The following is a 44995-nucleotide window of genomic DNA, read 5'->3' as shown; positions in this document are numbered from 1 at the left end:
TTTTAACAGCGACGTTCGCCCTTCGGATGCTGTGGTTACGCCCTCTTGCGATGATTCAGACAACCGTCCTTCTCCTTAATGGTTCTAAGTCTCCGACAACTTACTTATTAATAGGCGTCGAACCAGTTTCTGTCCGAAACAACTTTCCATCTTTCAGTATGCCAACATACATCACTGCATCGGTTGTCCCATTCGGAAAAGTAGCAATTGAATGACTAACCATAATGTCATCGTTCTCGTAGATACATCTAACGTTTTCTCGCTTAAAATTGTCACCGGCAATAATCTTACTAAACATTTCTTTCCAGTCATTCAGATCGAGGACTTTCCCAGTTGAGTGCATCACCATTGTCCAGTCTGAATGCATGAGTTCCATCATGGCATCTAGGTCTTTATTGTTAATAGCGGCTTCGAATTTTTCAAAAAAACTCATTTCCTTTGCTCCTCACTTGGATGTGCACTCATTATTACAGTAGTTAATTTGGCGTCAGAAGGCCACAAGAATACACAAGGGGATCGACACCCACCTTGGCCTACACCAGTCATAAACTGCGTCCAATACTGCAACTACCGCAAAGCATCATCTTGAATAAGCATCTCACAGCCAGTTCCGTCCAGGAACTTGAGCAGTCGAGAGCGCTCTGGCTGATCGAGCCGAGTGAACTCCTGTCTAATCCATTGTAAACATTTCGCCTGATAAGGAAACGGTTTCTGCACCCAGAGGCGGCCGTCTATCTCAGTTTCCACCTGCTTATCTCCGTCACTTATCGACCGGGCATTGGCGAGCAAGGCTGGAACATGAACGCGGCCAACTTCTGAAAAGATTTCTTTTAGAGAACTTGGTAAGGCATCAGCGCCGACCCAATCGGTATCACAGGGTTCGAGCCCAGAAAGATCATCCACAATGCCAACCCAGGCCACAACCCGGGTAGCCAGTTTCTCTGCTACTGCCATGGGTGTCGGATCAAACATGGCAAGCTGGCTGAGTTGTCCGTAGAGAGCAAAATCACTGGCGCTTGGGCGTTGGCCAAAAATGAAAGGTGACTGATTCATATGTGCTGACATCAGTCTCAAGAAGCGTTTATAACTCTCTTCGATAACGACAGCTGTTACGTCATTGCTGCCCACAACATGCAGTCTGGAGATTTGCCGCTTTTTCACCGATTCAGTAATTGGTATCAACTCTTCGTCAGTGGCAGTCAGTGATTTCCAACGCGGCAGTATCGCACCGGCTTTGTCTATATCCGCTTTATAACGCCAGCGGTAATGAAACATCGCCTTGGTCAACCACTCATCTGCATAGTCCTCTAACAGGTAGTCAAGGAACCGTACCAACGGACTTGCAGGAAGCACCGACCGGTCAGGATATAGGGATTCCAGTTGTCGGATGATCGGAGTCGAATCGACCACCGCTTCCAACTGTCCATGTTCGTCAGGAAAGTAGAAAGTCGGCAGAAGTTCCACTTTAGGTTTTGGCAACACATCCACAGAACCCGTAAACAGCCCTTCCAAAATAAGTCGATAGGGAATTTTCCGATAACGCAATAGTGCCAACATTTTACGGGTATAAGGTGATCCGGGAAGCCCTTTCAATACTAAGGTCTCTGTCATAATTTAATCCACGTGTTTAGCAATCGACCTCGCCCTTCCATCGTTAGAAACACTCTGCTGTGCTTTCTAACCGAAAATTCAGTCGTGCCAAGTAAGAAATACCTTAAACTTGAACAGAATTGTGACGATAAGGAACTCTAGGATAGAGTTGTTAACATAATGACGTCAAAGTCAGCACCATGACAGGAGCGGCAGTTTACCGGGGTGTGTTCCCTATTGTCCCGACCCCCTTCGACGATGCCGGGGTACTCGACCTCAACAGCCAGCGCCGGGTTCTCGACTGCATGATCGATCAGGGCGTCGATGGGCTTTGCATTATCGCCAACTATTCCGAGCAGTTCCTGTTGAGCGATGCTGAGCGAGACCAGCTGATGCGTGTCTGCCTCGAGTATGTTGGCCGCCGCGTGCCAGTCATCGTCACTTGTTCGCATTTTTCGACACAGGTGGTCGAGGACCGGTGCCGCACTGCGGCAGATCTAGGTGCCGACATGATCATGCTGATGCCACCTTACCACGGTGTCGGACTGCAAGCAGACGAAGCGGCGGTTATTGAACACTTCGACCGAGCTGCCAATGCAGGCGGAATCCCGATCATGGTGCAAGATGCACCGCTTTCCGGCGTCCAGTTGCCGGTACGGTTGCTGGCTCGGATGGCCCAGTCGATCCCGCTGCTTCAGTACTTCAAGATCGAGACACCACAGGCCGCTGGAAAACTGCGTGCACTGATTGCCCAGGGTGGTGATGACATCGTCGGTCCATTTGATGGTGAAGAAGGCATCACCCTGATGGCCGACCTGGACGCAGGTGCTACCGGAACGATGTGTTCAGCGCTGATTCCGGACTTAATTCGCCCGGTACTGGAAGCACACCAGGTGGGTGATCGCGAGGCTGCGGCGCAGCACTATCAGAGGATCCTTCCTCTGATCAATTATGAGAACCGGCAGTGTGGCTTGCGTGCAACCAAGGCCGTCATGAAAGAAGGGGGGGTAATCCATTCAGATCACGTGCGCCATCCCCTGGCACCGCTCGATCCTACGACACGCACCGGTTTGCTGGAACTTGCTCGTCAATTCGAGCCACTGGCACTGCGCTGGGGTCTTTGATAAGCAGTTAGTAATGCTGGTTGTCATAGTCAAAATTCAGATGTTTCTTGAGATTCTCCTGTGATTCGTCCGTTTCAAATAGACGTACCCGCCGAAACGCTCAAGCTTATCCATAGCCAGGTCGCAAGTTACGCTTGGCATGAGATGCCAGATGATGGTGGTTGGGCTTACGGTACGAATCTTGAGTATATGAAAGAACTGTGCGCTTACTGGCTGGATGAATTCGACTGGCGTGCACAAGAGGCTGCCATCAATCGCTTTCCCCACTTTATTGCGCCGATCGACGATATCGACCTGCACTTTATTCACGAGAGAGGTAGCGGACCTGCGCCCCTGCCATTGATTATCAGTCATGGTTGGCCCGGTGGCGTCGTCGAATTTCTGGAGATTATCGAGCCGCTCGCCCACCCAGAACGCTTTGGTGGTAGTTCAGAGGATGCCTTCGATGTCATCGCTCCTTCGCTACCCGGATTTGGATTTTCGGGCCGGCCACCGCGCCCGATCGGCCCACGCAAAATTGCCCAACTGTTCGCTACATTGATGACCGACGTTCTTGGATATCACAGTTACCTAGCCCAAGGCGGTGACTGGGGTGGCGCAATTTCAAGCTGGCTTGGCTTCGAACACGCACCAGCCTGCCGCGCCATCCACATCAACATCTTTACGATGCGTCTCCCCGATGGCCCTCATGGACGAGAAGAAGAAGCTTGGGCGACCCAATCCAAGCGTGAACAATTAATGGAGAATGGCTACCGAACCCAGCAGGCGACCAAGCCACAGACGTTAAGCTACGCGATGATGGACAGCCCAGTTGGCGTTGCTGCCTGGATCATCGAGAAATTTAACTCATGGTCAGACACGGTCGGCGACAACATCGAGAGCGTTTATACCAAAGATGTATTGTTAACCAATATCATGGTCTATCTTGTTACTAGAACTTTTAACACGGCATCGTGGATCTACTATGGGCGTCGCGAAGAGGGTGGCCGCGTGCTCTCACCTGACGGCCAACGCGTCGAGGTACCAACGGCAGCGGCTTTGTTCCCGGCTGAATTGCTCTCCTGGCCACCGCGGTCTTACGCAGAGCGCGTCTATAACATTGCTCGCTGGACCGAGATGCCACGCGGCGGTCACTTCGCTGCATTAGAACAACCCACTTTGCTGATTGATGACATTAGAGCATTCGCTCGCACCTTACGCTAGTTTACGAATACCGAAACCCGGATTACCTTGTAAGTGAACGTAATGCTTCCCACCCTAGGGTCGTGGAAGTGTCTCCTCATAATGAATCTCAAATTCATAAAACTGGTTCGGTTAATAATGTGTGCGTGACTGAGATGGAATCTAGAACTTTCGAAAACCCAGTTCGGATTGGAATGCTTACGCCATCATCCAACAGTGTGCTTGAGCCTGTTACCCACGAGATGATCAGGGACCTCAACAATATCTCGGTCCACTTTAGTCGACTGCGTGTGACGGAAATAGCATTGGATGAGACGGCCTTGGCTCAATTCGATCTCAAGCCATTTCTACAGGCAACATCACTACTGACTGACGCAAGATGCAAGGTGATTGCGTGGAGTGGCACCTCGGGGGGCTGGCGCGGCTTTGATCACGACCGCGCGATCTGCGAGACAATAGAGTCAGCCAGTGGAGCTCGCGCAACCACCAGCGTGTTGGCACTCCAAGATCTCTTTGAAGAACATGGCATCGGCGAATTTGGCTTATTAACACCCTATACTGCAGACATCCAAGAGAAGATCATTCAAAACTTTGGTGATCATGGTTTTCAGTGTATTGCCGAACGACACTTGAATATCCGGGATAATTTTAGCTTTGCCGGGGTCGATACCAAGACGCTAGATCGCTTGTGCCGTGAACTCTCCGCGGAAGGTGCCCGCTCGATTGCTATCATCTGTACCAATATCAAGGGAGCAGGACTTGCTCAGGCCTTGGAAGCAGAACTCGGCATTACGCTTTACGACTCCGTAGCCGCGGTGGTCCTTCGCGCACTTCAACTCGCTGATATAGAGCCTGGTCAGATACAAGGCTGGGGACGAATATTTGAAAATTCAAGGTGACTGCGCCACCATCGCGATTCGGCCACTTGCCCAGCCTTTCTCACGAACAACACCAGCGACCAATCCAGAAAAGTCATCCGTAAACACCTGGTAATTGCGGACATCAGAAATCCAGGCGGTCTCGGCCGTGAGCCGTTCTTTGTGTTCCGCTTGGGTAAATGTGGCATAGGTAGAAAACATGAGGTGTGCTCCTGCATGACCAAAGGTGCTGAATCTCTACTGGGTCAGTGCACGCCGTATTCTTGCCCAGTCTTCCACAGCGGATTCTTCTCCCGGAGTCAATTGCACCGTGAACTGGGTATAACCACCATCGCGTAATGCAGCAATACGCTCAATCAGTACATCCTCGGTTGCCGTAAAGCTGGTGTCACGAATCAATTCAGCAGTGACGAAGGGCCGTTCTTCAGGTTTCACAAACATCAAGTGACCTTCGTGATTAGTAAGATAGCGCGCATCGGCGGGTTCAAAGTGCCGGGCAAGCTCCAAATAGCCCGATACGGCATCCGCGAACGATGGCAACGTAACACTGCTGTTCTGCCACCCAGCCAGCGCCTCGTCAGCTGCACGATGTAGCGTGACTGCGGCACGCGGGCCTGCCTGAGCCATTGCGCGAGGCGAATCAAAAGGTTCATCGACCTCAAGCACACAGCCCAAGGCAAAAGCAGTGGCCGAGAGGTCGTCTACCTGATGCCCTGCATCACGCCATGCCGTTTGCATGCTCTCCAAGGCTGAGGTCGCACTCGACACATCGCCAATGAAATTCAACCAGCCGGCAGCCAGTTTGGCTGTCAAGGCCCGACTGCGTGGCCCGTAGGCCGACACATGCAGCGCGATCGGATCTTCGGTGTTGATCAGACCATAATCCGGATTGAGAAATCGAATTTTGCGTGGTAAACCCTCCAGGGTGACCTCTATCGTTTCTTTGCGAAGCAACGCGTAGACCGTCTGGATATAGTCTTCCATATCAGCCAGGCGCATTGCGCTCAAACCCATCGCCCGTCGAGCCGTGAACCCGGTACCCACGCCGAAGTCGATCCGTCCTGGTGCAAGGCGGTTGAGTGAAGCAAACGCGTTGGCGGTCACCGGTGCAATTCGATTGGTCGGCACCAGAACACCGGTGCCAAGGCGGATGTGTTTTGTCTTAACGGCTGCAGCACCCATAGCGACGAAACAATCCGCACTGAGCATTTGTGTGTCGTAGAACCAGGCATGGCTGAAGCCCAACTCCTCGGCACGTTGGACCAGTTTCCAGGAGTCGGCAGATGTCGCCATCGCAATACCAAAATCCATTATGACTTCCTATTTACGATTGATTCGGTTGCGGAGTCCTTGACCAAGGCAAGGACTTCGAAGGCCTCGATGGTGTGGTTTCTCTCCCTGGGTGTAGCATCCAGTAATCCACAAAAGCCTGACTGTTGGCGCTCACCAGCCCGGCTCAACAGAAGAAAGGCTTAATGATCTTGTCCATCCACAAATCCAACTGCTCCATCTCCGGTCCAGCTGGCTGGATCGTAACATGCTCAAGACCATGACTTTCCAGGAACTTTAGTTTTGCAACGATATCATCGATGCTGCCGACGAGATAGCACCCCTGCAGATGATCCCAATCACGGTTGGGGCCCATGATCGTTTCCATCGGTTTGCGCTGGATTGACAGCGCTTTGTTCGAATCCGCGGTATCGACCACGTAACCGGCCTGCACATGTGCGAGTTCCAGTGTCGCTGGATCACGGCCTACGGACTGAAGGTGTGTCCGCACGGTCTGGAAATCGCGCACCACCCACTCTGTGTTGCCAGATGCCCGGCAGGTGAATACGTCAGCGTGTTTCGCGATGCGATTGAGCACTGACTTGACCATGTACGGCTGATCCGGTGACAGCGGATCTGGTATGCGCGAGCCGCCGGCAATCCACACCGTAAAATAGTTCTCCGGGCGAGGCTCTATTGTTACGTTTTCGAACTGGTAATACTTTCCATTGAATGAAACCTTCTCTTCGGTCAGCAGAAGTTTAACTGCATCGAGAATCTCGTCAGTCCGACGACCGCGTTCTCGCATAGAGATCCCCATGGAAGTGAACTCCGGTTCGTTCCACCCGGGACCAACACCGAAGAAAAAACGTCCACCCGACATGTAATCCAGTGTCGCCAGTTCCTTAGCTAGCAATACCGGGTGACGAATCGGCACAACAAGGATGTTGGTCCCCAATGGAATCTTTTCGGTCGCACCCGCTGCACAAGCTAGCACCATCAACGGATCCAGCCAGGAACCACCGTACAGACCGGGTGCCGCCAGCAGATGATCCCATACGGTAAGCGAGTCGTAGCCCAACGCTTCAGCGCGGCGTGCCATTTCCTTGGTGACTCGGTAAGTCATCTCATAGTCAAGGCCTGGCCAGGTGTAAGATGGCAGCGTGAACCCGAACTTCATATCAGCGTTCCCTGGTTATTCTCGTAATGGTGAGAGTCCAAGTATCCCATGCCTGGGCAATGCTTGAATCTGCCTGCCGTGACCTTGTTTCAGCCACAGCATCCAGTGTCACACGGGAAGACGCATGGACACCCCAGTTGTGGAACCCATTCATCCGAAAGCCTCTCCAGTAAAGCTAAATATCAACCAATAGAGCTGTTGAATTCTGTATCCGCACCCCGTATAGGCGGCACCTGGATTTCGGGTTTTGCCATATCGAGAATCTCCTGCCGGTTACCGCTCCTCGGGGGATAGATCCGGACACGATTGATCGTATTCTTGGTTTCTTTCGCTTCAGAACCTTCCTGGACAACATGCCGATCCCAACCCTCGGTATAGATCGCGCCCCAGGTGCCCAAATCCAGGCAGGTAACGTAATAGTCAATATGAAGCGGAATTTGTGGCAACCCCAGCAAGGCGCACACGACATTGTGTCCCGCAAAACGGCCCATCGGGCGGCTGTGCTGGCATGACATCACCGATGTGTGCTCACCGTCCAATAGAACTGAAGCGACGTCGCCAGCGGCAAATACGTCCTCCACCCCTATAACTCGCATAAAATTATCGACTGGCAGGCGGCCCAGAGAATCGAGTGTGACCGGCAATTGCTCTGCGAGTGGACTTGCCCTCATCCCTGTTGTCCAAATTACAGTCTGAGCGTCGAGCCGCTCGCCGGAAGAAAGGTTGACTCCATTGGGGTCGAGCGAATTGACGGTGGCACCTAGACGCATTTCAATACCCAGTGCAGAACAAGCTTTGCCGATTGTTGCCGGCGCATGAAGTCCCATCTGTGAGCAAACAGGGCTCGACCTATCGACAATGATGATACGGGCTCTATCGAAACCCACTGCAGCTAACTTTCCCGGCATTTCGCAGGCGACTTCAACGCCAGTAAATCCCCCGCCAATAACCACCACAGTATTTCCACCTGGCCGGTCGCTCAGTCGCGAAAGTGTCGCAATATGCCGGTTGAGACGTTCAGCCTCATTTGTGGTATCAACATTGAAGACTGGCCCGTGCAACCCGGAAATCGGAGGGAGTCGTACCTGGCTGCCCGAGGCGAGGACCAGCTTGTCATAGCTGACGGTCTTCGTTTCGGTTGCCATCCGAATTGTGAGTCGCCGCTCAAGCGGTTTGATATCGACAATCGTGCCTTCAATTCGTTTGATTCCAACCGGATCAAGTACATCGTCGAGCGGCACTCGCGCATCATCCAGGTCGGCCTCATAATTTCGCACGCGAATTGCATGGTATGGATCAGCATTGATCAGCGTGATCGAAATCTCTTCGTTGCTGATGCTGCACCCGTCCAATTTCCGGGCTGCACCAATCGCAGCCCATAAGCCGGCAAATCCGCCACCTATTACGATGATACTTTGCACAAGCCGTTATCTTCTCAACAAATCCGGTTTAAACAACAGGGCTATTTAATTATCCGGGATCCGATATCCCGAAGACACCCTGGCCACACAAAATCTTACCGAGTAAGTTTATCCGCGCCATGTAAGCACGCGCCGCTCGGTTCTAATTCAATTTCGGCTTAGGGCTACCTGACCGCCTCCTTCCGAGTTAAATGTTTCTTCGACCCAGGCGGGTCTGATCTGCCCCGCAACCGCGGACACGAGTCCGAGGGAGAAACAATCACTGTTCTGTGGCGGTTGGAATCCGAGAAGTTATCCAGCGGGATTATGTCCCCTCAATCAAATTTCAGTTGTCAATATGAAATTTTCATCTGTGCAGAATTACCCTTATGCTGCTTGGACCGCGGCCCCCTCGGGTTGAATACCGGCGATCTTCATCGCCTGGCGGATACGCTCGACCTCGCTCGCGTCTACTTTGACAAGCGGTGGTCGCACCGCCGCACAAGGGATGCGCCCGAGAACCACAAGTGCGGCTTTCATCCGGTTGTGCATATCGACGAAAGGATCGGCATAGAACACATCGGAGACAGCACGGATACGATGGTTCAATGCCTGTGCTGAATCCAGCTCACCATTGCCAATCGCCTGGAACATTGCCAGCTGTAGATCCGCAATGACACTACCGGAACCCGACAGCAGCCCTTTACAGCCCAACACCAGTGAACTCATGAGCCAGGCACTGTGGGTCGTCAGTACATTCACTGGTCGCGGCAGGGATTGCAGCACCTGGATATGGCGTTCATGCTGCTGAACGTTGTTGCACCAATCCTTGATCGCACATACGGTCGGCACCGAGTCACATATTTTGAGCAGCGTATCGAGTGGGTATCCCTGGCCGCTGGAGAGCGGGTACTGAAAGAGGATGATCGGCAGGTCGGTTGCATCGGCGATAAACCTGAAATGCTCCAGCGCTATTTCGGGACGCGACTGAGCGCCGAGACTGAGTGGGTTTGGGGGAAACACCAGCAACGCCGATGCGCCACCCCCCTCAGCCATTTTCGCGAGACGGGCCGCCTCGAGGCTACCGTCGGCATAAATGCCATTGACGACCGGTAGGCGATCGCCGATTTCATCCAGCGTGACATTCAGTACCCGGACCTGTTCGTCGTAGGTGCAGGACGCGACCTCGGACGCATGTGCATTGGTCGTTATAGCCGACAGTCCGTCGGTGGCTGCCACATAACGGAGATGACTGCGATAAGCCACCTCATCGATCGAGAGATCTTCAAAAAACGGCAGTAACACTGCCGGAATCACTCCCTCTGCAGAAAATGCTCTGGTTATGGACATGGCGAATACTCGTCTGAATCAGACTTCAGTATACGCTTCACAGAAGTCGTGTGCCGCCCCGGACACCATTCCAACAGAAGATGCTTTTAAGGTTATCGGCTAAGAACAATTCCGTTTCAGCTGAATCAGCATCAACGTTTCTCAACAATGCTTCCGCGTTCGATGACAAATGTCTGGTCGAGTAGGTGGCTGATGTGCACGTCGTTCGATTCTGCTACCAGTACGGCCTGACCTTCGCGCTTGAGGTCTTGTAGGATCTCGATCATGCGGCGGGCAAATACTGGCGCGATACCTTCACCTGGCTCATCCAGAAGCAGTAGCCGGGCGCCTGCCATCAGCGCCCGCGCAAAGGCGACAAATTTCTGCTGTCCCCCAGAGAGTTCCGATGCCCGGCGATTGCGGAACTCTCCGACCTCAGGCATCAGGTCAAAGATCCAGGCGAGACGTTCCTCGGCTTTCTCTGCACGCGTTGCCCATATCGGCAACATGATGTTTTCTTCGGTCGTCAACTGCGGCACCAGGCGCCGGTCTTCAGGCATATAACCGATTCCCAGGTGAGCCCGACGGTGACCGGCGACCGGTACCAGATCCTGGCCTTCAAACAGGATGCGGCCACTGTGTGCAGTAAGGATACCCATGATCGTTCGCATCACCGTCGTCTTGCCGGCGCCATTACGCCCAATCAGGCCGCACATGCTCCCTCCCGGAACGTCGAGTGCGACGCTGCGTAGTATCTGGGTTGGACCGATGCTGGCAGCCAGGTTTTCGATCTCAAGCATCAGCGTGTGTTCCCGCACGGTACTCCTTGCCGAGCACAAATTCGATCACTTTCTCGTCTACCATCGCTTCCGCAGTCGGCGCATCACAAATGATCTCACCCTGGGAGAACGCGAGCACCCGTTCAACGTGGCGCTGCACGATCTCCATGTCGTGTTCGATGAACATCACGGTGGTCTGTTCTTCTTTCAGAGCCGTCATGATGATTTCCATCAAGTCGAACTTCTCTTCTACGCTGATCCCGCTGGTTGGTTCGTCAAGCATCAGGAGCTGCGGCTTACGCACCGTCGCCATCGCGATATCGAGCAGCTTGCGCACACCCTGTGGCAACGCACTGGCCGGGGTGTTCCGGTGCTCGAGAATCTGATAGCGCTCGAGGTGGTTACAGACGCGGCCCGCTCTTTCACTGTTATGTAACGGATTAAGCATCCCCAACCCCGATTCCTCGGCAATGCCGTAGGCCATGAGCACGTTGTCAAACACCGGCTCAGACAAAAACACCTGCGGCACCTGGAACGACCGGCACAGACCCAGCGCCGTGATCTCCCTGGCTGGTAGCCCCAGGATACTCTTGCCCAGAAATTCAATCGTGCCCGCACTGGGCGACAGGTGGCCGGTAACCATGTTCACGAAGGTAGTCTTGCCCGCGCCGTTGGCACCGATAATTCCGACCGTTTCACCGGCTTCGACGGTCACGGTGATGTTCTTCGCCGCAACCACACCGCCGAAGCTTTTTTCGAGGTCTCGCACTGCGAAGATGCTCGTCATGGCGCACTGTCCTTTTTCTTACCCACTCGTTGAACCAGCGACCAGATCCCTTCAGGCATGAACATGATGATCCCCAGTAGCGTGCCACCCATGATCAATTGCCACAGGCTTGCGCCGTGTTCCCAGGCGTAATGGCGAATAACCTCGAACACGACTGCACCGACAAACGGTGCCGCCACGTTGGCGGTGCCACTGAGAATAGCAACGAACACGAATTCACCAGACGAGGTCCAGTAAACCATAGATTCCGGGTCTACCTGCCCTATCGCAAGGGCCATGATCGCCCCGCCAAACCCAGCAAGCAATCCCGAGATCACGTACTTGACGTGCACCACCCGTTCAACCGAGTAACCGAGGTACTCGACCCGGATTTCGTTTTCACGCACCGCCATCGACATCTGACCGAGGACCGAACGCAGGTAAAACTGAACACCAAGCATCAAGAAGTAAATGATGGCCAGCCCGAGCAGGAATAAACAGATCTGCGCGGCCTCGTCTTGTGGTGCATAGCCGAAAAAAGTAGGCGGTCGAATATTGAGCCCGTCCGTGCTGCCAAACCGCTCGGTCTTGGCCAGGACACCGTAAAGAATCATCGAGAATGCCATCGTCAGCAGGGCAAAGAAAATTGCCCGATAACGGCGCACAAGGAAGCCCAGTCCCCAGGCCAGTAACCCCGACATCGTGGCAGATATGATGACGAGGAGGAAGGCGTCGCGCAGGCCGAGGTAGTTCAGTAGCGCCACACCGTACGCGCTGAAACCATAGTAGAGCGCGTGGCCAAATGAAATGAGGCCCGTTCGCCACAGCACCAGCAAACCGAGCGCCGCCGCACCCATGGCCATACTCAACAACCCGATCTGCCGGATCCATTCGGGCACGAAGAAATTGATGATCGCGACAAGGATGACCCCGACCGTCACGCCAACCACCGTCCGGTCAGACCACACCATCAGATCTTCCTCACCCTTGGCGGGGCAAACAGACCCTCCGGCCGGAACACGAGCACGATGGCCATGATCGCGTAGATCACGAACATTTCCGCATGTGGAAATTCATGGACCGCCGCCGCACGGACAACCCCGACCAGGATCGAACCAATGAGTGCCCCAGGTACACTGCCCATGCCACCGATCACAACCACGGCGAAGGCGAGCACAATCACCTCCACACCGATGCCGGGGAGCACCGAGATCGTTGGTGCGATAGCGGCGCCACCGAGGGCACCCAGCGTCGTGCCAAGAATGAACGTACCCAGGAATACCGCGGTCACGTTGATACCCATCGCCTGGCTGATCTCGCGGTCGAAGATTACCGCCTGCAACATCCGTCCCCAAATTGTGCGGGCGAGAAAATACCAAAGAGCCATTGCAATAATGAGCGCCAGCGCGATAAGCGACAGGTTGTAATAATCGTAGGTCATACCTACGATCTCGACGAACCCGAGCATTGCCTGGGGTTGATAAAAAAAATAAGGGTCGGTTCCCCAGATGAAGAGGCTGACACCCTCCAGAGCAAGAAATGCGGCAAAGGTCGCAAGTACTACGATGTGTTCGTCTTTGCCGTAAAGGTGTTTCAAAAGACCCCGCTCTATCAGCACACCGAAGACAACGCCGACCACAATCGGGACCAGAAAAATAATCACGAAACCACCAAAATCGGGTAGTTCGCTTTCGTACCACATTGCGCCGAGGTACGCCGCGAGGTATGCCCCGAACGCGTAAAACGAGCCGTGGGTCACGTTGAGGACCCGTTGAACGCCAAAAATGACCGTCAGCCCAACTGCAACGATAAACAGATACGACCCGTAGATCAGGCCATCAGTCAAGATTGTGAACAGCGACTGCAGCATATCTAAAAGAAACCCATCAGGCAAAGAACTCCTGGGTGTGTTTTAGGAGGCAGAGCTATCAGCCCGGGACGGATGGTTCCGCCCCGGACTGTCAAGTGATTAACTCAGTCGCATTGTGCGCCTTTCATACCACCCTTGATCCACTCGACGCTACCAACCCCGTCCGGAGGCATGACACATTCGGCCTTGTAGAGAACTACGTCGGTCACCACTGGCAGGCCTGTGTCCGGGTCGTATTTGGAAATTCCCCACATATGATCGGTCAAGCCCTGATGGCCATTGTTCAGTGCTAAACGAACTTCCGTGGCGATGCCCTGGAAGGTTGCCCCTTCCAACGCCGCGATTACCTGATCGGTCGACGGAAATTTGCCACCATTCGCAGCAGCCGCCTTCTCGTAAGCGTACTTGGCACCCAGAATACCCTGGGCGTACTGGTATGACCCCTGAGTGGGTAGGGTGCCGAATCGATCGACATAAGCATCTCGGAACCACGTCGCCAACTCGGTATCGATCAGATTGTTGGCGTAAATACCATAGGGGCCACGCGACCCCAATACGAGCCCGTCGGGCAGTTTCTTACCAAGGCGGTAGGCCGCCGTCCCAGCAACCGTGAACAAGAACTGTTTTTTCTTGAACAGGCCCCGCGCCAGACCCTGGAAAATAAACGCTTCGAGATCGCCACCCCAAAAACTGCTGTGAACCAGCTCTTCCGGTGATCTCAGTAATGCCGAGATCTCGGTGCCGTAGCGGCCGGCGAAAAGCTTCGGCCACTGTCCGTCATCAGAACCCTTGATCTGCGGTGCGAGCACCTTCATCGCAAGATCGAAGTCGCGCCAGGAATCCTGTCCCCAGGCATAGTTCTGATTGATTCCGGTATAACCCGTGGCATTGGGGAACTTTTTGGTCACGTAATGTGCCAGTCCAACGTTGTCCGCCGTGCCATGATTCATCGTGCGAAAGACGTACTTCGGGTTCTTATCCAGTTCTTCGAAAATCCTCGGTGTCCCACAGGTGGTGAAAATCGTCAGTGTTTTAAGTTCTTCGGCAACCGGTGCAATTGCCGCACATGATCCTGACGAAACATAGCCGACGACCAAGTCAACACCGAGCTTTTGCACCTTGTTCCGGTACTCGGTTACCTGTTTTGCACCGCCGCCGGACTCATCATAGATGATCAATTCAACCTGGGCCCCTGCGATGCCTTTGGTGTTGTAAGGCGCAGGTACTTTACCGGCATTGATGGCATTGACGATGACCTCCACACCATTTCTCGCTGGAATGCCAAAGGCCGGGGCACCCCCACCGGTCAAGAAAGTTGGCACCGCCATTAGGATCTTGTCCTTTGCCAGGGCACTGCTTGTTGCCAACCCGAGTGACACCAACACAACCGCAACGCCTATACTGCTGAATCTAAAATAAGTGCTTTTCATTATGCTGTCCTCCCTCTCGTTGAAAATCTGATTTTCGAAATGTATCCGTTTGCCCTTGTGAGTATATACACACCCCCTCCATCTAGCGAACACAAGATGGAGCCAACGGACTGACTCGGTTAAAACGGGGTTGAACCTGCCGCAACACCCCAGAACAGTTACCTGATGTCGAACCTTTAAACTGCTAACAGCAATCCAAAATATTTTCAGTATTTCAATAGATTTAGGATGTAACTGCCAGATTGTCGGGTTGTCGGGTCATCGGGTTTCACCTGGCTACCGCGAGGCGATTAATCCGCACCGTCGACCACATACGCACAGGACCGGCATGCAATTCTGCCTGTAATGGCCTGGGTTACTATTGTCAGTAATTTCGATTGCTTAATAGCAGGTTATTTCAGGTGAACATCATGAATTGCCAGAAAACGCTAAAGTCGAATATTCCGCCGGAGCAATGGGTCATAACTGACGCAAACAAAGTGTGCTCATATGTCTCCTGGTACAGCCGTAGTGGCGACACTGAAATTTTTTGACAATTGATATGACTAACAAGAACCCTACAACGGCAGATTGGGATTATCCCTATGATCCATTAGGTGCCTTTTGTCACGATAATCACGTCTCTCTTGAACCTACAGGAACAGGGGCGCTTGATAATTTAAAGTTTGCTGTCAAAGACGTGATGGATATTGCCGGTTCTACCACCGGATTCGGTCAGCCCGTATGGCTTAATTCTCATGAGCCAGCTTCTGAGAGTACTGTTGTTATAAACCAGTTACTAAATGCCGGTGCACGTCTAGTCGGTCGTACCATAGCCGACGAATTATCGTATAGCCTTACCGGAGAAAACGTTCATTATGGTACACCACTAAATCCGGTTGACCCGGCTCGGGTTCCGGGTGGTTCATCCAGTGGTTCGGTATCGGCCGTGGCAGGTGAATTGGTAGATTTCTCCCTGGGTACTGATTGCGCAGGTTCAGTCCGACTTCCCGCCAGCTACTGCGGCGTCTACGGAATCAGACCCACCCACAGTAACGTTGAAGCAAGGGGCGTTATTCCGTTCGCGCCAAGTTTTGACACCGTTGGATGGTTTGCTCGTGATCCCAAAATCTTTGAAAAGGTCGGGCGTGTAATATTACGCAAGTGCGAAGCAACGGAACCCAATCGATTGATGGTGGTGTCTGATGCTTTCGCGCTGGTTGAACCAGCTATACGTAAAGCACTGCAATCCAGTATAGAACACCTTCGCCAGAGGTTCGCGATTAGTACTGAGATCGAAGTTAGTCTAGATGGTCTAAAACCATGGATGGAGTGCTTTCGAACCATTCAGGGTGCGGAAATCTGGAAATCTCTGGGCTCCTGGATCACGGCTGAAAATCCTGTTTTGGGGCCCGGGATTGATAAACGAATAGCGACAGCCCGTGAAATTACCGAGTCACAGGTGACCACTGCCAGGGCCGCGCACAAACAATTTGTTGACCGCTTGCAAAAGATCATGACACCAGGTGATGTGCTGTGTCTGCCGACCTCACCGCGTGTGGCACCGCTCAAAGGCACTGACACCAACACTATTGAAGATATTTATCGCTATCAAGCGATGTGTCTGCTCAGTATTGCTGGTTTGGGTGGTTTACCACAGATCAGCTTGCCAATGGCAAAGTTAGATAATCTGCCGCTTGGGATATCTTTAATTGGACTCCCTAATACCGATATACAACTATTGAAAATGGCGACTAGTTTAGAGAACAATCGCCAAGAATGACCCAGCAGTGGTCTGTGCTTGAATCAGGTATTTCCCATCAAAGTTGGGCGTGGCAAGTTATCAATACGGATCTGCTGACTATCCAATTTCTAATCAAGACTGAAAGATGACTAACACCAACGGTTCTCGCGCAAATAGACACCGAGTATTCTCGCCATAACAGCAATCATATTGTGACTGGCCCGGTCTTGCATTAGCTCACGTCGTCTAATCTGGTTCAGCACTGACATAACCATCCTGCAGGTCGCGTGCACACGCTTGCGAATCACGTTCTCTGGCATCGCCGTAACCCCCCGCACCCGGGACCTCAAGCAGAATCTGTGAGCCGGCCGGAGCATTGAAACCACCCTTGGTCAGAAGTGGGCGTATCGAACCGTCCGCTAATTTAAGCGCAATGCTTGCCCGGGCGCCGGCCTCGCCTCCACAAACACCGAACGGCGGCGACTTGGTGCGCTCCACGCACACCGCCGCACGCGCATTGTGATCGACAATGGTCCAGGCCCGGCGCGAGCCGCAACCTCCACGGTACCTGCCACGCCCCCCACTGTCCGGCGTTATTTCGTAATAATCGATTCGAACCGGAAAACTCAGTTCGAGGATCTCAATCGGCGTGTTCATGGTATTCGAAATACCAGCAGCAACTGCGTTGATACCGTCCTTGTTGGGTCTTGCCCCCATGCCACCCTTGATGGTTTCGTAACTGACGTAGTGTTGACCGTTGCGCGGGTCTACGCCGCCGAGCGTAATGATGCCCGAAGTACCCTGACTGCACGCCATAACATTGTCAGGCATGAAGCCAGCCATGGCGCCAAATGTCATGTCCGCCACTCTATGGCTGATCTCGTGGTTGGCGTAAACCACGGGTGAGGGAAAACGGGCATTAACCACAGAGCCTTCCGGTGCCGTCACCCGAATCGGGCGCCAAGCGCCGGAATTGGGCGGAATCAAACTGTTCGGATCGACAATCATCTTCAACGAGCAGTAGACCCCCGACGCAGTCACCGACAACGGCGCATTGATAGGCCCTGAGACCGCCGGGTCACTGCCCTCAAAGTCCACTTCGACGGTATCGCCTGCTTTTAATACCCGAATACGGATCGTGAAGGTCATGTCTTCGTTTTCGCCGTCTTCGATAATGCCGTCACCATCGCAGAAGTCCTCGAAAACACCCTCGCCGTCGGGCAGTTCCGACAACATCAGTCGCATCAACTTCTCTGAGTAATCCATCACCTCGCGCATGATGCGGGTCAATACATCTACGCCGTACTTCGAGGCTAAACTGACCAGCCTCTGGCAAGCCCGGTGGTTAGCGGCAACCTGCGCCCGTAAATCCCCCATCCGTTCATCCGGTGTGCGCACGTTGGCAAGAATCAGATCCTCTACATTGGGATCGATTTCACCTGCGTGATAGAGTCGAATCGGGGGCATACGCAATCCTTCGCCATAGATCTCGGTCACCGCACCATAACTTCCTGGTGTGGCACTGCCGATATCAGGCCAGTGTGCCCGAACACAGGTCCAGCCGAGGATTCTGTCCTGGTAGAACACCGGTGCGACGACATTAACGTCCGGAAGGTGCGAGCCACCAAAATACGGATCGTTGTGAATGAACACATCACCTTCAACCGTACTGTGCTTGAATTTGTTGATTACGGCAGCAACCGCATCCGGCATCGAACCCAGGTGAATCGGCAGATCTGGCCCCTGGGCCACCATGTTCCCTTGGGTATCGAAGATTCCACAGGAATAATCCCCGGCAACTTTCAGGATCGGGGAATAAGCAGTTTTGGCGAGAACGATCTTCATTTCCTCGGCCACCTTGTAGAGGGAGTTCTTGACCACCTCGAAAGTGACCGGGTCGGTCACCCGGTTTCGGTATGCGTCGTTATTCACGATTAGATCGCTCCAGGGTGATAAAGCCGTTGTGGTCATTGCGCGCCGTCCAACGGGGTGGCACAACCAGGGTGCTGTCCAGCGACTCAACGATAACGGGACCGTCGAGACTGATTCCAGCGGCAAGGCTGGAGCGATTGTGTACGCTGCAGTCCGTGGTACCGGTCTGGGCAAACCAGACTGGGCGCCGGGATTTCTCGCTCGCGCCGTCCGAACGAGGCGTGTCGGTAATCTCAAGCCTGCCCAATTTTCCAACTGCTGTCAGTCGAAGCGTGACCAGGTGCACTGGTTCGGTCAGATTCTTGTGGCCATAGGTCTGTTCGTGACGGGAATGAAAATTCCCTGCCAACTCAGCCTTGGTCTTATCGGTGAATTCCCCTGGCTCAGCAGTCACGTTCAACTCATAGGCCTGCCGGCTGTAGCGCAGATCAGCCGATCGCCTGAAACGCCAGAGATCCGGACTGATCCCCGTGGATCTCAGCATCTCCTCACCCTGAGCCTGCAACTCGGACCAAACGGCTTCGATATCACTGGCAGGGAGATCTTCGAGCTGTCGGTAAAGCGTTCTTGCATAGTCCCGTCGCACATCCGTCATCACCAGGCCGAGCGCAGAAAAGCCGCCCGGGATGGGAGGGACGATGATCCGGGGGATGTCGAGTTCGTCAGCGAGCGCGGCGGCGTGCACCGGTCCTGCACCGCCAAAAGCGACCAAACTGAATTCCCTCGGATCATGACCGCGCTCGATTGATACGATCCGCAGTGCCTCGGCCATCCCGTTGTTCACAATTTCCCGGACAGCTGCGGCTGCCTGCAGGGCGGTCATGTTCATGGGATCGCCGATTTTCTTTTGCAGCGCATACTCTGCGCGCTGGTAATCGATGGGCAAATCGCCGCCCAGCAGTGAATGCGCGTCCAGGTACCCAAGCACCAGATTCGCATCGGTCACGGTCGGTTGATCACCGCCCTGACCGTAACAGACAGGCCCCGGTTCTGCACCGGCGCTGTGGGGTCCAACACGCAAGGAACCAGCCGGGTCGATCCAGGCAATACTGCCACCACCGGCACTGACTTCGGCGAGGTCGATTACCGGCACACGGATCGGGTGACCTGATCCCGTGACCCACCTGTTCTGACTGCCTGTACCCCCAACTTCGTAGTCAGCGGTCACTTCGATCTGGCCGTCCCGGATCAAACTGGCTTTCGCAGTTGTTCCGCCCATGTCGAAAGAAATCAGATTGGTCTCACCGAGCTGAGCGCCGACCAGTTGTGCCGCAATTACGCCTGCTGCCGGGCCGGATTCGACCGAATTCACGGGCAACCTCAACGCCTCCCGGACATCAAATACCCCACCGGTTGAGCCCATCACGTGCAGTTTGGGCAAACCCAGGCTGTCGGTCGCAGTTTCGAGCTGCTTTAGATATGACCCCAGAATTGGCGCCACATAGGCACAGACCGCTGTGGTACTGGTTCGCTCGAATTCCCGGACCTCAGGCAAAACTTCACTGGAGAGAAAAATGGCCACGCCGGGAAGCGCTTCACGCAGTGCCTCACCAAGTCGGCACTCATGGTGGTCGTTGAGAAACGAGAACAGTAGCGATATCGCGACCGCTTCGACTTCGAGATCCTTAAGTTCCTTGATCAGCCCGGGAATTTCGGATTCGTCCAGGGGTACTATGACTGTACCCGTTGCATCGAGCCGTTCGGTAATCTCCAGGCGGCGATGTCTTGGTACAAGGACACGCGGAGGATCCTGGAACATGTCGTACAGATCGGACCGGGCAGAACGTCGAAGCTCGAGCACATCACGGAAGCCGCGTGTACTGATCAGCGCGGTACACGCGCCATTTTCTTCGAGAATCGAGTTGGTCACCACGGTAGTCGCGTGAGACAGCAGCGACACCTCATCAGGCTGCACACCATAACGATCGAGCGCGTCGTGCAGGCCACTCAGCACCGCTTTGCCGAAATCACTCGGAGTAGTGGGCGTTTTGGCAATACCAATGGTACCGTCGACATCGTTGACCAACGCAACATCTGTGAAAGTACCGCCGATATCAATACCCAGACGCCATGCCATCTGTATTTGTCCTATTTTGTTTGCTTCACACTGCGTGCCGGAAGATGATCTTTAACAATCCTTATGCTTTGATTAACCAGTATCTTGATCGGCCATAGCAAACGCTTCGATGTCGGTCACCATCAATTCATAAGCCAAAGCAACCTCTCTTATCCAAATTGATTATAGTTGTCGCAGTCCGGTGATGTTGAGATACTTCATCTTCGAATGATGGAGAACCAATCCACATGTCTAACGCACTATCTGATGACATGATTCGCGAATACCGCAGATCGGAATTCTGCTTTCCCTACCGGGTTCTGTCTGTAACCGAAGCTCGGTCTTATCGCGATGAGATCGAACAACATCAACAGGTCCCGGGTGAACCACTCACCGGGAAACACCGTTACAAAGTACCTCTCCTGTTTACCTGGCCCGGGGATCTGATCAGGCACCCGAAGATTCTCACGATGCTGCAACACTCAGGGAGAACTCACAATGGCACAAACCCAGCCAATTGATGCGTTGTCTCCGAAGCCTGGCAGTACAACACTTGCATGGACTGGTGCGTCACACGCCGGGCGAGATTTAGCCTACCGATCAGTCGGGGCCAGGCCCCGTTGTTAGCAACTCAAGCGCCCTGGAACCATCAAGAAAATCAGAGCTGAGGAAAGAACAGATGAAAAAGATCGGATTTATCGGCCTGGGCACAATGGGTGCCCATTTTGCGAGCAACCTGATCAAGGCAGGCACAGAGATTACCGTGCACGACATTCAACGAGATAGTGCAGACGCGCATCTGTCGGCAGGCGCCAAGTGGGCCGATACACCACGGGAACTGGCGGCTGCTTCGGAAGTGATCCTGACCTCCCTGCCCGGGCCAACCGAGGTTGAAAAGGTGGCCCTGGACGAGACCGACGGCCTGATTGCCGGCATGAAACCAGGTACAGTGCTGTTCGATCTCTCCACCAATTCTCCGACCACGGTCCGTCATATCCACGAAGTCTTTGCGGCCAGGGGCCTTCACTGCCTGGATGCCCCGGTCAGCGGTGGGCCTAAGGGCGCGGCCTCAGGGAAACTCGCCATCTGGGTCGGTGGCGACAAGACCGTGTTCAGCGCTAGCCGGACGGCCCTGGACATCCTGGGTGATCAGGTCCGCTATATCGGTCCGATCGGCGCCGGCACTGTGGCCAAGCTTGTTCACAACGCCGCCGGTTATGCCATTCAGACCGCCCTGGCAGAGGTATTTTCCGCCGGCGTCAAGGCTGGCGTCGAACCTCTGGCACTGTTTGCGGCGGTTCGCCAAGGCGTCCGCGGACGGCAGCGGACTTTCGACAGCCTGGCAGAACATTACCTGATCAATCAGTATGACCCCCCAGATTTTACCCTGCGCCTGGCCCACAAGGATGTGGCCCTGGCCGCAGAGCTCGGGCGGGAACTTGGCGTACCCATGCGCCTGATCGACCTGACCCTGGCCGACATGACCGAGGCTCTGGATCGAGGCTGGGGTGATCGAGATTCCCGCGTTGCCATGTGTCTGCAACAGGAAAGAGCGGGCGTCGATTTCACGGTGGACCCCAAGGATGTTCTGGCTGTACTCGATGCCGATTAAGTCCGTGTACTAACAAGCGGTCACCATACTTTGGACTAATAAATAGATTTAGAGATTGTTTATACCTGAGTCCGGTTCCAGCATCACTTTGAGGTCGGCACCGGGTGTGCGCATGGCCTCGAATTTATTCGGGAAATCGTCCAGACCAACAACACTGGTCACCAGGGCATCCACTGGAATCCGTTCACTGCCCAACATGTCAATCACGAACTGAAAGTCTGCCTTCGAGTACACAAATGCAAAGGTGATGTGGAGTTCCTTCACGATGGCCTTGGCAGGGAAAAATGCGTCCTGCGCCATGCACAACCCGACAACCACAAGATGCGCATCGGCCGGTGCCTGGTCAATGCTGAGTTGGAGGCTGCCCGGCACACCCACACAATCAAACACCACAGCCGGTGGCCGGCCGGCGATCTGCCGGAAACGTGCCTGAACGTCTTCATTCGCGGCATCGATTACCGCGGTGGCGCCAAATTCGGCACAGCGAACCGCCCGCGCGTCAACCAGGTCACTCACGATTACATCACGGGCGCCGAAAAAGCGGCACCATAGGGCAACGGACAAACCTACCGGTCCAGCACCAATCACCAACACCGGGTCACCGACCTGCAGCCCAGCACGCTTGACTGCATTTAATCCGACCGCCAAGGGCTCGACCAGGGCGCCCGCGTGAAAACTTGCGTTGTCCGGCAGCTTCAGGGTTTCGGCCACACCGATTCGCGTGTATTCGGCGTAGGCACCGGTCAGTTCTGGGCTGGCCCGCGTGACAACCGTTGAACAGCGATAGGATCGGCCGGCACGGCACGCGCTACAGCTGCCGCAGCCGATGAAGGGCTGTGCCACGACCCGTTCGCCGGCACGGAACTGACTACGGGTGTTTTTCCCGAGCTCGATAATCTCACCGGAAAATTCATGACCCATGACCGATCCGGGTGCCAGGTGACGCCAACCTGCACTCGGATCGTTCCCTTGAGACCAGTGCAGATCGGTGCCACAAATCCCACACGCCTTCACTTTGAGGATCAGGTCATCCGGACCCGGCTCAGGATCGTTGACCTCCTCGATGGCGAGCGGGGTACCGGGTTGTTTGAAAACAGCCGCTTTCATGGTCAGTTAAGAATTACCGTGCGATTCAATGATATCGTCATCTGCAAATCGGCGCTCAGAATTATGACTTGTATAGAGACTGCTTATTCAGAAGAATTCCAACCCAGTTGAATTAATCTCAAAATTATCACTTTATAGTTTCTGCTGTGCCGGGTTCCTGGAAATCACCTCATAGTGTGCATCACGCGGGGTACACTCGGCACCATTAATGGGCGTTATATCTTGCGGACAGGCGGAAAAGACAACGACCGCGTGCATATCTGCCCGAAGTCTGACCCGGTCTCCCGGCCGCGACTGGGGCGGCCTCCGGTCAATTGCACCATCGGGGGCGACTGAAACATTCATAAACAAATTCAGTGGTGCAGGCGTCCCTGGAACCCGGATACCCATCACCGACAGGGCTTCATGCAAATTCGATTCGCAACTGCGGTGCGTGTCATCACAACCGAGTTCACGGTAGATCTCCCTGTTACAGGCACAAAGCAACGTGTCATGAATCCCCGGTGACGTATCTTCCAGCATTGTTAAAACAGACCGCCTGCGATTGGAAAACAGACTGTCTCCAACCCCGGGTGACAATCGACTCAGGCGCGAACGAGTGTGCTCCATCGATAGGTACTCGCTAGGGTCAGCCATATTGAAAGCCCAGGTGTCGAGCACCTGGGTGCCATGGGTATTGATGACGACAATCTCTGAACCCGCATCAAGTTGAATCGCGACACCGTGACGGGCTGGAATGGTTTGGCGTGCCATAGCAATAGCAGGGGTCGCTAAGGCCCTACAACACAATACAGCAGATAAAACAGGAATCAGAGGTCGGCAAGCTCAGCTCCATCGATCTTGCAGAGGCTATTTATCATTTATTTGCGCCTGCCTGCAGAATTGAATCTGCATTCGAAATGGTATTGGCCAAGTAAGACGTCAGGTGATCGCTGAGATCCCGGGCATCATCGCCGGCACCGTGGATAAAGCTCGACTTTCGACGGCGGAGAAAAGTCATACCCATCAGGTACATGCCCGGTGAGTCCACAACCCCACCCTCGTGGCGAATCTCACCTTTCCGATCCAGTACCGGCACACCCAGCCAGGAATAGTCAGGGTGGAAACCTGTCGCCCAGACAATGGTCTGGATTTGACCATTACTGAGGTCAAGGTCCAGTGGCGGCGATTTCTCAACAGTGGTCGCGGCAAAACGATGTGGAGGCGACACCTCATTGTCGAGACCGTTTTCAGACACCCACTCGTCAATCGTGTTGAGCAGCCGGTTCATCTTGAGGTCAGCCAGTGCACAATTGTTGCGCAGCGACCCAGAAAACTGTCCTTTCCGATTTTTAATACCCGCAAGACGACCAATGAGCTTAACGCCGATTCCAGTGAGCGCATTGAGGTCCAGTGTAGACCGCCCGGGCGAGCCGGCGAGCTGTGGAGAGGGCACGTTGCGCGCCCGCTTAATGTCATCCACCTGGTCATAATGTTCGTCAAGAACCCCGGCCGCATCCATCCACCACTGAATGTCTCGTCCTCTGTAAACCCGAGGCATACGAACGTGTTCACCCACAGCTAACGTAACTGGTCTACCCGAGCGGTGAATTTCATCGGCAAGTTGTGTGCCGGTCGCCGATGCGCCGACAACAAGTACACCCCCCTCTTTCAATTGGTCCGGATTGCGGTAATCAAGCGGTGTGACCATGGCAATCGATGAGGGCGCAGACGATGCGATTGCCGGTACGCTGGCGACATTGCACGCACCGCTCGCAACAACGATCGCCCGGCATTTCCATGTACCTCGGTCGGTGTCGACCTGATAACCATCACCCGCACAGCACACAGATGTTACAGTGGTACGGGTTTGGATCGGTGCCGAGATTACATCTGCATAGTGATCTACAAATTCGATGACTTCCGGAACCGTCATAAAGCCATCAGGATCATCCCCCTCATAGGCCAATCCAGGTAACCGACTCTGCCAATTGGGCGTGAGCAACCGCAGTGAATCCCACCGTTCGGTCCTCCAGGAATTCGCGACATCAGAGCGTTCCAACACCACATGCTCTATGCCCCGGTGGCTGAGGCAGTAACTCATCGCCAGGCCGGAATGACCGGCACCGATGACCACGGTGTCGATCTTCGATGGGGCCCCAGACACCACAGATTGCCGGTTCAGCTGACCTCTACCGTGACATTGGTCGGGTTGGTGATAATGTCGTAGACAGCGGATCGTTTTTGTGCCTGAGCAACCAGCGCTTCGATATCTTCCTTCGACGCATCGGCATCGATGTTGTAAGTCACTTTGATACCGTCAAAACCATTGCGGACGTCGCTGTCGATACCGAGAATTCCCTGAATATCCATACCACCTTCAAGCGTTGCGGAAACGGAATTCAGTTGAATCTCCCGATGTTGGGCAACCGCAGCGACACTTGCCGTCAGGCAACTGGCTAACCCTGCAAGTACAATTTCCACAGGCGTGGCGCCATGATCCTCCGACGAAAAGACCTCAGGATGGTCAGCATCGAACGTGTGCTCGGTTTTGTGATTTTGTTCTTCTCCAAGTCCAAAAAAACCTTCAACACTGGTTTTGCTATGGGTACCGTAGACCCAGTCACATTTTGCACGCCATTGAAATTGGGCTCCCTCAGGCGCTTCAGTAAGCATTTCTCGGGCGCCCAGTAGAAACTCTACATCCACCCCATTGTCGACTTTTTTGTCGGTCATAGTTTCATCTCCGTTTGGAATTTGTGGAAACGAAAGGATAACCTACCTGCACATGATATTTCGTCTAACAAAAATCTAGTATTGACTAAAACACGACCGCGACAAGGCACAACTGGAGGACCCATGAATAGCTTAGCCGGAATTGTTCACTGAACCTTTAATCAAAATTCTATTAAACACATCAAGGCACTGGTCTAATTACCCTTAAACACTGTACTCTAATACACTTGTCTCTCCCACGTAGAGACATCCAGTCGTGACCAAAACAAAACATCCCCGTCAATTAAAGATCGGACTGATGCTCCCGCAGACCGAGGGCCTGCGTGGTCCCGGGGTTCGCAGTTGGTCGGAGGTCAGCGATATGGCAAGGCTGGCCGAGGATATGGGATTTGATTCACTGTGGGTTGTAGATCACCTGCTCTACCGGCTCGAAGGTGAAGATCAGCCGCGAGGTGTGTGGGAATGCTGGTCATTCCTGTCTGCCCTGGCTGCGATCACCGAGCGTGTAGAACTTGGTACGCTGGTGCTTGCAATGGGCTGGCGCAATCCCGCCTTACTCGCCAAGATGGCAGACACCGTCGACGAGATCAGCGGTGGTCGCCTAATTCTGGGCATGGGCTCGGGTTACCACAGACTCGAATACGAAGCCTTCGGTTTTCCATTTGATTACAAGGTCAGCCGTTTCGAGGAAGCGATTCATATTGTCTGTGGCCTGCTGCGAGACGGCCAGATCGACTATACGGGCACCTATCATTCCGCACGGGATTGCGAACTCAAACCCCGCGGGCCCCGTGCCAACGGGCCGCCCATCCTGATCGGCACCAACACCGGCTCACCACGCATGCAGGGACTGACCGCGCGCTATGCAGATATGTGGAATCTCTACTACGACATTACTCACAACACCGTGGCTGGTTTTGTCCTGGCCCTGCCGGAACTGGAACAGGCCTGTGCCCTGCAGGGTCGGGACATGTCGACCCTCGAATCAACCGTGGCCGTATTGCTGGCAGATTCCAGCGCTGATAACTGGTGGGATCGTCTGCCGAGCGGCCTCGCGGGAGAACCGCTGATACCTTTGGCAGGCCCGCCTGAGAGTATTGCCCAAGAACTGCTTCGCTATGAGCAGGCCGGTGTATCCCATGTGCAGATCTCGCTGGAGCCAACCACCTGTGCTTCAATCGAGGCCTTGGCCCCCATCCTGGATGTTCTGGACGCGCACTCAAACTGAACAGATTCCAGATCAGTCCCAGAACCTCTTTATAAACTGAGTTCTTGTATTATCTTAGTGACGACATCCGGTTTTTTGCCGATTTAATGACCCTGATATCAGGTCCATTCACACACAATCCAAATCGGACTCAAAGACCATGACCAAACTACCCAAAGTGCAGTTGATCTATTTCAAATTGAGGGCTCTTGCTGAAGCGCCGCAGATGATGATGCATTATGCGAATGTGCCTTATACCTACGAGATGGCATGGGATTTTTATGGCAAGCCCTGGCCTGAAGCGAAGCCTGAGGTCGCGTTCGGACAACTGCCGGTACTGGTTGTCGATGGTCATACCCATATCTGGCAAAGCGGCGCCATCACTCGCTATGTTGCAACCCTGACCGGCACCATGCCCAACGACCCTTTGTTAGCAGCCCAAGTTGATTCCGTATTTGATTCAACACAAGAACTGTTTCCGCCCCTTAATCCAACAGTGAATGTCACCGCAGGCGACGTACACGAGCAACGCAAACAAACGTTTCTCGACAGTTTCCCAGCAACCTTAAAGAACTTTGCACGACAATTGGAACGAACAGAGGACGGTCCGTTCTTTTTTGGCGCTAAGCCTTACTATTGTGACTTTTCTGCGTATCATCACTTTTCCCTTGCCCAAATGCTTAAAGCAAACATACTTGACCCACATGCTTCGGTACTCAATTTCATGGCAGCTGTGGAAAGCCTGCCGGGCGTCTCGGAGTACCTGGCCAGTCGTCCTGAGCTGATTGATGTGGGAACAGGACCCAAGCTGGTGATCAACGGCGTTGCCGAGCCCACAGGGATAAAGGCGGGATCATAGTCAACCGCTTCAGTCGTCGGGCACAAAATCGTACTCGCCAACGCCCTGAATAATGAGAAATTTGCACCGTCCATCGTCAACTCCCGACACACGGTGAGGCTGACCTGCACCGACAGCAGTGGTCTCGCCTGGTGACAAGACCCGCTGTTCATCTGGATTGCGTGTCTCAATCTGCATGGGTCCCTCAATGCAGAAAAAAGTATCAGTCACCACACTGTGATGATGCCAGGGTACACACTGACCCGGCCCGATTGTAAGAATCTGTGTCCTCAATCCCTTAACCGCTGCGATGACCTCGCGGCCCTCGATGGTATACGCCTTAGTCATAGTCAAAAGATCCTCTAATGGGTGAGCGTGAGCAACAACGTTGTCACGACAGTGCCAGACGTGGATTCATTGGGTCAAAGCTGATGTCAGAACGGTGAAGAAGCGCTCTTCATCCTCATCTGTAACCCACAGATGAGGAGTGACCCGAACTGCATCTCGTCCGCGAACACTGACATAGACTTTTCCCTGGGCAAGACGGTCTGCCAAACCTTCAGGCACACCCGCTGGAAAACGCAAGCCCAGGTAATGACCTGCTCTATGCTCTGCTGGCAGTGTGGTGATACCCCTATCAGCTGCACGCACAGCAATCCGATCGGTCCGAGCACCTATTGTGTGCTGTATATTATCTACACCCCAGTCGAGCAGCTGGCACAACCCTGTTTTGACCATCGGCACCAGATGGATGTTGCCCCGTTCACCGACATCATAGCGACGCGCTCCGGACTGATAGCTGTCTCGATAGTCGACCAAATTCGAAAAGTCTTCACTGCCTTCACGGTTGATCCAGTTGTGCTCAAGCGGTGTGCCCTCCTGCCACTTGGGGGCAGCATAGATGAAGCCTGAACCGTACGGCCCGAGCAACCATTTGTAGGTTGCGACCGCAAGAAAATCGGGCTGGATGGCGTTAACGTCGAAAGGCAATACCCCAACTGACTGGGTGCCATCGATAACGAGCGCAGCACCGACTTCTCTACAGCGCGCACCGATTCGTACTAAATCGAGCATGGCGCCGTCGGTCCAGTGAACGTGGGGTAAGGCGGCAATCGCCACCCGCTCATCCAGCGCCTCAAGAACTGACCGTGTCCAGTCGTCATCTTCAGGCCGCTGCAGGGTCAGTATTGCCCCGTCCGACTCGTTCGCAAGTGCGTGCCAGGAATAGACATTGGATGGGAACTGATCCTGTAGCACGAGAATACGCTGCCCAGGTTGAACCGGCAGATTCCGCGCAGCAGTTGCAATACCGTAGCTGGCAGCAGAACCCAGTGCAACATCATTGGCCGTGGCACCGATAAGTTCGGCAAACAGTCCGCGAGCTTCCTCAGCATCGGTAAAGAAGTCCCGGGGAAAGATTTCCCAGGGATGACTTTTTCGCTGCGTACCTGCAATGCCGGCATCGCGCACCGCATTCAGTAGTGGTGATATATAGGCACAGTTCAGATAGGCCACATCGTCCGGTATATCGAACAGATGGCGCTGGCAAGCAAGCATTGAGATGGGTTCATTCAGGCTCATTGGCGGTATTTGTCTTGGCCCGGCACTTGAGTTATTCGTTTTCCAGTAGCTGCAGTACTTCTTATCAGTATGGCAGGCTGATCAGGGCACCGAAGGAATAACAGAGCATTGTTCAATAAATACACGAAGTGTCAGCTGATCTGGACAGGTGAGAAATCATTCATGACAACCCATTCGGGTCGGCATGACCCCTGATGTTTGTTCTCGACAGAGTTCAGCGTCAACGAAATCAGGGCACGATCCCAAGGCGACAAATTCGACGCCGAACCGTGAATGATATTTGTATTGGCAAATATGACCGAGCCGGGGGCTCCTTTGGGAGCAACCATACCGTTCGCTTCGACTGCACTTGCAACTCGGTTATTGTCCAGTGCCCGAATCGGGTAAGAGGTGGTGGTGTCGTCCACATCATTCTTTGTGGCTTCACCGTGATGCGAGCGCGGTATTAGCATCAACGGCCCGTTGAACTCGTTGACCTCATCCATGAAGATCAGCACGTTGACCAACCGGTTAGCCGGCATGCCGTCGTCTATAAGGTAGGTTGAGAAGTCCTGGTGCCACTGCCATATATCGCCGGTAAATGCCCTTTTCAGATTCAGAACACACTGAAACACATAAACATCGCTGCCGAGAATTTGCTTCACTGGGTCGATGATCGATTGATTTCTGATCAGATTGTCCGCCGCCTTGCTGTAGGTATGTACATTCATCAATGACCTGACAGTTTGGGTGTCCTTCTCGAATATGACTTCGGGTCTTTGAAGCGCACACAGTTCAAGTAACTGGGCCATCACTGCTTTGATGTCAACGACAGGTAACAGTTCAGGAACGAAGACATAACCTTCATTTGAATAGTCGGACAATTGGGTTTTACTCAACATTGTGCTTTTCTGTGCCAGAATAATGCGTCACCACCGATTGCCCTGGATAGGGAGTGACACTATGGCAGACCCACAGTGATACGCCAACCGGTTCCCGCAGCGGTTGATTTTTGTCCACAGCCGGACGCCGACCTGTTGTGGAGGTGCCTCTGATGAGTGATCGAGAACAGCGACTCGACAAGGCCGTGGTCGATGCAATCCGGGCCCGAGACACTCGCGAGCAAGGCTATCGCGCCCAGTCTCTCAAGATCCATCCCTGGGTCTGTGGCCGCTGCGGACGCGAGTTCAATGAGAAAAACCTTCATGAACTGACCGTACATCACAAGGATCATAATCACGACAACAATCCGCCCGATGGCAGCAACTGGGAAAATCTCTGCATTTACTGCCATGACAATGAGCACGCGCGTCTGGTCGACCCGCTAACGGCAGACGCGCATTTTGAACAGCGCTCCAGCACAGCGACGCACCAGCCATTCTCCGATCTTGCTAAACTGCTCAAAACTGACCCGGACACAGACAACACCGAATGACCGAGACACGCGGAAAACTTGACGGCAAAGTGGCACTGGTTACCGGTGCTGCGAATGGTATTGGCCGGGCCATCGTCGAACGCTTTTCTCAAGAAGGTGCAGCAGTCATGGTTGCTGACATCAATAAGAAAGGTGCCATTGCAGTGGCACAGGGCATCCGTGAGAAAGGCGGCCTGGCCGAATCGATTACCTGTGATGTCGGTAATACCGACGCAGCAAAACAGGCTGTGGAGTTCACCGTATCAAGTTTCGGCCAGCTCACCACGGTCATCGGTGGGGCTGCCCTGTTGTCTCCGATCGTACCGGTTCACGAACTTTCAGAAGAGGACTGGCAGCACGCCCTCGATGTGAACCTTACGGGTTGTTTCCTGATCAGCAAGCACGCCATTCCTCATCTGAAGAAATCCCCTGGCAGCACGATTATTCTGATCGCATCGCAGATGGCCCGGGTCGCCAGCGCCGGACAAAGCCTTTACTGTGCCACCAAAGGCGCCCTGACTCAGCTGGCAAAGGGTATGGCGCTCGACTATGCAACCGACCAGATCCGGGTCAACACACTGTCTCCAGGCGGTGTTGCCACAGATCGGCTAGCCACGCGTTTTGGAGACCTCGAAACCGCCCAGCGCATCTGGGGTGCCAAGCATCCAATGGGTCGCCTGGGTGAGCCTGACGAGATCGCCCGGGCCGCCGTTTTCCTGGCCAGTGAAGATTCCACATTCATGACTGGCACGGATCTGCTGATCGATGGGGGCTACACTGCCTGGTGAGGCACTGAGACGTACCATTCGCTGAAACAAACCTGAGGGCATCAGGCCACCGATAGTTGCGTGTAGTTTTCACACCACTGCTACACTTCATTTAAGGCCTCTAAGAATAGGGAAACCCATGGACCTGGGCAAACTAGGCGTCTGGTATGCCGCCGACAAACTGACACCGGCGCAATGGCGACGTTTTGTTCAAAAAGTGGAGTCATTGAACTACGGCACATTGTGGTACTCCGAGGCCCGTGGGTTCGAATCCATGGCGCTGGGAAGTTTTTTACTGGCACAGACCAAAACCATCTGTATCGGCAGTTCTATCGCCAACATCTACGCCCGCGATGCGTACTCGTCACGACAGGGCCTGCATACCCTGTCGGCAGTCTCTGACAACCGGTTCGTACTCGGACTCGGTGTATCGCACATACCCCTGGTCGAACAGGTCCGGGGACACACCTATACCAAACCGCTGGCCACCATGCGCACCTACCTCGAGAAACTGTATTCAGATGCGGATGGTGGCCGGACCTGGCCCGTGGTCCTGGCAGCACTGGGGCCCAAAATGCTGGCTCTGTCGGCTGAACTGACACGCGGAGCTATCCCCTATAACGTCACCCCGGAACACACAGCAAGCGCCAAAAGCATTCTCGGTGCGGACAAATGGCTGGCAGTCGAACAGAAAGTCTGCCTGGAGGAATCACCGAGCGAAGCCCGAGCGTTGGCCCGGCGTGAACTCGAACGCTATCTGGGCCTGCCAAACTACCGACAGTGCTGGCACAACCTGGGATTCAGTGAGGCCGATCTCGACAATGGTGGTAGCGATCGATTTATCGATGCCATGGTTGTGTGGGGTAACGAAGATAAGATCCAGCGACGACTGGATGAACACTTCGATGCCGGCGCCACCCATGTATGCATCCAGCCAGTGCATACCCCGGATGACCTGGATGCAGCCGAAAGAACACTGGAGGCGTTTGCACCCGGTTAGCCCAGCCAACGAAAAATTATTGAAGCGTGCCAGCAAGAAACCTTCAGAACCACCATCCTGTATGCACCCGTCCTCAACATCTGTCAGCGCATCGATCGATGCTGAACAGCGAAAACTGACTGTCCGTTGGCCTTCGGGCAAATCCCACACTTTCCATTACGTCTGGTTGCGGCACAATGCCCGCTGCCCGGACGGTATGCCTAATGACACCAGTGTGAAAATCGATCTCCTGCCGGACGATCCAGAATCTCTAGTGGTTGAGAGTTTCGAAATTAAAAACGATACCCTGGAAATCCGCTGGGCAGATGGTCAGATTGACACCACCCACAATCTACCAACATTGCTAGGCAGCGCCTACGATGCAGCGACCCGTCGTCAACGCAAACCCACCCCTGTGTTGTGGCATGCCGGCAATACGGGAGAAATTCCAGTTTACCTGTTTTCAGACCTGAATAACCTTGAAACCATTCTACAGATTGCTCTGTCCGTTCGAGACTTTGGCATTGCCAGACTCAGGAATGTACCGCTGACGCCAGGGACAGTGGCGACTGTGGCAGGACATTTCGGCAGTGTTCATCTGAACAACTACGGTCGGGTATTCGACGTGAGAACAGGCACCAACCTGACGCTTGGATCCAACACCGGCAAGTATCTCGGCCCACACACCGATGAGAGCTATCGCCACGCCGCCCCCGGGATCACCTTGTTTCACTGCCTGGCCGCTTCACTGGACGATGGTGGTGAAACCATTCTGGTCGATGGGTTCAAGGTGGCTCAAGTATTGAAAGAAAGCGATCATGCATCGTTTGATATTTTGTGCCGCGTACCTGTTTTCTTCCAGCGTCGAGCACTACCCGAAGAAGATATGCAGTCCCATCGGCGCATTATCGCCCTGGATATCGATGGAGATGTGGAAGGCATCCGCTTTACTGACCGGACCATTCCCCCACAGGATCTGCCCGAAGAACTGATGGAATCGATCTATAAAGCGATCAAGGCGTTCTGGAATATTGTGAACTCAGAGGAACTCAAGTTCGCCTGCCTGATGGCACCGGGCGATCTACACCTATTCGATAACCAAAGGGTCCTGCACGGCCGCACCGCTTTCGATCCCACTGCTGGCGTACGCCATCTGCAGCAGTGCTCGGTCAATCGAGACGAGTTTCACAACACCCTGCGCACACTTGCCGCCCGATTCAACCATCCGGCCCAATCTCTGACCATGGCCGGCGGGGCATTGGGGTGAGGGTCAATACGCCTGCCAAAGGCACGGCGCAGAATTCGGCAGGATAAAGCTATCAAAGACCCAGTATATCGACTGCATTGGCGCCGATGATTCTTTCTTTTTCCTCCATCGACAGGATCGGCAAACTGAACACACGGTCGATGGAGTGATCCAGGTCGTACCAGGGAAAATCTGAGCCCATCATAACTCGGGAAGACCCGATATCCCGGATCAGTTGTGCGAGTTGCTTTTCAGTCGGGCCGTTATCGCTCTGGGTCCACTCAATGATTTCGCAGCAATCGAAATATGTGTTGGGGTAAGCCTTCGCGATATCCAATGTCTGCGTCCAGGTGCCGCCACCCAGGTGAGCAACCACCATGCGAAGTTGCGGAAAAGAATCCAGCATCTTGGCAAAGGCGCGTGGTTCGGCAAATCCTTTGCTTTCCCGATCCGGGCCGGAATGCGCAATGATGGGCACGTTGAGATCCTGGCAGACTTGATACGTCGACCATAAACGTTCGTCTGACATGTCGAAACCTTGAAACGCGCCGTGAAGCTTAACCCCCGCAGCCGCATGGTTCTCGATCATATCCTTGATGTGTTCGGCACAGAGCGATCCAGGCAAAGCATTGACGTCGGCAGCTACAAAGGCTGCCAGCTCTGGATGCTGTCGGGAAAGATCGCAATTCCATTGGTTAAACGAGATAACCTCACGGCGAATCCAGTCATCGATATCCACCGTGCGTTTTGCTGTATCGCTTTCACTCAAGCCATCGTCAAGCGACGCCAGCGCGATGTTTCGGTTGACCACAGCCGAAAACAGATTGACGACGACTGCTTTGCTGATCTGTGTAGAGCGCATCTGCAGTAACAGCTCATCAACGGTTCCAACACAATCAGACTGATGAACATCGGCCTGCGCTCCATATTCCCAAACTTCATAGCCTGTTTTTTCGGCATAGCCCTCTTCAGGTGTCCGATAAAGGTGGGCATGCGCATCAACTCGAATGAAATCGGCCATCGGCCCTCCTGGGATCTACTGGTTATTCCGACCGGCTCGTTACGCCTTTAGGGCTAGCGATCCGACCGCCATCAACAACATATTGCGCACCGGTAACGTTACTCGACAGATCAGAACACAAAAACAACACCACATTGGCAACTTCTGTTGCCTTACCATAACGCCCAAGCGGTATGCTCGATTCATAGCCTATCCGTACCGCGCTGGGATCGTCCACATTTACCTGTGCCGCAAGTTCATGGATCATGCGGGTATCGATTGGGCCTGGGCAAACTGCGTTAACACGCACTCCCTCACCGGATACCTCTCCGGCGGCAACTTTTGTCAGGCCAATCACGGCGTGCTTCGATGCCACATACGCGGGCATACCAGGAGAACCAACCAGCCCTGCGATCGAGGCCATATTTACAACGGTTCCAGCACCCTGCTTGAGCATCACTGGCAGGACATGCCGAAGACCAAGAAACACCCCCTTTACATTGACCGCAATGACACTGTCGAATACATCTTCGTCATATTCAGCGGTAGGGGCAACACGCCCCTCGATTCCCGCATTATTAAAAAAACAGTCGATGCGGCCATGTTTCTGCAAAGTGGCTTCGACATAGGCCTGCACATCACCCGTACGGGTCACATCGGCGCATACATCAAATGCGGATTTTTTGCTTTCTTTGATAAGCCGTACGGTTTCAACAGCTGCAGCGCTGTCCTTATCCACAACCACGACTGCGGCGCCTCTCTCGGCAAATCCGAGGGCTGTCGCACGACCAATTCCGTTGCCGCCCCCGGTCACCAATGCTACTTTGCCTGTGAAGTCCATAACGAAGTCCTCGGTCAGAAAAGTTCTGTTCAGCATAGCGGTACAAAGACTGCTTATGCTACCCCTTTTATACGCAAGAAGTTAAACAAGTTACCGGGTATCTGAGTTACATTTAGGGTCGGTTTCAATGCTGTAGTCGATGTTGACGAATCGCAGTCAACGACTTACGCCCAGTGGGTACGCATTCATTCACGAGGAGAATCCAGTGGGATACGACGTGCTAATCAAGAATGGAACACTGATCGATGGCACTGGCAGTCCAGCCCGGCATGGGAGCATCGCCATCACCAACGGCCAGATAGTAGAGGTGGGCGACATTGATAGTGGGGCAACACAGATTATCGATGCCGACGGTGCAGTCGTGGCCCCAGGATTTATCGACCCTCACACCCACTATGATGCACAGATCTGCTGGGACGGTGCAGTCACACCTTCGTCCTGGCACGGTGTCACCAGTGTGGTCGTAGGAAATTGCGGGGTTGGAATTGCCCCGTGCAGACCGGAATCCCGCGACATCGCGATGCATGATCTGGTCAATGTTGAAGCCATTCCGTACGACGTCCTGGAAGAAGGCATCACCTGGGACTGGGAAACCTTTCCCGAATATATGAATGCTGCAGAACGCCGCGCACCCACTCTGAATCTGGCATTCCTGGCGCCACTTACACCTTTTCGTCACTACGTGATGGGTACAGAATCACTGGAGCGTGCTGCAACGCCCGAGGAGACTCGCGACATCCAGGCGCTTCTTGGCGAAGCGATGGACGTCGGTGCCTTCGGCTTCTCAAGTACCATCCTGAACCAACATCTGGGTTTTCAAGGCCGACCTCTCGCCTGCCGGAATGCAAGCAGGGATGAACTTAAAGCCTATGCCAATGTCTTGAAGGTCCGCGGCAAAGGCGCAATCGAAATAGCACTCACACGCCAGATCGGCGTGCTGGAGGAAGAACAATGTGAACTCCTCGACTTCCTCCTCGACCATAGCGGTCGCCCGGTAACCTTCATCGCACTGTTTGACCGGGACGACATCTCTGAAGCCGTTCGAGACACGTTACGACGGGCCGCACCGATGATCAAGAAAGGGGCTCGACCACAGACGTCGCCCTTACCTCTGACCCGCGAAATCAACATGCGTAGCCCATTCTCCTTCGCCGCTTTCCCGTCCTGGAAACGATTGTTCGAGAACACGTCGAAACAGGCGCAGATAGCGGTCTATAAAGACCGAGCATTTCGAGATCAGTTCCGGGAAGAACTCAAAAACCCGCTTACATTCGGTAACTGGGAGCGCATCACCCTGCACGAGGCACAATCCGACTCTCTGAAATCCCTGGAGGGATTGACTGTGGCTGAAATGGCACGCGCTCAGGGAAAGGACGCCGTGGACACTTTCCTGGATACTGCAATCGCTGATGATCTCTCCTGCGAGTTCACCATGGCCTCGTTCAATACCCGGGTAGACCGTGTGGCCGAACTCCTCAATGACCCCAGCATTCTGATCGGTCTCGGTGATGGAGGTGCCCATGTCGACATGTTGTGCGATTGTGGCTATCCCACCTACCTTTTAGGAACGTGGGTCCGTGAACGCGGGGTACTGTCAATTGAACAGGCCGTCCGCCGACTCACATCGGACCCCGCTGATTTTTTCGGCATCAGTGACCGCGGTCGATTACACCCTGGCCTGGCCGCTGACATTGTTATTTTTGATCCAGAAACCGTCGGGTCCGGGAACCGGGGAGAACGACGCTACGATCTGCCCGGTGGTGGCAAACGGATGGTCATGCCTTCACAGGGTGTGCAGTACACCCTGGTCAATGGAGACGTAGTCTATGCCGATGGCCAGATTGTGGGCAGCGGTTCGGGTCGGATTCTGCGGGCTTGACTGCATATCCTCTCAGGGATCAAGCCGGCGTGTCAATGACCTGAAAGTGAGCCTCCGTTGGTATGGTATGCCGACCGTTGATCGGCAGAATGTCCTGCGGACATGCAGAAAACGCGACGATGACATCCTGCTCAGCACGCAGTACAACATAGTCACCGGGTTTGGTGACCGGCGCCTCGAACGACAGTGCGCCTTCTTGTGTCCAGGGAATATTCATAAAAAGATTCAGCGGCGACGGCACCCAAGCAGCTTGCGCACCCAACTCCTTCATGCCGGATCGAAGGTTATCCGCACAGTTATCATGATAGTCCGTACAACCCAATAGACCGTAACGCTCATTGTCACAGGCGGCCATCAGCGTATCGTGAATTCCGGCGGAAGTGTCTTCCTCGACCGTCAGTATGGGCCTTCGCCGGTTCGAAAGGTAACAGTCCCCGACATCCGCTATGAGTTTTTGCAGGGTCGCGCGGGTTGCATCCATCGACATGAACTCACTCATGTCTCCCGCGTTAAATGCCCAGGTGTCGACCACCTGCTCACCGTGGGTATTGATTACTTTGACTGCCTGCCCTTGACGGATGGATACAGCTTTGCCGCCACGGGCTGGAATAGTCACGGTCTCGTTTGTCATAGCGGCTCTCCTGTCAGGCCAAAGTCGAATAAATAATATCTGTTAAGAGTTTAACACTTGCCTGCAGAACAACATCCCAATAAACCTATGGCTTTTCGAACGTTGTGTCCTACGATTGTCATGTCTGGCGTTCATTGTGATTCACATGCATGAGTGCCCACATCCCGGCACTGAATATCATTCCAATACCCACCCACGATATCAGATCAGGCCAGTCTCCAAAAAACAGGATACTCCAGAGTATGGCAAAAGGAAGTGAGGTGTACTCAAACGGTGCCAACAGACTGGCCTCACCGAGCCGATAACCCTGAGAGATAAGATAAGCACCGAGGCCGCTAAGAATACCGATACCCGACAGCAGTACAAGATCCCGACCAGACGGCCAAACCCAGGCTCGCAATAGAAAATCTATCGTTGGATCGTCGTGTACCGTAAAACGTCCATCACCCACCAACACGCCAATCAAGGCACTGATCGCAATGAACATCAATTGGGTGTAAACAGCCATCGAAGAAGCGCTCTCGCTTCTGCCGAGATACCGAGACAGGATCTGAAACGTGGCGTAACAGAGCGCAGCAAGCACCGGCAGAAGCATCATCGGATTAAAAAGACTGGTGCCAGGCCGCATCATGATCAAGGTGCCTGCCAACCCGACCCCGACAGCACTCCACCGCCAGGCACTAACTTTCTCACGCAGAAAAATTGCCGCAAATATGGTGATAATTAGTGGTGCAACGAATACCAGCGCAACGGTCTCCCCCAGGGGAAGCGTGGCAAGCCCGGTAAAAAAAAGCAGGTTGGCCATGACCACACAGAATCCTCGCACCAGATGCAGCAGCAACCGATTGGTACGAAGTGTTTCAAGCCCGCCGTCGAAAGGAACAAACACTACCAGTGTAAACACGATCCCGATCACAGCTCGAATGAGAACGATCTGGTGGAGCGCGTAATCCCCGCTGAGATACTTGATCACGGTGTCCGTAGTGGTAAAACACGATACCCCACCCATGACACAGAGAATTCCAGTCAACTGGGAGTTGGTACGCAGATTTTGAAATCGAGTAAATATCACCGATGGATGGTCTGAGTGATTGATCCGAAATACGTAAGGCGTCATTGGCCAGAGTCCAGAGGGGCGCCATTGTATAGCTTCTATCTCTATTGCGAGCCATTGGCAGGTATCTTCTATACTTCAGTGCAACCGTCTGGATGATTGACAACTGAGGAACCCGATCATGACTGACCCCATCAAACAAGCAAGCACTGACGGTTGGATTGCCAACCATCGAAAACAGTACCAGACTGATCCTGCTGCCGGCCATATGTGGGACGCCAAAAGACCTGGCAGCACCGGCCCGGTGCCCACACTGTTGCTGACAACACGTGGACGCCGAACCGGCGATGAGTCCATCATGCCACTGATTTACGACCGGACCGGTAGCGACTATGTTGTCATCGCATCAAAAGGTGGCGCCTCCAGACACCCCGGCTGGTACCACAATCTGATGGCACAGAACGAAGTCACTGTGCAGGTGATCGATGATATTTTTAAGGCCCGAACACGTGTCGCAAAAGATGAGGAACGCGAAGCCATCTGGAATAAAATGGTTGGGATCTACCCGCCCTATGCGGACTACCAAGAAAAAACAGAGCGGGAAATTCCGGTCGTGATCCTGGAGAAAATTACCTGATTCTGCTGCTTATTGCCAATCAGTTGCTCAATTTTCTCAAGCCGCAGATTGATGACATTCAGTTGATCCCGAAGGGTTCACCGTCGAACTGCTCACGAGTCACCATCTCCTCGACGGGCAGGCGCTTAAGTTTCGTGAGTTGCTTGACCGGCCGACCCAGAGGAATTACCGCAGCGACCGCAAACTCAGTCGGAATATTGAAGAGTGCCTGAACCTCTGATTCAGCAGCAGCAGCCAGGGTCGTGATCGTGCCGCCGAATCCTTCATGACGGGCTGCCATCAGTATGTTCCAGACAAAAGGATAGATCGATGCTCCGCTGATCACACCAACTCGATCAAGGTGCTGATCGGTTGAGGCGACCACCTTCAAGTCGACGACAACGATCAGCACCACATCGGCGGATGTGTACGGTTCAATCAGTCTTGAAGGTGCTGGCGTCGCTTCGATTTCCTCAGGAGTCACCTTGGTCGGAATGACGCTGTTCCATGGCCCTTCCCCAACTTTTCCCTGGGCGGTGTAGTGTTTGGCTGCTGGTTCCACGAGCTCGGCGATCTGTTTACGTTTCGTTAAGTCTCTGACTACAATAACTCGATTGCCTTGCCGATTCCCACCACTGGGTGAGAATCGAGCATTCTCCAGGATCTTATACAACACCGCATCCGGTACAGCGTCACCAGTGTAATCCCGGGCCGCAAAAGTCGTTCTCATCGTGTCGTAAAGTTCCATCGATTATCCCCTTCTACTGTTGGTGGCCCTTTTTTAGTCAGCTGATCCCGGGTTACTCAGCATGATCTACTGCGTGCGTAAAGGTCTCAATCAAATCATCGGGTGCATCAATCACATGTATAGGCTCTGGAAACCGGCTCTGCTGAACATCATCGATAAATTCCTTAAATCCAGTTACTCGTTCGGCCTGCATCTCCTGTGTCATCTTGTACAGCTGTCTATACTGTTTAGAATGCCTTGGGTATGGTGGTGGGTTATTGCCGAGAATGTCCTCGGCAAACAGAAACTGAATATCGCCGCCGCTACCGGCGCCGATAGACGAAGTCAACAAGGTGGTTCGCTTACTGATCTCGGTCAGAAGTTTTTCGGGTATCACTTCGATCTCAACCGCGTATGCCCCGGCGTCTTCCAGTGCCTTGATCTCCTGATAAACCCACATCGCTTCTTCGAGTGTCTTGCCCACAGCTCGCAGACCCCCGGTCCAGGTACTTTTCCTCGGCACCAGCCCCGCATGGCCCTGTACTGGCACACCTCCTTCAGCCGCTGCACTCACAAAACGCGGGCTCCATTGGCACATGATCGCATCTGCACCCATCGCCATCGCATCGTAGGCCAACCGCACCGCATCGGCTTCACTGGCAGCCGCAACCAGAGGCACGGAAAATGCCATGAATGTGTTGGGTGCTGCACGCCGGATTGCTGCAGCGAGGTCGGGGTGTGAAGGGTCAAACCGTACCTTCATGGTGTCTATACCAGCCTCTTCAGCCGCTACGGCTTCTTCAACTGAAAACGGCAGCGTTTCGACCAGCACCTTATGACCCTTCTGATCGCGCAGATCCTTTACGGTGTAGTTTCGGGTGCCGTAGGCGCCACCCAGCGTCATGATGCGTTTCAACCCCCGCTTGGTGGCATCTCTGGGTGGGATACCGCCATCACCTGTTGCATGGCTCGCCATGGATTTTCTCCTGGTTACAGTAAAGCACCGGAGTTACGGTAAAGCACCGGAAAATCTTCACCCTCAAAGGGCATACCATCTTCGTAGTCGAGATCAGGGAAATCTGGTGATGTCTTGCCTGGCCGTTTAACAAATGTGGCATCATCACCCACCCAGCGAACTGAAACTACTCTTCTTCTAGCAGGAGAATGATTCCCTGGAGCACCGTGCAGTGTACGGAAATTAAAGGCAATCGCATCACCGGGCTCTACGGCCCAACCGCGTATGTCAAATGCCTCGCGATCGGCATCAATATCAGGCATCCCTTCATTCTGATCATTGGCATACAAATCCGTTCCGTCAAAGCGCTTTGGGGTGAAGTCCTTGCCCCAGCGATGTGACCCGGCGACATACTCGATGCTGCGGTCCCTTGAAACCGGGTCGACCGGTACCCAGAAGCTCACAGACTGAGATCCCTCAACCAGGTAATACGGCTGATCATGGTGCCAGGGGGTGACAACCGCGTTACCGGGCTCTTTAACAAGGATATGATCGTGAAAAATGCGGGCTGTGTACGAACGCATCAGCTGTGCAGCGATCTGGGCCATCGGTGACGACTCAACCACTGCGCGATACCCTGCAAACTTTGACCAGACACAGTAATCCTGGAAGAACTCACTTTCTCCGCCTTCTTCGGGTCGGTAAGTCCGTTCCCGCCAGCTCGGATTACGCTTATTCTGCTCTATCGCCTCGCGTACGCCTTCGACCCAGGGTGTAAAAACATCTCTCAACAGAACCACACCTTCGACCTGAAAGTCTTCGATACTCGCTTTAGACACTGCCACGTCTGTTCTGCTCATCATAAATGACCTTAACACTGCACATCTACAGGGGATACAGGATAAATTGTACACCGTCTACAGGTGTGCTCTAATGAGATCGAGTCACCGACTTGACTCTACCTGTCTAGGCAATAATCAGACTGCCCGCGAGCCCGGATCAGCGGAGGTAACACGAAGATGAATTTCGGCGTCCTGTTTACATCGCACCCTCATACCGATCTGGAACCCTATCCGCATCGTGATGTCCATGCCCGAACCACAGCTGAAATCCTGGAAGCGGACCGACTCGGTTATGACATCGCCTGGATCGCGGAGCACCATTTCAGTAATGGCTATGGCATTCTGCCGGACCCTTTCACCTATATCGGCTATCTGGCAGCACAGACCGAGCATATCAAACTCGGTACCGCAGTCATGACACTACCGCTCTATAACCCGGTGCGGGTTGTTGAGAACGCTGCGTTTGCCGATATTCTGAGTGACGGCCGTTTCATTCTGGGCCTGGGTTCAGGCTACCGCCCCTATGAGTTCGAGGGCATGGGTGTACCGTTTGATGAGCGCCGTGACATTCAGGAGGAGGCACTCGAGATCGTGCTCAACGCACTGCACAGTCGTCGAATCAAACATCACGGCAAGTATTTCAATCTCGATGTATCAGGCGACTACGAGATTTTTCCTGCAAGCCTGCAGACGCCCCACGTGCCCCTCTACCTTGCAGCCGGAACCGACCGTTCAATCGGTGTGGCTGCCCATCATGGTTGCGGTCTGATGCTGTCAACCCTGCCGGCTTTCGACAGGGTCGCGATCCAGACGGAGTTTTATCGTACCGCATTGAACGATGCCCCGGAAAAATGGCGAGGGAACCCGGCTTGCGGTCACATCGACCAGGCCCGATGGGTCTATGTCGCCGAATCAGACGCAAAAGCAAAAGAAGACAGTGCCGCCGGCCTGGTACACCATATCAAGAACTTCATGGCCAAAAACGCGGCCGGTTATCTCGGTGCTGTGTCCGAAAAAGATCAAGGCGGTGAACTTGACTACGACGAACTGGCAGAGACCACTTTGTTACATGGCAGTCCGGACACAGTGATCCGGCGCCTTCAACAGTTACAGGAGATGACAGGCATTACGTCGCTGGTCTTGCACTATCCGCCGTACTACGGAATAGACAATACACTGAAAAGCCTGCGCCTTTTTGCCGAAGAAGTGATACCGGCTTTTCGGATTGAGGCCGCGGCCTAAGCAACAACCGACTGCGCGCTAGACTGTCCGTTATTCAATTCAGTTAACGGCCCGAGTTCTTTCTCGACCATCGGCTTTATGTGGGTCTGGAATTTCTCAATCGATGTCAATGCCTTTTTGAAAGACGATGCGCCGACCTGAAAGTGAAACATCATATGCGAGGGACGTGCCACCCGGATCTCGGTGCATAACCTTTCTGCAATCGTTTCACAATCACCCACCAGCAGATTGTCGACGGCCTCGTCGATTGTGGGCTCGTTGGGTGCCGGCTGCTCAATCAGCATTGCGCCATCCACGACCTCTTCTCGACGTCGCAAGTTGGAAGCGAGTCTCATCTGGTGCCGGGCGTTGTCTACGTACGCCAACGCTTCCTGGCGATTGTCCACCACACACAGAAAACGCTGTATGCCAAGCGGCATCTGATCAGGTTCAAGACCTTCAGCGACCCACGATTTCTCTATCGTGCGGCGCATATCTGACAGATAGTCAGGCCCCATCAACCGTCCGGTAAACAACGGTACGTAGCCACGGCGGGCTGCCAGGCGGTGCAGGACCGGGTTATCCCCCGCGAGCCACACCTCCGGTCTTTCCCCCAACGGCTGCGCGCTGATATGTGTTTCGGGCAACTGAAAATACTCACCGTTGAACTTGAATGTTTCCCGTGTGAAGGCAAGATCGAACATATCCATGAACTCTTCCATGATTTTTTTCGACTGCTCCAGGTCTTTTCCGAAGCGATCGAATTCATAAGGCTGATAACCGCTGCCGATACCCAGGACCAACCGCCCATCACACATGGCATCCGCCATACCAATCTCCGCAAGGAGCCTGGGCGGGTCATACAGTGGCACCACGACCACTGCCGTACCCAAGCGAATCCGCGTGGTCACCGGTGCACAGTGCGCGATCATCATCAGGGGCGATGGACATACACAATAATTCGAGAAATGATGTTCGGCAAACCAAGCAACTTCGTAACCCAGTTCATCAGCAAGCTGTGTCTGTTCGGTCGCCTCTTTGACCAAGCGGTGAGTCGGTGTCGAGTTTTCCCGATACCGGTATCCCATCAGATTGAAGATCCCAAATTCCATCGCTTCAGCCTCCGTTTTCCGCAAGCCCATAGGGCTCATTGTCACCGGCACCGGCTGCAAAGCGGCTCGTCCGGTAGTCATGTACCGAAATTGGCGCATATCTCGGCGGATTGTCCAGATTACTGCAGGTCGGCAGGCACTCCACCATCGCGTTGTATCGCGGT

45 protein-coding genes (1 of these 45 running past the window's edge) are annotated in these 44995 nt (G+C 53.9%); 15 read left to right on the top strand and 30 right to left on the bottom strand.

Translation table 11 applies throughout. The features are described 5' to 3' along the window. Positions 1 to 100: 100 nt before the first annotated feature. Both MK323_08290 and MK323_08285 read right to left on the bottom strand, forming a co-directional pair. Positions 101 to 433: a nuclear transport factor 2 family protein gene (locus MK323_08290; protein ID MCH2482161.1), complete on the bottom strand. Its 333-nt coding sequence runs from the start codon at positions 431 to 433 to the stop codon at positions 101 to 103. A 134-nt stretch (positions 434 to 567) separates the two neighbouring features. Further along, entirely contained in the window at positions 568 to 1611 is a 1044-nt protein-coding gene (locus MK323_08285) for a glutathione S-transferase family protein (GenBank protein ID MCH2482160.1), read from the bottom strand. 179 nt (positions 1612 to 1790) lie between these two features. Between MK323_08285 and MK323_08280 the strand changes: the two genes are divergently transcribed. From MK323_08280 to MK323_08270, 3 genes are all read left to right on the top strand, one after another. Beyond that, positions 1791 to 2714, top strand: a complete 924-nt coding sequence (locus MK323_08280) for a dihydrodipicolinate synthase family protein (protein MCH2482159.1) — start codon at positions 1791 to 1793, stop codon at positions 2712 to 2714. 60 nt (positions 2715 to 2774) lie between these two features. Further along, positions 2775 to 3917, top strand: coding sequence for an epoxide hydrolase (locus MK323_08275; protein MCH2482158.1), 1143 nt, complete (start codon positions 2775 to 2777; stop codon positions 3915 to 3917). Between the two features lie 173 nt (positions 3918 to 4090). Continuing rightward, positions 4091 to 4795, top strand: coding sequence for an aspartate/glutamate racemase family protein (locus MK323_08270; protein ID MCH2482157.1), 705 nt, complete (start codon positions 4091 to 4093; stop codon positions 4793 to 4795). Here the strand turns inward: MK323_08270 and MK323_08265 are convergent. From MK323_08265 to MK323_08220, 10 genes are all read right to left on the bottom strand, one after another. Further along, on the bottom strand, positions 4787 to 4975 hold the full coding sequence (locus tag MK323_08265; GenBank protein ID MCH2482156.1) for a hypothetical protein: 189 nt from the start codon (positions 4973 to 4975) through the stop codon (positions 4787 to 4789). The genes MK323_08270 and MK323_08265 overlap by 9 nt on opposite strands. Positions 4976 to 5011: 36 nt before the next feature. Continuing rightward, entirely contained in the window at positions 5012 to 6085 is a 1074-nt protein-coding gene (locus tag MK323_08260) for an LLM class flavin-dependent oxidoreductase (GenBank protein ID MCH2482155.1), read from the bottom strand. 145 nt (positions 6086 to 6230) lie between these two features. Continuing rightward, the gene (locus MK323_08255) at positions 6231 to 7223 is read right to left on the bottom strand and encodes an LLM class flavin-dependent oxidoreductase (GenBank protein ID MCH2482154.1); all 993 of its coding nucleotides are present in this window, start codon (positions 7221 to 7223) and stop codon (positions 6231 to 6233) included. A 182-nt stretch (positions 7224 to 7405) separates the two neighbouring features. Beyond that, positions 7406 to 8644 carry an FAD-dependent oxidoreductase gene (locus MK323_08250; protein MCH2482153.1) on the bottom strand — a complete coding sequence of 413 codons (1239 nt, stop codon included), beginning with the start codon at positions 8642 to 8644 and terminating at the stop codon, positions 7406 to 7408. Positions 8645 to 9010: 366 nt separating this feature from the next. Next, positions 9011 to 9973 (bottom strand): dihydrodipicolinate synthase family protein, encoded by a 963-nt coding sequence (locus MK323_08245; GenBank protein ID MCH2482152.1) that lies wholly within the window; start codon positions 9971 to 9973, stop codon positions 9011 to 9013. A 131-nt stretch (positions 9974 to 10104) separates the two neighbouring features. Then, a complete protein-coding gene (locus MK323_08240; GenBank protein ID MCH2482151.1) occupies positions 10105 to 10752 on the bottom strand; it encodes an ATP-binding cassette domain-containing protein in 648 nt (215 codons plus the stop codon). After that, the gene (locus MK323_08235) at positions 10745 to 11518 is read right to left on the bottom strand and encodes an ATP-binding cassette domain-containing protein (GenBank protein MCH2482150.1); all 774 of its coding nucleotides are present in this window, start codon (positions 11516 to 11518) and stop codon (positions 10745 to 10747) included. Before MK323_08235 ends, MK323_08240 begins: the two co-directional genes overlap by 8 nt. Then, on the bottom strand, positions 11515 to 12468 hold the full coding sequence (locus tag MK323_08230) for a branched-chain amino acid ABC transporter permease (protein ID MCH2482149.1): 954 nt from the start codon (positions 12466 to 12468) through the stop codon (positions 11515 to 11517). Before MK323_08230 ends, MK323_08235 begins: the two co-directional genes overlap by 4 nt. Beyond that, a complete protein-coding gene (locus MK323_08225; GenBank protein MCH2482148.1) occupies positions 12468 to 13364 on the bottom strand; it encodes a branched-chain amino acid ABC transporter permease in 897 nt (298 codons plus the stop codon). The genes MK323_08230 and MK323_08225 overlap by 1 nt, the downstream gene beginning before the upstream one ends. Before the next feature lie 107 nt (positions 13365 to 13471). Further along, positions 13472 to 14797, bottom strand: a complete 1326-nt coding sequence (locus MK323_08220) for an ABC transporter substrate-binding protein (protein ID MCH2482147.1) — start codon at positions 14795 to 14797, stop codon at positions 13472 to 13474. Positions 14798 to 15326: 529 nt separating this feature from the next. On the opposite strand from MK323_08220, the gene MK323_08215 reads away from it, so the two are divergent. Continuing rightward, positions 15327 to 16559, top strand: a complete 1233-nt coding sequence (locus tag MK323_08215; protein ID MCH2482146.1) for an amidase — start codon at positions 15327 to 15329, stop codon at positions 16557 to 16559. Positions 16560 to 16766: 207 nt separating this feature from the next. Here MK323_08215 and MK323_08210 read toward each other — a convergent pair whose 3' ends face one another. Together MK323_08210 and MK323_08205 are read right to left on the bottom strand one after the other, a co-directional pair. Continuing rightward, the gene (locus MK323_08210; GenBank protein ID MCH2482145.1) at positions 16767 to 18452 is read right to left on the bottom strand and encodes a hydantoinase B/oxoprolinase family protein; all 1686 of its coding nucleotides are present in this window, start codon (positions 18450 to 18452) and stop codon (positions 16767 to 16769) included. After that, complete coding sequence (locus tag MK323_08205; protein ID MCH2482144.1) at positions 18445 to 20529, bottom strand: hydantoinase/oxoprolinase family protein; 2085 nt, start codon at positions 20527 to 20529, stop codon at positions 18445 to 18447. Before MK323_08205 ends, MK323_08210 begins: the two co-directional genes overlap by 8 nt. A gap of 227 nt (positions 20530 to 20756) precedes the next feature. Between MK323_08205 and MK323_08200 the strand changes: the two genes are divergently transcribed. Together MK323_08200 and MK323_08195 are read left to right on the top strand one after the other, a co-directional pair. Further along, positions 20757 to 21029 carry a hypothetical protein gene (locus MK323_08200; GenBank protein ID MCH2482143.1) on the top strand — a complete coding sequence of 91 codons (273 nt, stop codon included), beginning with the start codon at positions 20757 to 20759 and terminating at the stop codon, positions 21027 to 21029. 158 nt (positions 21030 to 21187) lie between these two features. Further along, on the top strand, positions 21188 to 22120 hold the full coding sequence (locus tag MK323_08195) for an NAD(P)-dependent oxidoreductase (protein MCH2482142.1): 933 nt from the start codon (positions 21188 to 21190) through the stop codon (positions 22118 to 22120). Positions 22121 to 22168: 48 nt separating this feature from the next. On the opposite strand, the gene MK323_08190 is transcribed toward MK323_08195, so the two are convergent. The 4 genes from MK323_08190 to MK323_08175 all read right to left on the bottom strand — a co-directional run bounded on the left by MK323_08190 (position 22169) and on the right by MK323_08175 (position 25942). Continuing rightward, a complete protein-coding gene (locus MK323_08190; protein ID MCH2482141.1) occupies positions 22169 to 23227 on the bottom strand; it encodes an alcohol dehydrogenase catalytic domain-containing protein in 1059 nt (352 codons plus the stop codon). Between the two features lie 132 nt (positions 23228 to 23359). Beyond that, positions 23360 to 23980: an urea carboxylase-associated family protein gene (locus MK323_08185; protein ID MCH2482140.1), complete on the bottom strand. Its 621-nt coding sequence runs from the start codon at positions 23978 to 23980 to the stop codon at positions 23360 to 23362. Between the two features lie 103 nt (positions 23981 to 24083). Beyond that, positions 24084 to 25310 (bottom strand): NAD(P)-binding domain-containing protein, encoded by a 1227-nt coding sequence (locus MK323_08180; protein MCH2482139.1) that lies wholly within the window; start codon positions 25308 to 25310, stop codon positions 24084 to 24086. 77 nt (positions 25311 to 25387) lie between these two features. Further along, the gene (locus MK323_08175) at positions 25388 to 25942 is read right to left on the bottom strand and encodes an OsmC family protein (protein MCH2482138.1); all 555 of its coding nucleotides are present in this window, start codon (positions 25940 to 25942) and stop codon (positions 25388 to 25390) included. A gap of 256 nt (positions 25943 to 26198) precedes the next feature. Here MK323_08175 and MK323_08170 point away from each other — a divergent pair, with 256 nt between their 5' ends. Together MK323_08170 and MK323_08165 are read left to right on the top strand one after the other, a co-directional pair. After that, positions 26199 to 27170: an LLM class flavin-dependent oxidoreductase gene (locus MK323_08170; GenBank protein ID MCH2482137.1), complete on the top strand. Its 972-nt coding sequence runs from the start codon at positions 26199 to 26201 to the stop codon at positions 27168 to 27170. A gap of 139 nt (positions 27171 to 27309) precedes the next feature. Continuing rightward, positions 27310 to 28008 (top strand): glutathione S-transferase family protein, encoded by a 699-nt coding sequence (locus MK323_08165; GenBank protein ID MCH2482136.1) that lies wholly within the window; start codon positions 27310 to 27312, stop codon positions 28006 to 28008. A 9-nt stretch (positions 28009 to 28017) separates the two neighbouring features. Here MK323_08165 and MK323_08160 read toward each other — a convergent pair whose 3' ends face one another. From MK323_08160 to MK323_08150, 3 genes are all read right to left on the bottom strand, one after another. Further along, the gene (locus tag MK323_08160; GenBank protein ID MCH2482135.1) at positions 28018 to 28335 is read right to left on the bottom strand and encodes a cupin domain-containing protein; all 318 of its coding nucleotides are present in this window, start codon (positions 28333 to 28335) and stop codon (positions 28018 to 28020) included. Positions 28336 to 28401: 66 nt separating this feature from the next. Beyond that, complete coding sequence (locus tag MK323_08155; GenBank protein ID MCH2482134.1) at positions 28402 to 29568, bottom strand: aminotransferase class V-fold PLP-dependent enzyme; 1167 nt, start codon at positions 29566 to 29568, stop codon at positions 28402 to 28404. Positions 29569 to 29699: 131 nt separating this feature from the next. Next, positions 29700 to 30449: a phytanoyl-CoA dioxygenase family protein gene (locus MK323_08150; GenBank protein ID MCH2482133.1), complete on the bottom strand. Its 750-nt coding sequence runs from the start codon at positions 30447 to 30449 to the stop codon at positions 29700 to 29702. A 152-nt stretch (positions 30450 to 30601) separates the two neighbouring features. Here MK323_08150 and MK323_08145 point away from each other — a divergent pair, with 152 nt between their 5' ends. From MK323_08145 to MK323_08130, 4 genes are all read left to right on the top strand, one after another. Further along, positions 30602 to 30982, top strand: a complete 381-nt coding sequence (locus MK323_08145; protein ID MCH2482132.1) for a YajD family HNH nuclease — start codon at positions 30602 to 30604, stop codon at positions 30980 to 30982. After that, positions 30979 to 31749, top strand: coding sequence for an SDR family oxidoreductase (locus tag MK323_08140; GenBank protein MCH2482131.1), 771 nt, complete (start codon positions 30979 to 30981; stop codon positions 31747 to 31749). The genes MK323_08145 and MK323_08140 overlap by 4 nt, the downstream gene beginning before the upstream one ends. 118 nt (positions 31750 to 31867) lie before the next feature. Beyond that, positions 31868 to 32728, top strand: a complete 861-nt coding sequence (locus MK323_08135; GenBank protein MCH2482130.1) for a TIGR03620 family F420-dependent LLM class oxidoreductase — start codon at positions 31868 to 31870, stop codon at positions 32726 to 32728. 61 nt (positions 32729 to 32789) lie between these two features. Further along, positions 32790 to 33974 (top strand): TauD/TfdA family dioxygenase, encoded by a 1185-nt coding sequence (locus MK323_08130; protein ID MCH2482129.1) that lies wholly within the window; start codon positions 32790 to 32792, stop codon positions 33972 to 33974. A gap of 52 nt (positions 33975 to 34026) precedes the next feature. Here the strand turns inward: MK323_08130 and MK323_08125 are convergent, their stop codons facing one another. Continuing rightward, the gene (locus MK323_08125; GenBank protein ID MCH2482128.1) at positions 34027 to 34974 is read right to left on the bottom strand and encodes an amidohydrolase family protein; all 948 of its coding nucleotides are present in this window, start codon (positions 34972 to 34974) and stop codon (positions 34027 to 34029) included. Positions 34975 to 34996: 22 nt separating this feature from the next. Continuing rightward, positions 34997 to 35830: a glucose 1-dehydrogenase gene (locus MK323_08120; protein MCH2482127.1), complete on the bottom strand. Its 834-nt coding sequence runs from the start codon at positions 35828 to 35830 to the stop codon at positions 34997 to 34999. A 169-nt stretch (positions 35831 to 35999) separates the two neighbouring features. Between MK323_08120 and MK323_08115 the strand changes: the two genes are divergently transcribed. Continuing rightward, positions 36000 to 37673, top strand: a complete 1674-nt coding sequence (locus MK323_08115) for an amidohydrolase family protein (GenBank protein MCH2482126.1) — start codon at positions 36000 to 36002, stop codon at positions 37671 to 37673. A gap of 19 nt (positions 37674 to 37692) precedes the next feature. Here MK323_08115 and MK323_08110 read toward each other — a convergent pair whose 3' ends face one another. Both MK323_08110 and MK323_08105 read right to left on the bottom strand, forming a co-directional pair. Further along, positions 37693 to 38304 carry an urea carboxylase-associated family protein gene (locus MK323_08110; protein MCH2482125.1) on the bottom strand — a complete coding sequence of 204 codons (612 nt, stop codon included), beginning with the start codon at positions 38302 to 38304 and terminating at the stop codon, positions 37693 to 37695. A 118-nt stretch (positions 38305 to 38422) separates the two neighbouring features. Further along, positions 38423 to 39421 (bottom strand): DMT family transporter, encoded by a 999-nt coding sequence (locus tag MK323_08105; protein ID MCH2482124.1) that lies wholly within the window; start codon positions 39419 to 39421, stop codon positions 38423 to 38425. Positions 39422 to 39539: 118 nt separating this feature from the next. Here MK323_08105 and MK323_08100 point away from each other — a divergent pair, with 118 nt between their 5' ends. Beyond that, positions 39540 to 39995, top strand: a complete 456-nt coding sequence (locus MK323_08100; GenBank protein ID MCH2482123.1) for a nitroreductase family deazaflavin-dependent oxidoreductase — start codon at positions 39540 to 39542, stop codon at positions 39993 to 39995. A 58-nt stretch (positions 39996 to 40053) separates the two neighbouring features. On the opposite strand, the gene MK323_08095 is transcribed toward MK323_08100, so the two are convergent. Genes MK323_08095 through MK323_08085 form a run of 3 tightly spaced genes read right to left on the bottom strand, consistent with a single transcriptional unit; the run spans position 40054 to position 42516 of the window. Then, positions 40054 to 40722 (bottom strand): nitroreductase family protein, encoded by a 669-nt coding sequence (locus tag MK323_08095; protein MCH2482122.1) that lies wholly within the window; start codon positions 40720 to 40722, stop codon positions 40054 to 40056. A 52-nt stretch (positions 40723 to 40774) separates the two neighbouring features. After that, positions 40775 to 41677 (bottom strand): 3-methyl-2-oxobutanoate hydroxymethyltransferase, encoded by a 903-nt coding sequence (locus tag MK323_08090; GenBank protein ID MCH2482121.1) that lies wholly within the window; start codon positions 41675 to 41677, stop codon positions 40775 to 40777. Positions 41678 to 41691: 14 nt separating this feature from the next. Next, positions 41692 to 42516 (bottom strand): phytanoyl-CoA dioxygenase family protein, encoded by an 825-nt coding sequence (locus MK323_08085; GenBank protein MCH2482120.1) that lies wholly within the window; start codon positions 42514 to 42516, stop codon positions 41692 to 41694. Between the two features lie 159 nt (positions 42517 to 42675). Between MK323_08085 and MK323_08080 the strand changes: the two genes are divergently transcribed. Beyond that, positions 42676 to 43740, top strand: coding sequence for an LLM class flavin-dependent oxidoreductase (locus MK323_08080; protein MCH2482119.1), 1065 nt, complete (start codon positions 42676 to 42678; stop codon positions 43738 to 43740). Here the strand turns inward: MK323_08080 and MK323_08075 are convergent. Next, on the bottom strand, positions 43737 to 44831 hold the full coding sequence (locus tag MK323_08075; protein MCH2482118.1) for an LLM class flavin-dependent oxidoreductase: 1095 nt from the start codon (positions 44829 to 44831) through the stop codon (positions 43737 to 43739). The genes MK323_08080 and MK323_08075 overlap by 4 nt on opposite strands. A 4-nt stretch (positions 44832 to 44835) precedes the next feature. Continuing rightward, positions 44836 to 44995: the 3' end of an isopenicillin N synthase family oxygenase gene (locus tag MK323_08070; protein ID MCH2482117.1), read on the bottom strand. The gene runs 863 nt beyond the window's last position; 160 of the gene's 1023 nt are visible here — the last part of the coding sequence; its start codon lies off the right edge, out of view — the gene reads right to left on this strand; it ends in the stop codon at positions 44836 to 44838.

Source organism: Gammaproteobacteria bacterium, from assembly GCA_022450155.1.
Lineage (GTDB): Bacteria > Pseudomonadota > Gammaproteobacteria > Arenicellales > UBA868 > REDSEA-S09-B13.
The sequence above is the reverse complement of the archived record's forward strand: the minus strand, read 5'-3'. Positions and strand labels throughout refer to the sequence as shown.

Bases quoted from the DNA above. Each gene is read 5' to 3' on its own strand.
- MK323_08240 (MCH2482151.1), bottom strand. From the start codon at position 10,752: ATGCTTGAGATCGAAAACCTGGCTGCCAGCATCGGTCCAACCCAGATA.
- MK323_08255 (MCH2482154.1), bottom strand. From the start codon at position 7,223: ATGAAGTTCGGGTTCACGCTGCCATCTTACACCTGGCCAGGCCTTGAC.
- MK323_08090 (MCH2482121.1), bottom strand. From the start codon at position 41,677: ATGGCGAGCCATGCAACAGGTGATGGCGGTATCCCACCCAGAGATGCC.
- MK323_08290 (MCH2482161.1), bottom strand. From the start codon at position 433: ATGAGTTTTTTTGAAAAATTCGAAGCCGCTATTAACAATAAAGACCTA.
- MK323_08220 (MCH2482147.1), bottom strand. From the start codon at position 14,797: ATGAAAAGCACTTATTTTAGATTCAGCAGTATAGGCGTTGCGGTTGTG.
- MK323_08140 (MCH2482131.1), top strand. From the start codon at position 30,979: ATGACCGAGACACGCGGAAAACTTGACGGCAAAGTGGCACTGGTTACC.
- MK323_08160 (MCH2482135.1), bottom strand. From the start codon at position 28,335: ATGACTAAGGCGTATACCATCGAGGGCCGCGAGGTCATCGCAGCGGTT.
- MK323_08280 (MCH2482159.1), top strand. From the start codon at position 1,791: ATGACAGGAGCGGCAGTTTACCGGGGTGTGTTCCCTATTGTCCCGACC.
- MK323_08285 (MCH2482160.1), bottom strand. From the start codon at position 1,611: ATGACAGAGACCTTAGTATTGAAAGGGCTTCCCGGATCACCTTATACC.
- MK323_08165 (MCH2482136.1), top strand. From the start codon at position 27,310: ATGACCAAACTACCCAAAGTGCAGTTGATCTATTTCAAATTGAGGGCT.
- MK323_08270 (MCH2482157.1), top strand. From the start codon at position 4,091: ATGCTTACGCCATCATCCAACAGTGTGCTTGAGCCTGTTACCCACGAG.
- MK323_08155 (MCH2482134.1), bottom strand. From the start codon at position 29,568: ATGAGCCTGAATGAACCCATCTCAATGCTTGCTTGCCAGCGCCATCTG.
- MK323_08120 (MCH2482127.1), bottom strand. From the start codon at position 35,830: ATGCTGAACAGAACTTTTCTGACCGAGGACTTCGTTATGGACTTCACA.
- MK323_08110 (MCH2482125.1), bottom strand. From the start codon at position 38,304: ATGACAAACGAGACCGTGACTATTCCAGCCCGTGGCGGCAAAGCTGTA.
- MK323_08205 (MCH2482144.1), bottom strand. From the start codon at position 20,529: ATGGCATGGCGTCTGGGTATTGATATCGGCGGTACTTTCACAGATGTT.
- MK323_08185 (MCH2482140.1), bottom strand. From the start codon at position 23,980: ATGGCACGCCAAACCATTCCAGCCCGTCACGGTGTCGCGATTCAACTT.
- MK323_08135 (MCH2482130.1), top strand. From the start codon at position 31,868: ATGGACCTGGGCAAACTAGGCGTCTGGTATGCCGCCGACAAACTGACA.
- MK323_08105 (MCH2482124.1), bottom strand. From the start codon at position 39,421: ATGACGCCTTACGTATTTCGGATCAATCACTCAGACCATCCATCGGTG.
- MK323_08235 (MCH2482150.1), bottom strand. From the start codon at position 11,518: ATGACGAGCATCTTCGCAGTGCGAGACCTCGAAAAAAGCTTCGGCGGT.
- MK323_08265 (MCH2482156.1), bottom strand. From the start codon at position 4,975: ATGTTTTCTACCTATGCCACATTTACCCAAGCGGAACACAAAGAACGG.
- MK323_08075 (MCH2482118.1), bottom strand. From the start codon at position 44,831: ATGGAATTTGGGATCTTCAATCTGATGGGATACCGGTATCGGGAAAAC.
- MK323_08245 (MCH2482152.1), bottom strand. From the start codon at position 9,973: ATGTCCATAACCAGAGCATTTTCTGCAGAGGGAGTGATTCCGGCAGTG.
- MK323_08150 (MCH2482133.1), bottom strand. From the start codon at position 30,449: ATGTTGAGTAAAACCCAATTGTCCGACTATTCAAATGAAGGTTATGTC.
- MK323_08080 (MCH2482119.1), top strand. From the start codon at position 42,676: ATGAATTTCGGCGTCCTGTTTACATCGCACCCTCATACCGATCTGGAA.
- MK323_08130 (MCH2482129.1), top strand. From the start codon at position 32,790: ATGCACCCGTCCTCAACATCTGTCAGCGCATCGATCGATGCTGAACAG.
- MK323_08260 (MCH2482155.1), bottom strand. From the start codon at position 6,085: ATGGATTTTGGTATTGCGATGGCGACATCTGCCGACTCCTGGAAACTG.
- MK323_08125 (MCH2482128.1), bottom strand. From the start codon at position 34,974: ATGGCCGATTTCATTCGAGTTGATGCGCATGCCCACCTTTATCGGACA.
- MK323_08195 (MCH2482142.1), top strand. From the start codon at position 21,188: ATGAAAAAGATCGGATTTATCGGCCTGGGCACAATGGGTGCCCATTTT.
- MK323_08175 (MCH2482138.1), bottom strand. From the start codon at position 25,942: ATGACCGACAAAAAAGTCGACAATGGGGTGGATGTAGAGTTTCTACTG.
- MK323_08190 (MCH2482141.1), bottom strand. From the start codon at position 23,227: ATGAAAGCGGCTGTTTTCAAACAACCCGGTACCCCGCTCGCCATCGAG.
- MK323_08095 (MCH2482122.1), bottom strand. From the start codon at position 40,722: ATGGAACTTTACGACACGATGAGAACGACTTTTGCGGCCCGGGATTAC.
- MK323_08145 (MCH2482132.1), top strand. From the start codon at position 30,602: ATGAGTGATCGAGAACAGCGACTCGACAAGGCCGTGGTCGATGCAATC.
- MK323_08085 (MCH2482120.1), bottom strand. From the start codon at position 42,516: ATGAGCAGAACAGACGTGGCAGTGTCTAAAGCGAGTATCGAAGACTTT.
- MK323_08180 (MCH2482139.1), bottom strand. From the start codon at position 25,310: ATGAGTTACTGCCTCAGCCACCGGGGCATAGAGCATGTGGTGTTGGAA.
- MK323_08100 (MCH2482123.1), top strand. From the start codon at position 39,540: ATGACTGACCCCATCAAACAAGCAAGCACTGACGGTTGGATTGCCAAC.
- MK323_08200 (MCH2482143.1), top strand. From the start codon at position 20,757: ATGTCTAACGCACTATCTGATGACATGATTCGCGAATACCGCAGATCG.
- MK323_08230 (MCH2482149.1), bottom strand. From the start codon at position 12,468: ATGGTGTGGTCTGACCGGACGGTGGTTGGCGTGACGGTCGGGGTCATC.